Below are 55,166 nucleotides of genomic sequence, written 5' to 3'. Positions count from 1 at the left end.
CGCTGACGGTCGCTGTCTCGTGTGCGCAGAACTGCGCGCAAGAGATACTCCCCCTTCGTAAAAATCGAAGCAAAGAAAGCGATCAGAATCCTGAACTGAAGTCGTAAAAATTCGTAGTCGCCGGTAGAACTATATTCCCCGCGACGGGATGTACCATCACATGACACGGAGTGTAGACGCTCCTGATCGAGTTCTTCTCGGGCGATGAGACAGACGTTTCGGTCCAGAGAGACGGCGAATCGATAGTTCTGGCGGTCGACGGCCGCGACTACGAACTGAGCAGAGACGAGGCCACCGACCTGCAGGACGCGGTCGGCGACGCCCTGACACAGCGCCGGGAGTTCTTCCGGACCGCGGGCGTCCACCGCGAGGACGGCACCTATGAGGTCTCGCGCCGAGGAGCGGACTCGGCGGGCAACTCGAAGGTGTTCGAGAGTTTCGAGGCCCTGCGCCGACTGTTCGACCGCCTACCCGCGGAGTTCTCCGCGGAGGACGTGAGTCGAACCGGCATCACCGGGTCGCGCCGTCACATGCTGGTCCGGCACTTCGCCGAGCATCCGGCCTTCGACTGCGACATCACGCGCCGGAACCCCCTGACCGCCGAGAAGACGACCGAGGAACAGAACCGCGAGCAAGTCGTCGGAAGCGAGGAGGGCGAGGTGATCAGCGCGGACTAGACGCGCTCGAACACGGCACTCGTTTCGTTCGGCAATAAAATAATTCGGTAAGCAATTGTAGATAGTGCTTACTCTCGGACGGCGGACTCCTCGCGTTCCGCGATTGCCGCGTCGAGCGACTGCTGTTCCGCGCCAGTTCCGACTGGGAACTCAGGTGTCGGGCCGCATGTCGAAGCCCTCGACTTCCTTCACGTCGGTGGACCCGCAGTTCGGGCAACTGTCGAGCGGTTCGTCGAACTCCTCCCCGCAGTCGGTACACTTCAGCGCGACTCCCGGTTCGTTGTCTGGCACGAGCATCCCCTTGAGCGTGTCAACGATGCCCATGCGCCTACTATCGTCTCTCGACTCAAGTCGGTTGTGACGGCGTAGCAAACTTCAGAGTTTCAATTCGTGACACGACCGCGGCAAGAGAGGAGTTGGTGGCAGTCGCACAGTCGAACGTCGTCACGCGGCCGAGCGTCGCCGCGCGGCGACGCTCGGCCGCGCCGTCGCTCAGTTGACGGCCTAGCGCTCAGTTGATGGTCGTGTGTTCGCTCTCCTCGTTCAGCGCGAGGTTGGCCGCGATTTCGGCGTTCCGCATGGCGTACTGGGCGGTCTGCTGGAGGCTGACCAGCACTTCGCGGACCGCCAACAGCGAGTCGTTGTCCATCTCGGGCAGGTCCGAGAGGATTTCGCTCTCCCGGTCGCCGATCTCCTGAAACAGCGCCCGGACCTCCAGGGTCTTGTCGTAGTCGCGCTCGACGGCGGCTTGGACCGCCTTCGCGGTGATTTCGTCCACTTGGTCGGTGAACTCCCGGATGCGGCGCATCGTCTGGCCGTCCACGTCGAGGCTGTGGCCCTCGGCGTCGAGGACGATTTCGGCGATGTCCTCGGCGTTGTCCGCGGTGAGTTCGAGGTTCTTGGCGATGGAGCGGTAGCCGATGAGGGGGAATCCGCTATCCAAATCGACCGCTCGCGCCAGCGTCGGGTTCTGGTAGGCCGTGAAGATGAGTCTGAGCAGGAGGACGAAAATCTTGTTCGCCTGTCGCTCCCGGTTGAGAGCGCGCTGGGCGAGGTCCGGGTTGCCGTGGGCCAGCGCCTTGACCGCCTCGCCGCGCATGGTCGAACCGGTGTTTTCGAGGCGCTCGAGGAGGTTGTCGAGGCTGAAGTCCTCGGGGTCGACCGAACACCGGATGGCGATGCTGTTGGGCGTCTCCTCGACCACGCCGAGGCCCATGAGTTGCGTCTCGGCCTTGTAGACCGCGTTGATGTGTTCGCTGTCGAGGGTCTCCTCGCTCTCGACGTGGATGACCCGTCGCCCGAGGACGTACTGGGCGACGATGGCCCGCTCGACCGCGTCGGCGTCCAGATTCTCGGCGTGGATGGCCGCCTCGGACTCCTCGGTGTGGGCCGACTCGGGAAGGACCGTCAGAGTGCCCTTGCCGCCCATCCGGAGCGAGACCTCGTCGCCTTTCTCGACGTTGTTCTCTTGGGCCCACTCCGCCGGGAGGGTCATCGCCAGCGTCGAGGGACCTAATCGCTGAACCTTACGCGTTTCCATACGTAGACATCCGTCCCAACGACCTTAAATCTCACTAGGAGACAGGCGAACTCCTTAAACGACCTTCATCATGCGTCGCTCGAACCGGCCGACCCGAACCTTTCGCCACCCTCGCAGGTCCTCGTCCACCTCGTCGTCGCCGGTATCGACACGGAGAACGCCGATACCGTCGAGTTTCGGCTTCGACGCGACTACTTCGACTTCCGACTGGCGAATCACCGCGGGCGAAATCTGGTCGTTGCCCCGGCCGAAGACGAACCCCTGTCCCCCGATTGGCGAGACCACGACCACGTTGCGCTCGCCGAGGAGGTCCACAATCTCGTCTTCGCTGGCGTCGGTCGCCAACACTTCGCCGTCTCGCCACACGTCCACGCCGAGGGGCGACCCCTCGAAGCCGAGTTCCGCTTTGACCGCGCCGACGGTGCTTCCGGGACCGAGGACGTACGTCGCGCCCGAGTCGTTTCGGGCGTCCTCGGCGACCCCCGCGGCCAGACTCTCGACCGTGCCGCCGCCGACTTGCTTGCTCGACTGCAAGTCCTCGGCGACCGGCACCGCGGCGACTCCCTTGAGTTCGGCCCGGACCTCGCCCTCGCGGTAGGCCTCCTCGTCGATGTCGTTGACCTCCCTGCGCTCGGTCCGCTCGAAGTCGGCCGCGACTCGGCCCGCCGCCTCGGGCGTGACCGCGAACACCGCCGAGTAGACTTTCACGCCCGCCGGGACGCCCAGAATCGGTATCTCGACGTCGCCCCCGTCAGTCGCTTCAGCCTCGGCCAGCGCCTCGGTCACGTCCACCGCGGTCCCGTCGCCGCCGACGAACAGAATCAGCTCGACGCCCGACTCGGCGAACTGCCGGACCGCTTCGCGGGTGTCCTCGGCGGTCGTGGACGACCCCGCAGGGTCGCCGACGACCTCGGGGTCGAACCCGGCCTCTCGGGCGTAGTCCTCGCCCATCCGGCCGCCGTAGGTCACGATTTCGGCGTCGGGGGCGCGCTCGGCCAGCGCCGTCAGGGCCGCGGTCGCTCGGTCCGGCGCTCGCGGCTCTGCGCCGCGCTCGCGGGCCTCCTCGACTTTCCCGTCGGTGCCTTTCAGCCCGACTCGACCGCCCATTCCGGCGATTGGGTTGACGACGACGCCGATGGTTCGCATACCCGTCGCTATGCGAGTCGAGTCCAAAAGCGGTCCGGTCCCCGAAAAATAGGTGTGCCAACCGGCGGCGCGATTCAGACGGCTTCAATCGCCGAAACAAGCCGATTCAGTACTGCTGGCCGCCCTGACCGCCGAAGGACTGACCTTGCGGCTGGAACGACTGACCCTGTGGCTGCTGGCCCATCTGTCCTTGTGGCTGCTGGCCCATCTGTCCTTGCGGCTGCTGGCTCATCTGGCCCTGCGGCTGCTGTGTCTGCTGACCCTGCTGTGGGACCTGCTGGCGGATACCGGTCCGGGTCTGCTGGACGCCGCCGATGGAGGTCAGCAACTTGCTGGTGGCGTCCATCGCCTGCTGGACCGCCTGATAGGTCTCCTGGACGTGGGGCGTCTGCTGGTGCTGCTCCAGAATCGGCATGCCCTGCTGGGAGACCTTGAGGAAGGCCTCGGCGACCTCCGGGCCGTTAATCGAGTCGCGCGCGATGAGCTTCTCGTTCAGCGACGCGAGGTCCGAGAGGTCTTCACAGAGCCGGGCGCACTCGGCCATCTGAGGTCCGCTCTCGATACACTTGTCGGCGCACCACTCCGAGATTTCGACCACGCGGTCGAAGGCTTCGAGCGCCTCGTTGAGTTCGTTGGTCATCTCCGACTCGAACTGCCGACCGACTTTCTCGTGGGTGGTGCGGTGTGCGCTCCCGGACTGCTGTCCGACCTGTGTTCCCATTCGCCCTTGCATCGGTTGCTGGCTCATCTGCGACTGGCCGCCATACGTTTGCTCGCCGGTACGTCCCATGGACTGCTGGTATTCCTGTGACATGATTTACTCCTCCGCGTAGGCGGCTCTTAACGCCGCACCGCCTCTCGCGGGCAAACCGACCTTCGCCGGATTCGTAGATAAACGGGAGCGACCGTTAGCGACAGTTCAACCGAACAACGGTCTACTTACGGGCTTCCCGGGTCGAATAAACGGTTTTCGACGCTGAATCGAACGACGGATTACGGATAGGTTTCCGAACGGGTCGGAGAGTCAACGGGCGATTTCGGCCGACAGAGTCGAGAAGGGGCAGACGGCGTTGGCAAGGATTAAGGGTACACGACGGGAACTCCCGGTCATGTTCGTACTCGCAGAATCGGCGACGATTCCGGCCAACGCCGCAGGTATCGTCACCACCGTGCTCGGACTCGCAATCACGGCCGCGTGGCTGGCGTACTTCTACCGCTAGACGCCGTCAGCTTCGTCGGCCCCTTCGACACCATCGACCTCGTCAACCTCGTCGAGGCCATCGACGCGCTCGCGGAGCCAGTCGGCCGCGCGGTCGAGTTCCTCCTCGTCGGTACTCTGTAGCTTGACGCGGACGTGGTCGCCGGGATAGCTCCCGACGGTCACGTCGAACCGGTCGCGTAGCTCCGCGAATCGCTCGACCAGCGCGCTCTCGGGTTCGTCGGCTTCCACGACGCGGACGTGGCGGTAGTCGCCGGAGAACTCCTCGGCAATCGCGTCGAACATCGCCTTCATCTCGTCGGGCACGCCCGGCAGAACGTAGACGCTCTCGATGACGCACCCCGGCGCGACCCCCTTCTCGTTGGGGAGCATCCGGCACCCCTTCGGGAGGTGGGTCGTCCCCTCCACGAGGTCGGCGTGTTCGTAGTCGGTGTGTTCGGTTATCCACGCCACGGCCTCCTCGTTCTCCTCGACCGGGACGCCGACGGCGGCCGCGACGGCCTCCATCGTCAGGTCGTCGTGGGTCGGCCCGAGGCCGCCCGTGGTGACGACGGCGTCGTACTCGGCGCGCAACTCGTTGACCTCCTGAGCGATGTCGGCCACGCGGTCGGGGACCACCACCACGCGCTCGACGGTCGCTCCTCGGTCGGCGAGGCGCTCGCCGAGCCACGCGGCGTTGGTGTTCACGGTGTCACCCGCCAGCAGTTCGTCGCCGACGGTGACGATGGCTACTTGCATGGAGTTGGATAGTAGTCGCGCGACTAAAAAGCGGACGCTCCGGAAAGAAACAGAACGAACGAAAACTGCCTACCCCATCCCCGGCGGCGGCCCTTGGTCGAACTCGTCGCCGTCGGTATCGACGTTCAGGCCCATCTCCTCGCGCTTCTGCTCCAGTTGGCGAATCTGGAGGCGGAAGTAGCCCAGTCCCAGCAGGGCGACGAGGAGGCCCGCGCCGATGACGCCCGCGAAGATTTTGAGGTCGCGGGCGAGGTAGTACCGGACCACGACGCTGTCGGCGGTCACGTCGGCCCACTTGAGGTGGACCCGACCGTCGATTTGGGTCTTGTCGTCGGCGTTCGGTCGAACCTGACTCAGGACGGGGTTACCGACGCGCATCCCGGCCGGGAGGACGACTTCGTACGACCCCTCGACGTAGGTGGGCGTGCTGAACGACTTGCCGCGGTGGGGCGCAGTGTAGGCGAGTTTGCCGTTCTCGGCGGGGAGCGTGAAGACGGTCCGCGAGTCCTTCTTCTGGACCGCGTCCTGGCCGAGCGTGACGACCGTGCCGTTGGGGTACCTGAACCTGACCGTACTGACCCCGACGGGAGTCTTCTCGCCGAGCGACTCGCGCTCGAAGACTTTGAGCTGCGTGCGGTTGTCGAAGCTGTAGATGGCCTGATACTGGCCGCTCGTGACGTTGATACGCACGTCGGAGGAGGTGTTCCACTCGTAGCTGGCCGTGTCGTCGCCTTCGAGTCGCTTCTCGCTGAACTGGTCGCCGCCGAAGACACCCGAGCATCCGGCGGTCATCGCCAGCAAGGCGACCGCGCCGAACGCGAGGAGCAGTCGTCGATTCATGACTCAGGGAATGACGCAGCGAATCTCCGCCGGGAGGTAGTCGCCGATGGCCGCGAGCAGGCCCGGCGGGTCGGTCTCGTCCTTGCAGACGATACTCTGTTCCAGCAGGCCCAGTCGCTCGACCGTCACGATGTCGCGGGCGTGACCGGCGCGGTTGACCGTCGCTCGGACCTCGCCGCGGGTCGCGCTGTTGACGTTGACCCGGCCCGCGCCGCGAGTCCAGTCGTAGAGGCGGTCGCGCTCGGCGTCGGCGAGGCGAGTCGAGCGTTCCTCGCCGGTCTCGGGGTCCTCCCCTCCGTAGACAAATTCGAGGGGCATGTGCTGGACTAACCCGAAGCGCTCGACGATTTGGACCGGGGTCCCCTGCCCGAGTCCGAGTTCGCTGGCGGGGACGCGAATCTCCTCGCCAGCGTCGAGGAGGAAGCCCTCGTCGTCCCACCCTTCGAGGGTGCCGACGTAGGTCTCGCCCGCCTCGAAGTCGGGGGTAATCTCGCCGAACTCCTCGCGGAGGAGGTTGCGCGCGATCACCTCGTCTTCGCCCTCGATGGTGACGACCGCGAAGTCGTCGTGGCGCACGCCCACGGTGTACTCCACGTCTAAGTCCTCGATTTCGTTGCCGACGAGCGACCGGAGCGCGTCGAGCGAGCGCTCGCGGGCCTCGCCCTGGACGTACACCTTGGTGGCGAGTACGACCATCTATACCTCGGCCTCTTCGAGTTTCTCGACGTTGAGTTCCTCGCGGAGGTCTTCGAGTCGTCGCTCCATCGAGTCGATGAGTCGGCTGTTCTCCATGGATTCGAGCGGCGAGCCGCACTCGGGGCACTCGAAGCCGAAGTCCATCGCCTCGCCGAACTCGAAGCGAATCGAACAGACCTCACACAGGTAGAACTCGTGTTGGTGTTCGTACTCCTTGCGCTGTTCGAGCGCGTCGAGCAGGCGGTGCATCTCCTCTTCGAGATTGTCCGGGATGTTGTCGTACTGGAAGGTCCAGAGGTACGTCAGCCACCCCGAATCCTCGTCACGCAGGCGGCGGTACGTGGCGAGGTCGTTCTCGTAGAGGATGAACAGCGCGCGCCGAACGTCGTTGAGTTCCAAATCCAACTCCTCGGCTAACTCCTCGTCGGTGACCTCGCCGTCCGGCGGGGCCGCGGCGACGGGCATTCCCTTCGGACCGACCAACTCGTGAAGATATTTCTGAATTACTGGGTCCTCCAGCAAGTCCTCAAAAGCCATTGTGATGTACTGGGGCGTTCGACCGTTTAAAACCATCGGAGAGGTCGTTTTGGGAACTCGTTTCGCGGTGACAGTAGTCTCGGTTCGCCATCCCCGAAAGTTCGATTGTTTCCAGCGTTCGGCGCGCGCTGGCGGGATTGTCGTGAACGGAGTGAACGACTGCTCGGCAGACGCGGTTTGGCTGCCGGTGGACGCGGCCGCCTTTCGCGGCCGCGAGGTTGGGGAGGTGTGAGGTCCGCGGTCGCTGTCGCGGTTGCGGTGCGGGAACGCCTCGGAGTCGGCACTAGCTAGCTTTTCGCAACTTCGACTCGACGCAGTTCGTCAGTTACCCTGTCCATGCGCTGTCCCTCTAAAGAAATAAAAACATATTCTAAACAATCAGAAATACATTTCAAACCCGTCGATAGATGTCTCGAACTTTGACGAGGAGATTCAGTCGTCCGAGACGGCGGGCGACCGGCCCGACCGCGGTGAGGGTCGAACGTCCGACTCGCTGACCTCGTCGTCGCTCCGAAGCGGATTCGGCGACCGGAGGGAGGCGATGAGACTCCACATCAGACCGGTTAGCACCGCCCTCACTGCCGAGAGCGTCATCCCGAGCGTGGCGAACGCCGTCCCGTAGACCACGCCGATGAGCGCCGAGGGGAGCGCGGTCCCCAGCGGCACGTTCGCCATCTCGTCCCGGAGCGTCGGCACGAGGACCACCAGCGAGAACACGTTGCCGAGGAGGAACACCACGTCCTGCCACATCAGTGCGTCACCTCCGTCCGGAGCGCGTCGAGACGAGCGGGGTCGTGGACACGCCCGATAGCGGAAACGAATTTTCGCGGATATGAGAGCATATCTCAAGGCGACCGCGGGCGACATCTGGAGACCGTCCCGCCGGAGATTCCTACTCCTCGTCGGCCGGGACGACGGTCTTGCCGGTCTCCTCGGGGACGACGATTTGGTCGGCGTCGGTCCACTCGCGGTCCAACTCCCGGCCCTCGAACAGGCGGTCGAGGAACACCGCGAGTCCGGCCACCTCCGAGTGGGGTTGGTTGGTCACGCCGACGTTCCAGTCTGCGGCCTCGTACACGTCGAAGGAAACCTTCTGCGAGCCGACCACGACGAGGATGGGGTCGCCGTTTTCGCGGTCGCCGTCTGCGCCGCGGTGGGCGTCTCGAATCTCGCCCTCTACGTCTTGGACGCGCTCGCCGTACATCGTGAGGTGGACGACTTTTCCGTCCCAGTTCCGGAGGACCGCCTTCGGGCTGTCGGTCAACTCGACGCTGAAGGGGCCGCCGAAGCGGTCGGTGATGTCCTCGACGGTGCCCTGAGACTTGCTCGCGTCGCCAGCCAGAATCGCGCGGTCGGCTCCCAGCGCCCGCGCTGTCAGGCCGACGTGGGTCGTCATGCGCTCGTCGCGGCCCGGCCGGTGGCCGAGTCTGAGGACCGCGACCTCGGGTTCGCCTTCCATGCCCGTGGATGGGTGGTCGGCGGGTTAGGGGGTTTCGGAATGGGGGCGACTCGGGGAGTCTCCGAAAAGCAGACGGCCTACACCGAGAAGTCGGCCCGCGCCTCGGCGTCGTCGCCGGAAGTGTTCAGCGTGGCGACGACGGTGTAATCGCCGGGTTCGGGATTCTCCCACGCGCCGGGGAAGGTCTCGCTGTCGCCCGCGTCGAGGCTCTCGGTCTGTATCATCTGGGCGAACATCTGGCCGTCGCTGGCCCGCCAGACTTCGTCGTCGCCCTCCAAGACCGCGAAGTCGGCCTTCAGGGCGCTTCGGAAGGTCAGCTCCTCGGGGTCGTCGCCGACGTTCTCGACGGTGTACTCGAACTCGACGCGGTCGGACTGGACCGACGCGGTGACTGAACTCTGGAGTGTCATAGTTTTTCCTCCGGCACGAGGGGTTGAAAACTTTTCCCGGCCTCAGTCGTCGCTCGAATCCAGCCCCATCGCGGCAGCGGCGTCGACCAGACCGGCACCCGACTCGTTGTCGCTGAGGCCGATGTTCTCGGCGGTGTTCTTCATCCGGGAGCGCGCGCCGGAGTTGGTGTAGCCCTCGCCCATCAGCAGCGCGGCGACGCCCGAGGCGTGTGCGGTCGCCATCGAGGTGCCCGAGATGGTGATGCAACTCCCGTCGGGGTCGACCGTGGTGATGTCGGAACCGGGCGCGGCGATTTCGATTTCCGGGCCGGTCGAGGAGTAACTCGACAGTTCGTCGTTGGAGTTGGTCGAGGAGACGGCCACGACCTCCGAGTAGGCCGCGGGGTAGCCCACGCAGTCGGTGCAGGGGCCGCTTCCGCCCGCCGCGCCGACCAGCAGGACGCCGTTGTTCTGGGCGTAGGTGCAGGCGTCCTTCAGCGTCTGGGACCCGGAGCTGCCGCCGAGGCTGATGTTGGCCACATCCCAGCCTTGGTCGGCGGTGTACTCGATGCCAGCGGCCACATCGGAGTACGACCCCGAGCCGTAGTCGTCCAGCACCTTCACGGCGTGGAGGGTCGCGTCGGGCGCGATGCCGGTGGTGCAGTCACAGCTTTCGCTGGCACCGATGGCGGCCGCGACGTTCGTGCCGTGGCCGTTGTCGTCGTCCCACGAGGCGCAGCAACCGCTGGAACAGGAGACGAACGCTTTGCCGGTGCCCACGTTGGGCAGACAGGAGTTGTTACACGGGAGGCCGGTGTCGATAATCGCCACGTCGGCACCGTCTCCGGTGTAGCCGTTGATGTTCGTCACGTCGGCGTCGATGCGGTCGTAGGCCCACGTCGTCGAGAGCGCTCGGGCGGTCCCGTCGCGCTCGACGTAGCGCACGCCGGGTCGGTCCGCGAGCGCCGAGACGGCCCTTTTGGGTGCGCGAACCGTCATCGCGTCGAAGGCGAACTCGCGGACGACGTCGTCGGCCGCGTCGAGGGCCGCGGTTCGGCCCGCCTCCGATTCGAAGCCGACGTTCGCGCGTACCACGTCGTCGGGGTCGGCCGAGGCGAACCCGCCCGCGCCGACCGCGAGGAGCGAACCGCCGGTCGTCTTCAGCACGCTTCGTCGTGTGATGGTTTCGTCGGGGAACATCAGTTTCTAGAGGTCGCTCCGGCAATAAAATAATTTCGTAGCTAGTAAAATTGAAATAAATGTTCCGGGAGACGCTCCGCTACTCGCGCGAGACGCGATAAAAAGGGTGTCGAGGCGAGTCGATGCTGGGTGACGACCCGGAATCGGGACCGTCGATTACGTGTCGTCGCTGGAGTCGAGACCGACCGCGGCCGCGACGTCGAGGAGGCCCGAACCGGACTCGTTGTCGCCGAGACCGATGTACTCGGCGGTGTTCTTCAGACGGGCGCGGGCGTCGCCGTGGGCGTAGCCCTGAGCGCGGAGGATGCCCGCGGCACCCGAGACGTGCGGACAGGCCATCGACGTGCCCGAGAGCGTGTCGTACGTCTCGTCGGGGTACGTCGAGTAGATGTCGGTACCGGGCGCGGCGATTTCGACTTCCGGACCAGTCGAGGAGAAGTCCGAGAGGTTGTCGTACTCGTCAGTCGAGGAGACGGCCATGACCTCGCTGTAGGCGGCGGGGTAGCCGACACAGTCCGTACAGGGACCGGAGTTGCCCGCGGCGGCGACCAGCGTGACGCCGCTATCGTACGCGTACTGGATGGCGTCGTAGAGCGTCGAGGAACCGGAGCTACCGCCGAGACTCATCGAACCGACGTCGTAGCCCTGGTTGGCGACCCACTCGACACCCGCGGCGATGTCGGAGTAGGAACCGCTACCGTTGTAGTCGAGGACCTTGACGGCGTGGAGGGTCAGGTCGGGACCGACGCCGACGACGCCCTGACTGTTGTTGTTGGCGGCCGCAATCCCGGCACAGTGGGTACCGTGGCCGTTGTCGTCGTCCCAGTCGTAGTAACACTCGCCGTACCAGGAGTTACAGCTGACTTCGGCGTGGCCAGCGCCGAGGTAGTCCTGCAGGTCGGGGTGGTCGGAGTCGATACCCGTGTCGATGATGGCCACGTCGCCGCCGTAGCCGGTTTCGCCGTTGGCGGTGGCGACGTCGGCGTCCACGCGGTCGACGCCCCACGGGAGGGTCTCGGCGAGGGCGTGCATCTGGCCGTTCTCCTCGACGTAGCGGATGTTCGGGTTGTTGTCGAGACCCGAGACGGCCTTCTTGGGGGCCTGAATGGTGACGACGTCGATGGAGTCGAACTCTCGGACCACGTCGCTCGCGGCGTCGAGAGCCTTCTGGCGGCCCTTGTCGGACTTGAAGCCGACGTTGACCTCGACGGTGTCGTCGGGCTTGGCCGCAGCGAGACCGGTGACGCTCATCGCGGCGAGCGAACCACCAGCAGTTCGGAGGACGTTACGTCGGGATACGCCGCTGCTTTCTTCGAGCATTGCATGTAATTAATATAACCAGACGGCAATAAAGTTTTATTCTAGGTTATGATATTAGAAATATTATATTTAGAACGGGGGTGCTGGCGGGTTCTTTGGCAGTAGAGGGCCTAGCACTCTTGTTTGGGGTTCGGCGCGGATGGCGCGTCGGTCCGCGGTCGCGGGCCGACGCTCCTCTGAAGTTAGAAAACCAACAATAACGCGCCGCGTACTCTCGTTTTCGCGTATCGAGTGGCTACAAAATTATTAAACGTGTCTATATATAATAGAGAAACATAGAAACAATGTTTTAAGATTGCTGTAGGTGTCTTGGCTCGATAGCGGCCGAATAGGGTCCGTATTTGATGACGAGTGACGAGGAGCGGGAGTGATGACGAGGAGTGGGTCCGGCGTGCGCGGTCGCGCGACAGCCACCGCCGTGGGCGGGTCGGGGCGGTCCGTCGGGGCCGACAGCTATCGACGGAAAACGAGCGCGACGAGCGTCTCACCGCGCGACCGCGAAAGAAAAGAGCCGTTCGGAGTGTCGGCGATTTACGTGTCGTCGGAGGAGTCGTAGCCGAGCGCCGCGGCGGCGTCGAGCAGACCCGAGCCGGACTCGTTGCTGCCGAGGCCGATGCTCTCGGCCGTGTCCTTCAGCTGCGTGCGGATGCTGCTGCCGGTCGTACCGTTCGAGGCGAGCTGACCCGCGACGCCAGCCACGTGGGGCGTCGCCATCGAGGTGCCCGAGTAGGTGTCGTAGCCGCCGTTGGCGACCGACGAGTAGATGTCGGTACCGGGCGCGGCGATTTCGACTTCCGGACCGGTGCTGGAGAAGTCCGAGAGGGTGTCGTCGCTCGCGGTCGAGGAGACGGCCATGACCTCGCTGTAGGCGGCGGGGTAGCCGACACAGTCCGTACAGGGACCGTCGTTCCCGGCTGCGGCGACGAGGAAGACGCCCTTGTCGCTAGCGTACTGAACTGCGTCCTTGAGGGCCGAGGAGCCCGAGCTACCACCGAGGGACATCGACGCGACGTCCCAGCCCTGGTCTGCGGTGTACTCGATACCGGCCGCAATGTCGGAGAACGAACCGCTGCCACAGCCGTCGAGAACCTTGACGGCGTGGAGAGTCACGTCGGGCGCGGCACCGATGACGCCCTGACTGTTGTCGTCGCCAGCCGCGATACCGGCGCAGTGGGTACCGTGGTTGTTGTCGTCGTCCCACGACTCGTAACACGTGTTGTCGGCCTTCTGCGCGCCGAAGCGACAGCCGCCCTTGGTGTCACAGGTGGTGAAGGCCTTGCCCTTGCCGAGCTTGTCGGTCAGGTCGGGGTGGTCGGAGTCGATGCCCGTGTCGAGGATGGCGACGTCGGCACCCGCGCCGAGTTCGCCGTTGGCGTGGAGCACGTCCGAATCGACGCGGTTCTGCCCCCACGGAAGGGTCTCGGCGAGCGCGTGCATCTCGCCGTTCTGTTCGACGTAGCGCACGTTCGGGTTGTTTTCGAGCGCCGTGGCCGCCTGCTTGGGCATCTGGGCGGTCACGATGTCCAGCGAGTCGAACTCGCGGACGACGTCCGAAGCCTTCGAGACGGCGGCCTTGCGACCGCGCTCGGAGGAGAACCCGACGTTGACTTCGACCACGTCACCGGACTTGGCTGCCGCGAGACCGCTCGCGGAGGCCGTCGCAATCGATGCGCCAGCCGCCTTCAATACGTTACGCCTCGACATCCCATTGTCATTACCTAACATCGCGCTTGTCACTCTAACCCACGTCTATAAAATACTTTCTCTTCTCTAATTAAAATAGTACATAGCTCACAGTTTATACCCCTATTAAGATAAAGAAACTAACTTGTAGGGGGCGTTAGTTTATTGGTTCGAAACGGCTGTGTCGGCCGAGGAGAGACCGACGCTCGACGCGAGACCGGCGCTCCCGTCGGTAGTCGTCGCTAATCGGGGTACTCGCCAGTACTCTCGATAGAACGCGAAGCGAAAAGTCCCGACTCAGTTATCGGCACCGCCAAAAGATGTCGTCAGGTAATGACGCTGAGGCGGGGATGGTCGGGAGAGACAGCTTACGTGTCGTCGCTGGAGTCGTAGCCGAGCGCCGCGGCGGCGTCGAGCAGACCCGAGCCGGACTCGTTGCTGCCGAGGCCGATGCTCTCGGCGGAGTTCTTCAGCGTCGAGCGGATGCTGCTGCCGGTCGTGCCGTTGGAAGCGAGCTGGCCCGCGACACCCGCGACGTGCGGGGTCGCCATCGAAGTACCCGAGTAGGTGTCGTAGCCGCCGTTGGCGACCGACGAGTAGATGTCGGTACCGGGCGCGGCGATTTCGACTTCCGGACCGGTGCTGGAGAAGTCCGAGAGGGTGTCGTCGCTCGCGGTCGAGGAGACGGCCATGACCTCGCTGTAGGCGGCGGGGTAGCCGACACAGTCCGTACAGGGACCGTCGTTCCCGGCTGCGGCGACGAGGAAGACGCCCTTGTCGCTGGCGTACTGAACCGCGTCCTTCATCGCCGAGGAGCCCGAGTCGCCACCGAGCGACATCGAAGCGACGTCCCAGCCTTGGTCGGCGGTGTACTCGATACCGGCCGCGATGTCCGAGAACGAACCGCTGCCACAGCCGTCGAGAACCTTGACGGCGTGGAGGGTCACGTCAGGCGCGGCACCGATGACACCCTGACTGTTGTCGTCGCCAGCCGCGATACCGGCACAGTGGGTGCCGTGGTTGTTGTCGTCGTCCCACGACTCGTAACACGTGTTGTCGGCCTTCTGCGCGCCGAAGCGACAACCACCGGACGTGTCACAGGTGGTGAAGGCCTTGCCCTTGCCGAGCTTGTCGGTCAGGTCGGGGTGGTCGGAGTCGATACCGGTGTCGAGGATGGCGACGTCGGCACCCGCGCCGAGTTCGCCGTTGGCGTGGAGCACGTCCGAATCGACGCGGTCCTGACCCCACGGGAGGGTCTCGGCGAGCGCTTCCATCGTGCCGTTCTCCTCGACGTAGCGCACGTTCGGGTTGTTGTCCAGCGCGGTGACGGCCTTCTTGGCCGCGCGGATGGTCACGATGTCGAGCGAGTTGAAGTCGCGGACGACCTCGTCGGCCGCGCTGAGGGCCTTCTGACGGCCGCTCTCGGACTTGAAGCCGACGTTGACTTCGACCGTGTCGCCGGACTTGGCTGCTGCGAGACCGCTTGCGGAAGCCGTTGCGACCGATGCACCGGCCATCTTGAGAACGTTACGACGCGAAACACCATTGTCGTTACCTAACATGGCATGTGAAACAAAGACAAGTGTTGTTAATAAGTTTTTCTATTCAAGTCTCGAAATTAAGTGTTGAACGCGCATTCACCCTCATAGAATTTATCGTTTTCCGAGAAAGACTTTATTTTTTCAACTAAAGTACTTCTTAACTTACCTCGGAAGTCAGAGGATAACCCTCATATCGTCCGCGAACTCGAGTGGCAACGTATCAGAAAAGAAGGCGTTCGAAGACCGCCAGCGACGAAATTACGCTCGGTGGGCGTTAGGTGTCGTCGCTGGAGTCGAGACCGTAGGCCGCGGCCACGTCCAGCAGGCCCGACCCCGATTCGTTCTCCGAGAGGCCGATGTCCTCGGCGGTCTGCTTCAACTGCTGGCGGGCCTCGTCGTTGGTGTAGCCGTTCGACATCAGGCCGACGCCAGCGCCCGAGACGTGCGGGCACGCCATCGAGGTGCCCGAGAAGGTGTCGTAGCCGCCGGGGACCGTCGAGTAGATGTCCGAGCCGGGCGCGGCAATCTCGATTTCCGGACCCTGCGAGGAGAAGTCCGAGAGGTTGTCGTCCTGGTTGGTCGAACTGACCGCCATGACCTCGGGGTACTTCGCGGGGTACTTGACACAGTCGGTGCAGGGACCGGCGTTCCCGGCCGCGCCGACCAGCAGGACGCCGTTGTTCTGGGCGTACTGAACTGCGTCCTTGAGCGCCGACGACCCGGAGTCGCCGCCGAGGCTCATCGAACCGACGTCCCAGCCCTGATTGGCGACGTACTCGATGCCCGCCGCGATGTCGGAGTACGAGCCACTCCCCGAGCAGTCCAGCACCTTCACGGCGTGGAGGGTCGCTTTCGTCGAGACGCCCACGACGCCTTTGTTGTTGTCAGTCGCGTCCGCGATGCCCGCGCAGTGGGTGCCGTGGTCGTTGTCGTCGTCCCACGACTTGCGACACTTGTTGCCGTTGCCGTAGAACGTGCAACTGCCGGTGAGGCCGCCGGTCCCGCACTCCACGAAGGCCTTGCCCTTGCCGACCTTCTTCAGGTCAGGATGGTCGGAGTCGATACCCGTGTCGATGATGGCGACGTCGGCACCCTTCCCCGTCTCGCCGTTGGCGTGGGCGACCTCCGCGTCCACGCGGTCGATACCCCACGGGAGTGTCTGAGCGAGCGCTTCCATCGTCCCGTTCTCCTCGACGTAGCGAACGTTGGGATTCTGTTCGAGGGCGGTCGCGGCCCGCTTGGGCATCTTGGCGGTCACGATGTCCAGCGAGTCGAACTCGCGGACCACCTCGGTCGCCTTCTCGAGGGCGGCCTGACGACCTCTCTCCGAAGCGAACCCGACGTTGACCTCGACCGTGTCGTCGGGTTTGGCCGCCGCCAGACCGCTTCCCGCTGCGGTTGCGACGGACGCACCGGCCATCTTGAGAACTTTCCTCCGCGGCACACCGTTGTCATTATCGAACATGACATAGCAATAAATGCGGTTATAAATTAATAAATTTCCTACTAGTTATTTAAATTGCGTAGCGGAGATGAAATACATCTGAAGTCCGGTGTATCGCCGAGAAGACGCGACCGCGGAAAATCGACTGGGGCGAAAATCAATCAGCGCGAAAAATCGACCGGTAGGAAAACCGACCGGCGCGAAAAAGATGGTCCGGAGCCAGCGAACCGGGGTTTACGTGCTGTCGCTGGAGTCGAGGCCGAGCGCCGCGGCGGCGTCGAGCAGACCCGAACCGGACTCGTTGCTTCCCAGACCGATGTCCTCGGCCGTGGACTTGAGCTGACTGCGAGTCTCGCTGGCCGTGTTGCCGTTGGCCATCAGCTGACCGGCGGCACCCGCGACGTGCGGGCACGCCATCGAGGTACCCGAGAAGGTGTCGTAGCCGCTCGGGACCGTCGAGTAGATGTCGGTACCGGGCGCGGCGATTTCGACCTCGGGACCCTGCGAGGAGAAGTCCGAGAGGTTGTCACTGGAGTCGGTCGAGGAGACCGCCATGACCTCCGAGTAGGCGGCGGGGTAGCCGACACAGTCCGTACAGGAACCGTCGTTCCCGGCCGCGGCGACGAGGAAGACGCCCTTGTCGCTAGCGTACTGAACTGCGTCCTTGAGCGCCGAGGAACTGGAACCACCGAGGCTCATCGAGGCGACGTCCCAGCCCTGATTGGCGACGTACTCGATGCCTGCCGCGATGTCGGACATCGAACCGCTACCGGCACAGTCCAACACCTTGACGGCGTGGAGCGTGGCTTCCGTGGAGACGCCCACGACGCCCTCGCTGTTGTTCACTCCGTCGGCGATACCCGCACAGTGAGTACCGTGGTCGTTGTCGTCGGACCACGAGACGTTACAGGAGTTGCTGTTACCGGAGAACGAACAGCCGCCGAAGTAGCCACCGTTGCCACAGGAGACGAAGGCCTTGCCCTCGCCGAGGTTGGCCTGCAGGTCCGGGTGGTCGTCGTCGATACCCGTGTCGATGATGGCGATGTCCGCGCCAGCGCCCGTCTCGCCGTTGGCGTGGGCGACCTCCGCGTCCACGCGGTCGACGCCCCACGGGAGCGTCTGAGCGAGCGCGTGCATCTCGCCGTTCTCCTCGACGTAGCGCACGTTCGGGTTGTTCTCCAGTCCTTTAGCCGCCTTCGCGGGCATCTTCGCGGTCACGATGTCGAGCGAGTTGAACTCGCGGACGACCTCGCTCGCCTTGTCCACCGCCGCGTTCCGGCCGCGCGTCGAGGAGAACCCGACGTTGACCTCTACCTCGTCGCCGGGCTCTGCTGCCGCGAGTCCGCTTCCTGCCGCGGTTGCGACCGATGCACCGACGCCTTTCAGAACGTTACGCCTCGAAACATCCTTGTTGTTACGTGGCATACAACATGCAAATAATCGCCACACACAATAAATTTTTTTCTTAGGTTCTTTAGTATTCAATTTCGATTTCCAAATCTAAATTTTAGATTAAAAACTCTCGTTTAGTTCCCCGGGGTTTGTGAGTTCCCCGGATTGCGATTTCCGTCGTCCCGACGCGCCGAACGGCACGCCTTTAGGAACCCGACCCGTAGCCGACGGCGTGCAAATCGTCGGGTACGCGACGGAAGGCGACGACCGGCGACCCGCGCTGTTCGTCGCCGACGAGGAGGTGCGCCGCGAGCCGCTGGAACCGGGCGGGAGCCTCGGCTACTCGCTCGGCGAGCGGCGGTGCGCGGGAGTCCTCGACGGCACGACCCACTACGACTGCGAGCGCGAGGCCGCGCCCTACTGCGACCAGCACACCAGCACGTGGGTCTGCGCCCGGTGTACCGGCACCTGCCTCAAGGACGAGATGGACTGCCACGACGACCACGCCATCTATCTGGCGGCGTTCGCGCCCGCGACGTTCAAAGTCGGCGTGACCCGCGAGTGGCGACTCCGGACCCGCCTGCGCGAGCAGGGCGCGGACCGCGCGGCCCACCTCCGAACCGTCGAGAACGGCCGCGTTGCCCGCGAAATCGAATCCCAACTGGCCGAGGAGTTTGTCGACCGCGTGCGCGTGCCTGCGAAGATTTCGGGCCTCCACCGAGACGTGGACTCCTCGGCGTGGGAATCGACGCTGGCGGAGTTCGACCCAATCGAGACGTTCGACTTCGACTACGACCTCGACTTGGACGCCGCGCCGGTTCCGGAGACGCTGGCCTCCGGCGAGGTTCGGGGCGTGCAGGGCCGCGTGCTGGTGGTCGAGCGCGGCGGGACGACTTACGCCGTGGACCTGCGAGACTTGGTTGGCTACGAGATTCACGAGGAGGAGTCCGAGCGCGAGTTGCAGTCGAGTCTCGCGGCGTTCTAGGTTTGGGTCGAGTGGAGGCGAGACGAGAGACTCTGACAACTCGACCGACGAAGGCGAGCAATAGAGATTCAGGCGTGAACAGCGGCGTCTCCGCCCGCTCCGCCCGCTCCGCCCGCTCCGCCCGCTCCGCCTGCTCCGCCCGCTCCGCCCGCTCCGCCCGCTCCGCCCGCTCCGCCCGCTCCGCCTGCTCCGCCCGCTCCGCCCGCCCCGCGACCGCGCCTCGTCCTCCCCAACCTCGTCGGCCGCCGGGGCGGCCGACTCCCTCGCGCGCGAGGCGCGGCGCGAGAGCGCCGCGCCCGCACGCGCCGGATACGTGAAAGACATAAATATACGTCTTAGAGCAATATTATACTATATTTAGAAAATAAAGATGCGTCTGAGAGGTCGTAAAACACCCTCGAGAACAGAGCGACGACTCGCCCGAGAGTTTATATCCGAGGACGGGACGAACCGATGGCGTGCCGACCGAATCCCGAAAATCGACTTCGACTCCGCGAAACCTGACCACGACCGCTCGAAAACCGACCGCGACTCAGTCGAGTTCCAGTCCGCGAATCGCCACCGAATCGCCCTCCGTGACCTCGCCGATGACGCGCCCGTCGGTCTCGTCGGCGAGCGACTCGGCGTCGTCCTCTGGGAGCGCCACCACGAACCCGGTGCCCATGTTGAACGTCCGGTGCATCTCCTCGTCGCTCACGTTGCCCTCCGACTGGACGAACTCGAAGACCGGTTGGGCGTCGAAGGGGTCGGAAATCTCGTACCGATGGTCGCCCATCCGCGAGAGGTTGGTCCATCCGCCGCCCGTGACGTGGGCCGCGGCGTGGACCTCGCGCTCGCGGAGGTCCTCCAGCAGGTAGGTGTAGATGCGCGTCGGTTCCAGCAGGACCTCGCCGACAGAGGGATTTCCGTCGTCCGCGAGGGTCTCGGCCTCCGCGTCGAGCGGGAAGGGGTCCGAGTAGTCGTGGTTGCGGGTCGCGGCCTCCCGCGCGAGGGTGAGGCCGTTGGAGTGAATCCCGCTGGAGGGGAACCCGACCAGCGCGTCGCCGACCTCTGCCTCGCCGGGGAAGACGGCGTCCTTCGGCGCGAGGCCGACGCAGGCCCCCGCGAGGTCCAAGCCCTTGATGACCTCGGGCATGACTGCCGTCTCGCCGCCGACGAGCGCGATGTTGGCCTCGTCTGCGCCCGCGGCGAGTCCGTCGCCGACCTGCTCGGAGAACTCCTCGCTGGGTTCGTCTACCGCGAGGTAGTCCACGAACGCGACCGGCTCGACGCCCGACGCCACGAGGTCGTTGGCGTTCATGGCGATGCAGTCGATGCCCACGGTGGAGTAGTCGCCGAGCGCCTCGGCCACGAGCAGTTTCGTGCCTACCCCGTCGGTCGCCAGCGCGAGGTAGCGGTCGCCGATGTCGAGCAGGCCCGCGTACTCGCTCTCGTCGATGTCGCCGACCGCGCCGACCAGCGCGGCGGTCGCGGCCTCGCTGGCCTCGATGTCCACCCCTGCGTCCGCGTAGGTGAGTTCCTCTTTGTCGGTCATATCGGAGTGGGGGTTCGCTGTGAGTAAAGTTCCACCGTTTGCGTTCGGGAAGACGGGTGGTTCGGCTTGGGAAGTGTTCGGAGAAGACGACCGGTAAGGAGAATACCGGAGTGATGTTGTCTTCTTGAAGCCCTCGCCCGGTCGCGGGCCTGCAGCCCGCGACCGGGCGGCCCCTTCATCCCACCCCTCAGTTGATTGGCCGGGCTTCTGCTGGTGGTCTGGTCAGTCGCGCGTCCTCTCACTTCGCGCCCACAGCCTTCTTGTCCCGGCAGGTTGCGAACAGATTCGTGACCGACCCACTCACCGAGTCCGACGAGGGAAAGCGCGTCGTCTCGGCCGACGGGGAACTCCTCGGCGAGGTTGCGAAGGTAGACCAGGGCGTCGCCCACCTCGAACCCGAGGAGGACTACGATGCAATCAAGTCCTACCTCGACTGGGAGAGCGACGAGGACGAGGGCTACACGTTTCAGGAGACCGCGGTCGAGGAGGTCACCGACGAGAAAGTCGTCCTGAAAGCGGGCGGCGAGGCGTAGGGAGTTACAGCGAGAAGCCGAACAGCGCCCACGCCGCCAGCCCGAAGCATGGGAGGCCGAAGGCGAGGAACGCCGGAATCGACCACTTTTTGACGGTGTTGCCGTCGAGCGGGCCGAACGGAATCATGTTGAACCCCGCCAGCAGGAAGTTGATGTAGAGGCCGAAGTTGGCGATGGTCCCGACGAGACCCGGAATGTCGAGGAAGGCCACCGGGAGGAAGATGACCCCGAGCGCGACGTTGGTCAGCGGTCCGGCCAGCGCGATGAGACCGTTCTCGCGGGGCGTGGCGTGCCCGCGGTGGTAGACCGCGCCCGGTGCCGCGAACAGGAAGCCCGCCAGCGCGCCCATCACCGCGAGGAACAGCATGTTGTAGTCCGCGCGGAACTCCGCGACTTGCCCGAACTTGATGGCCGTCACCTTGTGGGCGAGTTCGTGGAGCAGGAAGCCGAGTCCGGCCGTCACCATCGTCATCGGCAGAATCGTCACGAGGAACTCGGGCCGCGAGATGATTCGCTGGCCGCCGCCGAGCAGGATGGCGAACGCGACGCCGAGGGCAATCCACGCGACCGCCAAGTCCCGCAGTTCGCGCCCGCTAAATCTGATATTCGCGCTCATAGCAGGATTTGGTCGGTCATGTTAGCGTCTGTACGATGAGGTCTGCGCTGTTCTGCGCGCCCTGTATCATCAGGTTCGTAATCTGGTCCACGCCGCCGATTTGGGACCCCAGTAGGGGCAAGACGACGAACGGGAAGGCCAGACTCGCTATCATGCTCCCGACGTTGGTCATCGCCACGATGGCGATGAGTCGGAACAGCGGCACGTCGAGCATCCGGCCCAAGATGTCCTTGAGCGGACTCTCGTCGTCGGAGAGAATCTCGTTGAGTGTGGCGATGTCGCCGACGTTGACCGAGGTGTATTTCAGTTCGACGTAGCCCGCGAACCACCCCGGCGCGAGGAGAGGGTTGACGCTCGTCAGCCACGCGACTGCGCCGCCGACGCCCGCCGAGGTCCAGCGCGCGCCAGCCAGCTTCGCCAGTCCGAACGCGAAGACGCCGTTGAACAGGAACCACGCCGCGAACACCTTCAGCAGGAGGGTGTTCCGGACCCCAGCCATGAACAGCAGGAAGAAGAACGAGAGGAAGCCCAGCGCCATCACGTAGCCGAAGAGTTTGAACAGGGAGAATCGACCTCCCGACTCCGTTCCGGTGAGACTCTCCATCGGCGGGAGGGTCTCGGGTCGTTCGAGGTACTCCTCGATGCCCGCGCGGTGGCCCGCGCCGACGATTGCGACGACGTCGTGGCCCGCGTCCCGGAGTTGGACGAGGTTGTGGGCGATGAAGGCGTCGCGCTCGTCGATGAGGGCTTCGGCTCCGCCGGGCGAGAACTGGCGGAACTCTTCCATCATCGCCGAGACCACGTCGCCGTCGGTCAGTTCCTCGATGTCGAACTCCTCGTCCTCTCCGGGGTCGCCGATGCCGACCATCGCCAGACAGAGTTCCCAGACCATCCGCAACTTCTCGAAGATGGACATCCGGGCCCAGAAGCGCTGAATCGTCGTCTGGATGTCTCGGTCCACCAGCGCGACTTCGCTCCCGACGGTCTCGGCGGCGTCGATGGCCGCCTCCATGTCCGCGCCGGGTTCGATGTCGAATCGGTCGCCCATCCGGGCCTGAACGTACGACAGCATCCAGTAGGCGATGAACTGGAAGACGGTGTTGCCCTGCAAGAGGTCGGATGGTTCGAGGTCTTGGGCCACCTCGCCCTGCATCTGACGATACCGGCCCTCGTCGAGTTCGACCGCGACCACGTCGGGGCGCTCGGCGTCGATGGTCTCGCGGACCTCCTCGACGCTGTCGGCGGAGACGTGGGCCGTCCCGACGACCCGGACGCTCCCGTCGCCGTCTCCGGCGTCCAACTCGGCTGAATCGCTCATCGTTCGCCTTACACGCCGTCCCTTTTTACCGTTGTCGGTGCCAGGATATTTACCATCGGTCTGAGAGGTCCGGAAGAAGAGGCTCCTCCGGAAGGCGAAAGGTGGGAGACGCCACTCCCCGGAAGGCGAAACTACCAAATCCTCGCGCGCGAGACACAAAATAATGTCCGACAGCGCGACGCTGATGGATTCGTACACCGAGATGACCGAGTTGCTCCTCCCGAACGACACCAACAACCTCGGCCGGGCGCTCGGGGGCGCGGTCCTCCACTGGATGGACATCTGCGGGGCCATCGCCGCGATGCGGTTCTCCAACCACCAGTGCGTCACGGCCTCGATGGACCACGTGGATTTCATCTCGCCGATCGACCGCGGCGAGGTCGCCATCGTGGAGGCGTTCGTCTTCGACACGGGCGAGACCAGCATCGACGTGAAGGTGGACGTTCGCGCCGAAGACCCCCGCGAGGGCGAGGAGCGCGAGACCACCACCTCCTTCTTCACCTTCGTCGCACTGGACGAGGACGGCACGCCGACGCCCGTGCCGGACCTCGACTGCCCGACCGAGAACCAGCAGGCGCTCAGAGACGCCGCCCGGGAACAGCGCCGCGAGCAGTTGGCCGCGGTCGCCGAGAAAATCGAGAAAAACGGCGGGTAGGTCGGCAGCCTACGCCTCGGTCGTCGTCTCGTTGGCCGCAGTCGTCTCGTTAGCGACGGTCACACCGGGTATCTCGGGGTTTTCGGTCCGGTCGATGGCGACGAACAGACTGAGCGACTCGTTGGCCGGTGCCTCGTCGGGGTCGGCGTATCCGGCCGCGAAGGTCGAGTAGGCGGTGCCGCCCATCAGACTCTCGTTGAAGGTCGCAATCACGGTGCCGTCGTTGTCGGCGGTCGCGGGACGGACCTCGAAGGTGTAGACGCCCTCCGGGAGGGTCACGTAGTCGGTGGCGTTACCGAACGAGACGTTGTCGGCGACCACGTCGCCCGACTGGCGGAGGGTCACGTCCACCGCGGGCGCGTCAGGCGAGGCGTGGATGAGCCGGACCGCCGACTCGTTCTCGCTCGGAACCGCCGGGTCGGTCCGGTAGGCCTGCACGCCGAAGCTCCGGGTCGCGTTCTCCGAGACCTCGCCGGAGGCCATCAGGGTGTAGCTCTCGTTGGCTCGGACCGAGATTTGGGCGCTGTAGACCTCGGTCTCGTTGTCGGCGGTGACGATACTGACCTGATGGTCGCCCGATTCGAGTTCCACGAACTCGGTCACGTCGCTGAACCCGACGGCTTGGTACACCGTCTCGTTGTCCACCAACACGTCTACCTCGGGGGCGTCGGGCGACATGTGCGCGACGCGAACTTCGGCGGGTTCGCCCTCTGCGTCCTGCGTGGTCGAGGCCACCGAGCCGACGCCGAGACTGGCGACGAGGAGGAGCGCGAGACCGACTGCGACTGTTCGTTTCAGCGTCGAAGTGGTTGCTGTCATACTCCACAACCGTTTGCGCCTCGATTCGTCATAAACAGACGCGACTGTCCAAGCGCGTAATCGGGAATGGAGCGGGTCAACCCCGCGATTATCCGGTTAGGCCGACTCGGATTCCCGCGAAATCTGGCTTACGCTGGAAAAGTTGACGGGAGACTGCGCGTCCCCGTCTCCGTCCGTTCGGTTCGCTTTCGGTGGTTCGGTCGCTTTCAGTGGTCCGATTCCGTGGTGGTCTCGTTGGCCGTCTCCGTGGCCGTCATCATCTCCTCGCCGGAGTCGGTGGCGAGGATGACCTCGAAGGGCGTGTCGGCGGGTGCCTCGTCGGGCGAGAGGTACCCGGCCGCGATGGCGGAGTAGACCGTGCCGCCCTCCAGCGAGACGTCGACCGTGGTCACGACCTCACCGTCGTTGTCTTCGGTCGCGGGCCGGATTTCGAGCGTGTAGTCGCCCGCCGGGACCGAGGCGTAGTCGGTCGCGTTCGGGAACGAGACGTTGTCGTACAGCACTGCACCCGAGGACTCGACGGTCACGTCCACCGCGGGCGCGTCGGGCGAGGCGTGAATCAGCCGGACCGAGGCGTTCTCGTCTCCGGGCGTCTCGAAGTCGTCCACGTAGATTTCGGGCGCGAAGGTGTCCTCGGTGACCTCGCCGACGGCCGCGACGGTGTACATCGTGTCGGCCTCGACCGTGACGTTACCCTCGAAGACGACCGTCTCGTTCTCGGAGGTCTGAATCGTCACCGTGTGTTCGCCCGCCGAGAGGTCGAGATAGTCGCTGACGGTTCCGAACTCGACGCCTTCGAGCGCCGCGCTCCCGTCTACCAGCACGTCCACCGCGGGCGCGTCCGGCGAGAGGTGGGCCACGCGGACCTGCGCCGTCCCGTCGTCCTGCCCAGACGTTGCTCCTACTGTTGCGATTCCTGCCCCGACGAAACTCAGCATCACCAGCACGGCGACACCGAGCGCCGCCGTCCGTCCCATCCTGTTTGTGAGTTGTTCTCTCATACTGCGGGCGGCTCTGAGGACGAAGCGTACATAAATCGACACGACCGTCCACGGCGTAACGCCCCGTAGAGACGCCTACAATCCGGATTACGGCCGATGAGATGCCGAGTGTCGGATTCGGTCGGCGTCTCGCGGAAATGCCTTGCTAATCGGTCCCGTTTAGCAGTACCCCGCCAGCTCCTCGTAGGCCTCTCGTGCGACGCGGTCGGGTTCGTCGGGGTAGGTGTAGAGTTCGAGCGTGGCGAACCCGTCGTAGCCGACGTCGTCCAGCGCGTCGAAGACGGCCGCGAAGTCGATGTCGCCCTCGCCGGGCACGCGGTGGTAGTGCTTGCCTCTGCGCCCGCCGACGATGTCTTCGAGGTGGACGCCCGTGATGTGGCCCGCGCTCCGGTGGATGGTGTCGGTCAGGTCCTCGCCGTAGACCGCGGCGTGGCCCACGTCAAGGTTGATGCCAAGCGAGTCCCTGCCCACGTCCTCGATGAGATCGAGCACTTCGTCGGTACACTCCACGAGCAGTTCGGGTTCGAACTCGATGCCGACCTCGACGCCCCGCTCTTCGGCGTAGTCCAGAATCTCGGCGAGCGACTCCCGGAGGTACTCGCGGGCCTCCTCGGGCGGGTTGCCGGGAAGCGGTCGCCCGGTGGCGAGGCAGACCGCGGGCGACCCGACGGCCTCGGCGAGGTCGATCGCGCGCTCGGTGTACTCGACGCGCCACGCCCGGTCCTCGTCGTCGTCGGTGATGATACTGGGGTCGAAGAAGGCGGAGGGCGGCGCGTCGTCGTAGTAGCCCATCGCGGTGTTGGCGTTGACGTTCGAGACTTCGAGGCCGGTCTCGTCGAGAGCTTGCTCGACGGCTTGCCGGTCCTGGTCGCCGAACTCGGGGAAGTAGGCGTGCGGTTCGTCGCCGAGGAGTTCCACCCCGGCGTAGCCGTGGTCGGCGACGCGCCGGATTGCTTCCGGGAGTTCGTACTCGGTGTAGGCGTTGGTCGAGAAAGCCAGTTCGGTCATAGAGCGTGGACGACGGGCGGGTAGTTACGTGTTGTCCCTACTGGGTAGAGTCTCGAAGGTCATTACGGAAGTGCAAGGAGAAAGCCCGGTCGTTCAGGACGGGGATGAAGCCGACAAGTCATCCACAAACCACACTCGACGTGCCGAACGGATGTTTTAAGTAATCAGTCACCATAATACTATTCAACCGAGGCGGCCTGCCCGCCTCTCCTAATCGGACAATATCGGGAATTCCCCGATTCCACGCAGAAGACACCCTCTTCTGTCTCAGGAATCAGGGTGTGGTAAGCGAAAGTATCTCTGAATCCCATGCCGGGATAGGAGTAACGGCTGATTGGCACAGCCAGTAGCTGTCCAACGTGGCGGCTACAAACCGTAACCATCCCAATCCAGCGGTGCGGTGCCGTGGGAATCCTCGCCCTTCAGGGCGGGGAGGATGTCAATAGTGGAGTCGGCAACCAGACGATTGGGACAACGACAACCCCGGAAAGACTACGAAGACGGTTTCTTGAAGCCCCCGCCAGCGGGCGGCCACTTCATCCACCCTACTGTGGTCGCTCAGCCGAGCGTTCGCTGGCGGTTGGTCGACCTGTCGGCGCACGCGGAAAGTCAGGCACTTCCCTCGATAGAGAAATATTCTATTGTCTTTAAGAAATAACTATGATTTCTAAAGAATTAAAAATACGGCTTTCGCTCCGTCACGACGAACGCTGCGGCCGGGCGGCGACGCGCCGCCGCCCGGCCGCTTCCTCCGCCGTCGGTCGGTGGGCGGTCAGTCGTCCATCGTCGCTCAGTTGCCCGTCGTCGTCGTCTCGCCACCGCCTTCGGTCGTGGCCTCACCTTCTGCCATCGTGGTGGTTTCACCGTCGGCCATCGTCGTGGTCGTCTCCATCTGAGGCGTGGTCACTTCCTCGCCCTCGCCTGCCGGGACGATTCGGAAGACCTCGCCGGTCTCGCCGGTGATGACACCCGTGTCGTTGGCGAGGACGTAGAGTTGACCCTCGTTATCCCGGCCGAACGAGAGGATGAACTTGTTGAGCTTGCCGTTCGGGGCTCCGGCTACCTGGAGTTCTTCGAGGTCCCAGAGCTGGTCGTCGCCGCCCTGCGCGGTGGTCGTCTGGCCGCCGTCGGCCGTCGTGGTCTGGCCGCCCTCAGTCGTCGTCTGGCCGGTCTCGGTCCCCATTCCCTCGCCCTCCGGAGGCGTCGCGGCGAAGATGCGACCCGCCGGGTCGGCACCCGTCCGACTGTAGTCGCCGAAGACGTACTTGCCCTGAATTCCGGAGATAGCGTCGTTGTTGTACACGTACCCGCCGATGATCGAGACGCCGACGCCCCGGCCTTCGTAGGTGTGGGGGTACTCGATGATGGGGTCGATGAACTCCTCGCCGCCCCGCACGTTGTCAGGTGTTCCGGTCGGGCACTCCTCTGGCGGGTCGTTGGGGTTCTCGGTGCTGAAGCAGCGGGTCCCCTCCTGGAGGTTCCAGCCGTAGTTGCCGCCGCTCTGGATGATGTCCACCTGCTCGAACAGGTTCTGTCCGTTCGAGGCGGAGAACAGTTCGCCGTCGTTGAACGAGGCCCGCCACGGGTTGCGGAGGCCCCACGCGAAGTGTTCCGGTAGTCCGTCGTACTCCGCGAACTCGCCACCTTCCGCGAACGGGTTGTCGTCCGGGATGGCGTAGGGCAGGTCGTCGCCCTCGTTGTCCACGTCGATGCGGAGGACGCCGCCCATCAGATTCTGCGTCACGTCCTGTCCGTTACCGCCCTCGTTCCCGTCGTACCAGTCCTCGACGTGGCCGAGTCCGGTGTCGTCGGCGTCCCCGCCGTCGCCGGTCGGGATGTAGAGGTACCCGTCCGGTCCGAACTCGACGGCACCCGCGTTGTGGTTGAACTGGGGCGAGGGCATCTCCAGCAGTCGCGTCTCGGATTCGGGGTCGGCGCTGCTCAGGTCGTCGCTGGCCTGGAACTCCGACAGCACCTCCATGTGGTCGTACTCTTGGAGGTCCTCCACGTTGCTCCAGTCGGCGCTACTCACGAACGGCGGTTCCGTGAGCGGCGCGCTGTACCGAACGAAGAACCGACCGTTCTCTTGGAAGTTCGGATGGAAGGCCACTCCGAGGAGTCCGCGCTCGTCGAAGTCGCTTCCCTCACGACCGCCCACGTCCACGGTCTTATCGCCGAGGTCGAGGAACGGTTCGTCTTGCAGGCCGTCGGGGCCGTGGACGTACAGTTGGCCAACTTGGTCGAGGATGAACCTGCGGTCGCTCTCTCCCGGTGCGGTTTCGAGACCGACCGGCGAAACGAACCCGTCGGCTATCCGCTCGACGCCGATGCCCGCGCCGCGGGGCATGAACCGCTCGACTTCCTCCTCGCCCGCCGTGGTCGTCTGTCCCTCGAACTGGATGTTCCCGCGCATCGACGCCGGGTGGACCTCGCAGACGTACTCGGCCATGTTCGTGCTGGCCGTGAACTGGAGCGTCTGTGTCGCGCCCTGCTCGGAGATGATTTCGGTGCGCTCGATGACCTCGCCCTCGCGGTTGAGGAGGGCGACGTTGTGCGGAAGCCCGTCGATATTCTCCCACGTAAACGCGTACTCCTGTCCGTCCTTGAGTTGGAGGGTCGGGTTGGTCTGACCCTCGACTTGGGACGGCGCTCTGCCCTGCCATCCGGCGACTTCGCCGCCGAATCGGTACTCCTGTCTCTCCTGTCCTGTTACGCCGCTGACGGCGACGCCGCCGACGGCGACCACCGTGCCGGTCGCCGCGGTTGCTTTCAGAAACGTTCGTCGTGACGATTTGTCTTCGGTATCTCTCGACATTCGGGACTTCCGACAATCCTTCTCTATATAGTCTGGTAACACCGTTTGCACTACCTAACCGACAGTTTCAGTCCTCGACCGGCGATTAGCCTCGGTCTATCCGCAGGAAATAGTCGGTTTCCTAACTGAATTTGCGATTCGCCGAGTAAAGCCGGATATTCCTATTGAAGTTATAGCTCCGACCGAACTCACGATTTCCTAACGCCCTCACGACACGTCGAACGCCCGTGACAGACCGATTGCTGGCAGGAGGAACGCCACCGCGGCGAACGCCCATCTGAGGCCCGCGACCGAGGCGAACGCCGCGTCGAGGACCACCAGCGCGAGGACGCAGGTGCCCACCGCGGGTCCGACGACCTCGGGCGCGGGGTTCCGATACGCCCCAGCGAGCACCCGGCCCGTCCACGCCAAAAAGCCGCCAGCCAGCGCCGTCCCGACCAGCGGCGAGGCCGATGCAGTCGTCCAGAGGAGGACCAGTACTGCCGCGAAAGCCACGCCGACCCCCACCCCGGCGACCGCAATCGCCCGGCGTTCCGCGCCGGAGGCCTCCTCGGCGGCCATGTACGTCACGGCGGCGACGTAGCCCGCAATCACGACCGGAACTGCGAGCGCCCACGCCGGAAGGCCGACCGGCGAGATTTCGACCGCCGCAGTCGTCCCGAGGAGGACGTTGAGGCCCCGGGCGGACCCCATCGCCAGAAATCCGGCGGACCCGCCCTTCAGCACCCCGTCGTAGAGCAGGATGGTCCCTGCGAGCGACCCCGCGACGAGCGCACCCCAGAGACCTGCCGCCGCGCCCGAGACAACTACCCCGACCCCGAGCAAACCGAGGCCGAACCGGAGCGCCGACGAGCGCGAAACACGCCCCGAGGGAATCGGGCGCTCGGGGCGCTCCTCGGCGTCTTTCGGCGCGTCGAAGTAGTCGTTGAGCGTCGTACCCCCGGCGTAGAGCAACATCGACCCGACAGCGAGTCCGGCGGTCGCTCGGAGCGAAACCGGGGCGTCGGCCCCGACTCCGACCTCGGCGGCGCTTGCGAGCGCCGCGCCCAGAATCACGTCCGGCGGCGCGGTGAACAGGTTCGCCAGTCGGACGAGTTCGGCGTAGGCCGACGCGGTGGTTCTGACGCTTCGAGAGTCGGAGCGAAGGGCCGACACGACACCCACTCACACCCACCCGTGGTCTTCGAGGTAGGCGTAGGACTCGCGGGCGGTCTCCTCGGCGGTCTCCTGATACGGGTAGAGTTCGACCGTGACGAACCCCTCGTAGCCCGAGTCGTCCACCGCTTCGAGGAAGCCGTCGATGTCCATCGCGCCATCCCCGAGTTGGGTGTGTTCGTGCGACCGGTCCTCGGGGATGTCCTCGACGTGGTAGTGAGGGGTATAGGGTCCGAGGGTTTCGACCGCTGTTGCGGGGTCCTCGCCGACGCAGAACAGGTGTCCGGCGTCGAAATTACAGCCGACAGCTTCCGAATCGACCATCTCCACAAAGTCGAGGAACTGGTCGGTCGTCTCGACGAGCAGGTCGGGTTCCGGCTCGACCAAAACGTCCACTCCCAATCGCTCGGCGGTCGGAATCACCTCGTTCAGGCTCTGTGCGAACGTTTCCATTCCCCACTCGCGGGACTGCCCCTCGGGAATCGGCCCGCCGGGTTGGATGGAGACGTGGTCCGCGTCGAAGTCGTCGGCCAGTTCGAGCGCCTTCCGGGTGTAATCGACGCGTTGTTGACGGTACTCGGCGTTCTCCTCGATGTAGGACGGGTGCTGGAAATCCTCGGCCGTCACCATGAACGCGTTGCAGTTGCTGACTTCGAGGCCGGTGTCGTCCAGCGCGTCTCGGACCGCGGCGACGTCGGCCTCGTCGGTGTCGTCTGGGTGGAGGTGGGACCCGCCGAACAGCAGTTCCACGCCGTCGTATCCGATGTCGGCCAGCACTTCGACCGTCTCTACCGGTCCGTACTCCTGAAACGCGTTCGCGGAGAATCCGAAATCCATCGGTCTCAGGGCTCGTAGTCGAAGTTCGGCGACTGGTCGAAAAACTCGTAGGGGTTCTCGAAGACGACCTTCCGGACCTCCTCGCGGTCCCATCCCCTGTCGAGCATCTTGTCGCGGGCCTTGGGCACCGCGAGCGGGTCCGAGGGGTCCCAGTCGGCCGCGCTGTTTAGAATCATCTTGTCGGTGCCGTGTTCCTCCAGCAGGTCGATGGCCTTCTCGTCCTCGATTTTGCCGGGGTAGAGCGTGAACCCGACCCAGCAGTCGGTCTGCAAGGAGGTCTCGACCGTGTTCTCGGTGTTGTGGTCGATGACGATTCGCTCCTCGGTCACGTCCTCGTCCTGAATCATCTCGACCAGTCGCTCGGTGCCCTCTGGCTTGTTCTCGTGGGGGGTGTGGACGATGACGGGGAGTTCGCGCTCCTCGGCCATCCGGAGTTGCCTGCGGAAGGCGTACTCTTCCTCCTCCGTCCCTTGGTCGAGGCCGATTTCGCCGACCCCGACCACGTTCTCGCGGTCCAGATACTCCGGAATCTCGTCCATCACGCGCTCGGCCATCTCGGGATAGTTGGCCTCCTTGGGTTCCAGCGCGATGGTCACGTAGTGGTCCATCCCGGCGGCGCGCTCGGCGCGCTCCGTCTCGAAGTCGATAATCTGCTCGAAGTAGTCGAAAAAGGACTCGGCGTGTTGCTTGTCCGTCCCGCTCCAGAACGCCGGTTCGATACAGCACTCGATTCCGGCCCGCCGAGCGCGCTCGTAGTCGTCGCTCGACCGGGACACCATGTGCATGTGCGGATCGATGATGCGCATCGTTCGCATAAGACACGCGTCGGACTTTGTTATGAAGGCGTTACGTCCACTTATCCCACATATACCGACGACCGCCTCGCTTGCGCCCTCTCCGGCGCGTATTTTCGGTCGGCGAAAATATTTCAGTTATCTCATAACACAGAAGGGTCTCCCCGCCCTCTACGTACGGGATGACCGAGACAGGTGTGTGGCTAATCGGAGCGCGGGGAAACGTGGCGACGACCGCGATGGCGGGGGCGAGAGCGGTCGCTCGCGGTGAAACGGACCAGACGGGGATGGTGACGGGGAGGAGACCCTACTCGGAGTTGGACCTCCCGGCGGTCGAGGAGTTACGCTTCGGCGGGCACGACATCCGAGAGACGAGCGTGGTCGAGACCGCAAGAGACCTCTCCGAGAGCGGGGTGCCGGACTCGGAGACGGTCGAGGCGGTCGCGGACGACCTCCGGGAAATCGACGGCCGAATCCGGGCCGGGACCGCGGTCAACTGCGGCAACGCGGTCGCCGACCTGAGCGACCGCGACCGACTGGAAGAGCGTTTTAGCGTGGGCGAGGTCGTCGCCCAGATTCGGGACGACTACGAGACCTTCCGGAGCGACCACGGTCTCGACAGAATCGTCGTGGTCAACGTGGCCTCGACCGAACCGGAACTGGCCGAGGCGGAGCGATACGCCACCCGCGAGGAGTTCGAGCGAGCCGTCGCCGAGGACGATTCCGACCTCCCGGCGAGTTCGCTCTACGCCTACGCCGCGCTGGTCGAGGGCCACCCCTACGTCAACTTCACGCCGAGTACGGGGTCGGCGCTCGGCGGACTGCGAGAGGTGGCCCGCGACGAGGGCGTGGCCCACATGGGTCGGGACGCCAAGACCGGCGAGACGCTGGTCAAGTCGGCGCTCGCGCCGATGTTCGCCGGGCGGAACCTCCGAGTCATGTCGTGGGAGGGACACAATATCCTCGGGAATACCGATGGAAAGGTACTGGAAGACGAGGAAAACGAGGCCGGAAAGCTGGCGAGCAAAGGGGGCGTCCTCGACTCGATTCTGCCCGACATCGGGCACAACCGGGTCCGAATCGACTACACGCCCTCGCTCTCCGACTGGAAGACCGCGTGGGACTACATCCACTTCGAGGGCTTTCTCGACACCGAGATGACGATGCAGTTCACGTGGGAGGGGTCGGACTCGGCGCTGGCCGCGCCGCTCGTCCTCGATTTGGTGCGACTCGTCGCCCACGCCGACGAACACGGCGAGTCCGGGCTTCAGCCCCAACTGGCCTCGTTCTTCAAGGCCCCGATGGGCGTCGAGGAACACGACCTCTCGCGGCAGTTCGACCTGCTGGACGAGTACGCCGAGCGGTATCTGGAGGATACAGCATGACCGCCGAGCGCGTCGTCGTCCTCGACGTGGTCGGGTTCCGCCCGGCGTATCTGGGAAGCGGGCGCGCGCCGAACCTGACCGACCTCCTCGGCGACTCGGCCGCCGACCTGCGACCGCCCTTCCCCGCGGTGACGATTCCGGTCCAGACCACGCTGGCGACCGGCCAGTCCCCGGCGGCCCACGGGGACGTGGCGAACGGCGAGTACGATAGGGAGTCGGATTCGGTCGCCTTCTGGGAGCGCGACCGAGGAGACCGCGAGCGCATCTGGGAGGCCGCCAGCGATGCCGGGCTCACGACGGGCGTCCTCTTCTTCCAGCACCTCATCGGGACGAACGCCGACGTGGCGGTGACCCCCTCGCCCATCGAGGACGAGAACAACGACCTCATCGAGATGAACTGCTGGACGAACCCCGACGACTTCTACGACGCGCTGGAGGCCGAACACGGTCACTTCCCGCTCCACCACTACTGGGGTCCGGGCGCGAACGAGCAGTCCAGCGAGTGGATTCTGACCGCGGCCCGCGAGTCGGTCGAGCGCTACGACCCCGACCTGCTGTGGGTCTACGTCCCGCATCTGGACTACGACGCTCAGCGCCACGGTCCGGACTCGGAGGAAGTTCTGGAGGCGGTCGAAACCGTGGACGCGATGGTCGGGGAGTTTCTGGACCACCTCCGGGGCGACGACCGCTGGAGCGAGACGGCGGTGAGCGTCGTCAGCGAGTACGGGTTCCACGGCGTCGAGACCTCGGTCTTCCCGAATCGCGCGCTCCGCGAGGCCGGACTGCTTCAGACTCGTTCCGAGGGTAGCGAGGAGGGCGAGCGCGGCGAGGAAAGCGGGGCCGGAACCGACGTGGACATCCCGGCCTCCGAGGCCTTCGCCGTGGTGGACCATCAGGCCGCGCACGTCTACGTCGATTCCGGAGCCGTCTCGGAGGCCCGCGAAGTCTTGGGCGAGTTGGAAGGCGTCGCCGAGGTGCTGGGCGAGCAGGGCAAGGCCGAGTACGGCATCGACCACGAGAACTCCGGTGAGCTGGTCCTCGTGGCCGAACCCAGCGCGTGGTTCCAGTACTACTGGTGGGCCGAGGACGAGGAGCCGCCCGCCTACGCGACTGACATGGACATCCACGCCAAGCCGGGATTCGACCCCTGCGAACTCTTCTTCGGGGAGAACGCTCCCGTCTCGCTCTCGCCGTCGAGAATCAGCGGGTCGCACGGCCGGATTGACGACGACATGGGTGGTATCTGTGCCTTCGGCGGCCCGGCCGCACCGGATTCGGCGGTGCCGAGCGAAGTAGACGCCCGGCAGGTCGCGCCGACGCTCGCGGCTCTCCTCGGGGTCGAGGACGACCTCGGGATGGACTTCGAGAAGCCGTCGCTGGTCGAGTAGCTACAGGAAGTTCTCGGGCGTGCGCTCGAACTCGGACTTGTGTTCGTCCGAGCAGAACCGGTAGCGGTCTCCTCGATGGGTCGTCTCGATCCGCTCGTACTCGTGGACTCGGCCGCCGCAGACTGGGCACTCCGTCGGTGCCATCCCGAGCAACGTCTACCGAGAGCCTCAAAAGCGCTATGGCGGATTCTGACTATTCAGGGCGGGCGCTCGGTGGACCATTCCACCGGCAAACGCTCGGTGCCACAAACCACGAGAACGCGCTCGGTGCTACGGACCACCGGGATGCGCTCGGTCCTCCAGACCACCGTCTGGGTGGATGAAAGGGGCCGGTCGCTCGCGTTCACTTCAGTCGCTCCGTGGGCCACTATTTCCGCGCGGGCGGTGCTGAGAGCGCGGAAATATCCCGCGGAGCGACCGCGAGCGACCGGGGGCTTTCTACAACACGTCGTCCCCGGTTTCCCCCGCCACTTCTGAAATCGCCAGACGACCGAGATACCTGTTTTTCCACGATTCCCGTCCCCGACGACTACCTTTTTCCCGAGCGAAAGCGTACCTCGGCGCATGTCACTCGACGTTGACGCGCCGTCGCCGCCGTCGCTCTCCACGAAAGTAGACGCCTCCCAGTACGAGGACGCCGACGTGCAGGGCGACGACTACCGGCGCGACGAACTCGAAGAATACCTCGAAGACGGCGCATGGGCCGACGCCTTCGACGAGTGGGCCGCCCACACCGACCTCGGCGAAGACGAGTTCGCCATCACGCGGGACCTCGACATGTTCGAGGAGTACGACTTCTTCTGGGACTCGTTCGCCGACCGAGTTGGCTACCACGCGCCGGGCATCCCCGAGGACTGGAAGGCCAGCGAGTACCACCCCGATATCGACTCGTGGAACACGGTCTCGGGCATCAACGCCGCGATGACCGAGTTCGGCCAAATCGTCTGCGACGTGCTGGAAGACAACTACATCGACTGGGAAGGCGAGTACGAGGCTCCCGACGACTTGCCAGATTTCGAGACGTGAACCGGCGTCTTCCTGATTCAGATTTCCCTCGTTCTGGAACTGTGACCGCGACTCCTGTAATCGACGTACCGTCGTTTTAGAAAGCCCCCGGTCGCTGGCGGTCGCTCAGACGGATATTTCGCGGGCGCAGTTCTGCGCCCACGAAATAGGGCCGACTGAGACGACCACGCGATGCGCCAACGACCGGCCCCTTTCAGTCCACCCAGACACAGTAGATGAGTCTGCCGAGCGCGGTGAGCCTACTCTGATACGTCGATTTGGCGGGGATACGAGTCCGGAATCCCGAATCCCCTCGTCTCCAGTGTCTCGATTGCGCCGGTCAGTTTCTCGACCCACTCCTCGCCCCGAGGAGTCCGGGCGTTCGCGGCGTAGCGAATCGGCGCTCCCGTGACGGTCCGGTCGTTCAGTTCCACGCTGGCTCGGGCGTAGTCGTCGGCGAACTCGGGGTTCGAGAAGTCGATGCGGTCGGGGAGCGCGAGGGAGGGCAAGTCGTGTTCGACCGCCATGTTCCGGTAGGCGAAGGCGGCGTCGATGCCGCCCGCCTCCAGCGTCCGGAGGAGGCCCGTCTCGGGGAAGACGTTGGTCCGGTCGAGGACCGCCTCGGCGTCGATTCCGCCGCCGTTCCGGTCGGCGAGTCTGAGCGCCATCACGGTCCGGTAGCCCAGCGGGTCGCGCTCGGGGTCGGTCCGACCGAGCGTGCGGTCCGAGTCCGAGACGAGCGCGCGCCAGTCGTCGTACTCGTCGGCGAGGTCCTCGCGGAGGGCCACGACCAGCGCGTTCGTTGCGAAGCAGGTCACGCGGTCGGTCAGTCCGGAGAACAGTCGGGGGTCGGCCAGCGCCACCGCGTCCGGGTCGCGCAGGCCGTCTTCGAGGAGTCGGCGGCAGGCCACGCTGCCGTGGGCCTCGACGCTGGCCGCGCCGACCTTCGTGGCGATTTGCTGGAGGCTCCCGGCCACGAGGACGGTGGCCCGTCCTCGCTCGCGGTCGGTGGGTCCGTCGGCATCCGCGGCGGAGCCGTCGGAAGCCGTCTGTCCGTCGGCGTTCGTGTCGTCGGCGTTCGACCGGACCGCTAGCGCCCCGACGCCCGCGGCGCTCCCGGCCACGAACAGGCCCGCACCGCGACGGAGGACTCCTCGACGACTCGGCATGTTCGTAACTGCAATCCGATACGGAAAAAGGATTTCGTAACCAGTAGTGGTTACGTACGGGCCGCTCGAACGAGCGGGCGAGTGTCCTCGTCGAGCGTCGCGGGAATCAGACCCAATCGCACGGAGTGCCTATCGGTCGGTATCCGCCATTAACTACTCTAATCATTGCTTAAGAAAATAATTTGTTGTCTTTAAGAATTAATTATTTGTCCTACCTCCTGAACTTCGCGTTACTCGCCGATCCGCGTTTCACTCGCTGTTACCCGGAAAACCACACGCCTCGCGGCGTTGAACGCTCCACCGGATTCAAGAGGACTAGCGTCGAGAGATATGCTATGGCCTCTCAGGGGGAAGTTGCGGTCGTGCATTTCACGGGGCGAATCGCGGAGGGCGAGGACGAGGGCGAGGTCTTCGACACGACGGACGTGGACGTGGCGATGTCCGAGGACGTCTATCACGGACACCGGGACTACAAACCGCTGGAGTTCCGCGTCGGCGAGCAGAAGGTCGTACCGGGCTTAGACGACGCGGTCCGAGAGATGGAGGTCGGCGAGGAGCGAACCGTCCGGGTCGAACCCGAGCGAGCGTTCGGCGAGCGCGACGAGTCGAAGGTGGTCGAGTACCCGCGCGAGGACCTCGAAGCCAGAAGCGACGTGACCGCCGAACCCGGCGAACTCGTCCGCTCGGAGACCGGCGAGACGGGGTGGATTACCGAGGTGAACGACGAAACGGTCACGGTGGACTTCAACCACGAACTCGCGGGGCTTGCCGTGGAGTTCGACGTGAAACTGCTGAATCGCCACGACGACGGGTAAGGATTTTTCGGGTGGGCGTTTGTGTGGTCACGTTCGGGAAGACACGTGTTACTTCGAGTTCAAGTCGAGAGAATCGTAGAAATGTAGTTTCGAAAGCCCTCGCGGCCCTCGCGGTCACGTGAGCGAAGCGAACGTGATCTCGGAAGACGCGGTTTGTCTTCCGGCGGTCGCTCAGCGGGATATTTCGCCCGCGCAGAACTGCGCGGGCGAAATAGGGCCGCGCTGAGACGACTAAATGAACGCGAGGCCCGCTCGCCCTTTCAGTCCACCGTCGGAGACAAGCTCCGACGAGTCTGCGCTCACTCCGCTCGCGCAGACGCCAGGATGGCGGTTGATTCGCCGAGTGAAGCGTGTGGTTGTTGGTGCTTCGCTAATCGAAGTCGAGAGGAGAGAGAGTTACGACGAGGTCGTCGTTTCCATCCCTTCGGTGGTCGTCTCGCCACCGCCCTCCGTGGTCGTCTGGCCGCCGCCGTCACCGCCATCGGCTTGGACCGTCACGCTCACGCCGTGGGGTACGTAGGCGGTGTTGCAGTAGCCGCCCGTGTTCCACGGGAACTTGTCGTCCTGAATCCCGCGCAGGCCCTCGTCGGGATTCGAGACGGTCGCTGGCTGCGTCCGGCCCTTACCGTCGGTCGCCCGCGAGTGGAGTGTGTGGTCGCCCTCGCTGGCGTCCCACATGTACCGGAACTGCCGCCACGCGTACGGTCCTTGCCGCGGGCCGAAGAACTCGGCGTCGTTCCACGTCTCGCCGCCGTCTGTCGAGACCTCGACCTGCGTCACCCGGTCGTCGCCCGCCCACGCCACGCCGATGACCTCGATTTGTCCGTCCGGTCCGGGCGAGACGGTCGCGCCCTCGCCGGGGTAACCGATGAGCGACTTGACGATCTGGTCGTAGATGAACGCTTGCTCGATGCCCTGGGCGTCCATCTGGCGCTGGGTGTCGAACACGCCGATTCGCGGTCGAGTGTTGGCGTCCTCACCCGCCGGGATGATGCGGTAGGAGTACTGCTGCCAGTGGGTGTAGAGCTGTTGGTCGCCCTCCTCCCACTCCTCGCCGTAGACCATCCGGTCCATCACGTGCATCCTATCGACCCACTTGACGTTGTTGTTGCCGTACCAGCCGGGCACGAGGAGTCGGACCGGGAAGCCGTGGTCGTCGTTCATCGGCGCGCCGTTCATCTCGTAGGCCAGCAGGCAGTCGCTCATCACCTTCCGCATCGGAATCGACCGCGTGAAGATGTCCTCGCCTTCCGGGGCCTCGCCGCCCATCACGGAGAGCCACATGTTCCGGTCGGTGTTCGCGCCGTACTCCTCCAGAATCTCGCTGATGGGCGTGCCGGTCCAGACCGTGTTCCCGACCGCGCCGAACGTCCACGGGTTCCCGCCGACCTGCGGTTCGAAGTAGGCTCGGCCGTTGCCCGAACACTGCATCGTGTGGGTGACGGTCTCGGTCGAGTACTCGCGCTTGATTTCCTCCATCGAAAGTTCGACCTCCTCGTCCACCATCCCGGTCAGCGAGACTGTCCACTCGTCCTCGTTGATGTCCGGCGTCGGGTAGTGGTTCCGGATGTAGTGCTCCTCGCGCGGCGTGATGAAACTCTCGTAGGTGTTGTGCGACTCGGCCTCGGCGTTCTCCGGTTCCGCCGAGATGATTCGCAGGCCGGGATACTGTTCGGCCAGCGGCGGTTCCTGTCCGCCTCCCTGACCGCCGCCTTGCTCCCCATCCTCCGTCGTGGTCTGCTGGCCGCCGACGTTCCCCGAGAGGACGCCGACGCCTGCCAGCGCCCCGGACGCCATCAGGAATCGCCGCCGGTTCAGATACCGGTCGCGCGAGGAGTGTCTGTGTTCGGTCTCGTTTCGCTCGTTCCCCGTCTCGGTTCCCCTGTCTCCCCCTGACATACGAACAACCGGTTCGGCCCACCGCGGCTTAACGTTCCGTCTGAGCTAACAGGTCGGACCTGATAAATCGAATTTGTGTTCGGCGGGAACTATTCCGTTACGACGACTGTACCTATCATTCCCTCGCCGACGTGCGGCACGCAGACGTAGGTGTACTCGCCGGGCGTCTCGAAGGTGTGTTCGTAGGACTCACCCTCGGCCACGACGCGGAAGGACTCGCCCTCGGGGTACGACGAGAACGGCTCGGCCCCCTCCGGAAGGCTGACCTGTCGGGCGGCCTCCGGCCGACACGAGACGTTATGGCCGGCGCTCTGGAACTCCCACCGGACCGTCCCGCCGACCGGGATTTCGGCTCGCTCTGGCACGAACCGGAAGTACTGGCCCGAGGGGCCGACATCGACGACGGCCACGTCGCCCGACCCCCCGCCCGTCTCCGTCGTCGTCTCGCCTGCCCCCGTCGTCGTCTCGTCAGTCGCAGTCGTCTCCTCGGTCGTGGTTTCTTCGGTCGTCTGAGCCGCGGTGGTCGGGAACCCCTCGCCGAGTTCGACCGCGCCGCGCATCTCCTCGGGATGGAACTGGCAGTCGTACCCGGCCAGCGCCCGCCCCGCCCTGAATCGCGTCGCTCGGGTCGCACCCTGCCGGTCGGCGGCCCGGGTCTGGCTCACGGCGTTTCCGTCCGCGTCGAGGAGCCTGAACCGGTGTCGCTCGCCGTCGAGGTTCACCCAGACGATTCGGTAGCGGTCGCCCTGCCGCAACTGGAGCGCGGGATTGCGCTGGCCCTCGATTGCCCGCGGCTGGAGTCCGAGCCAGTAGTCCCGCCGCGCGCCGAGGACGATGGTCGTCCTGTCGGCCTGCGCCGCGTCGCTGCCTGCTCCTGCTCTGGCGAGCGTTGGCGTGGCCGCCAGCGCCGACGCTCCGCCGAGAGCGCGCAAGACTCCTCGCCGCGAAGTTGCTCGCGTCTGTTCGTTTTCGCTGTCGATGAGAACCTCCTCGGCCGAGGCCGAGTCGCTGTCTCCCCCCATAACCGACAGTACCGTCGGCAGTAACCCCCAAATACGTTCGGGTGGTCAGCGCCGAAGGTGGGAGGGCCTCGCGTTGGTTTCTGTCGCTGCTGTCGTTGGGCGAACGGCTTTGTGTAGATTTGCCGTGCCACTAATGTTCACACAAAGACGAAGTAGGTGGGAATTTCTTCTGAACGTGAAAGCGGCTTACCTGTCCGTCGTTCGAGACGGGGAGTCTCATCATGACACACAACAACTCTACGCAGCCTTCCGCGTCGCGTCGCGCCTTCCTCGGCACCGCCGGGAGCGTCGCAGTCGGCGTCGGCCTCGCGGGCTGTTCCGGAAGCGCACCGACGGCAGACGACTCGGGCCGCGAGCGAACCTATCGGATGGTCGGCGGGGCCATCCGGACGCTCGACCCCGCGGCCGCCACCGACTCGGAGTCCACGACCGTCATCTCGCAGCTGTTCGACGGACTGGTCCACTACCCGAAGGGGAACATCGACCCCGAACTGCTGTTGGCCGACGACCACCGGGTTTCGGAGGGCGGGCGAGTCCACACCTTCGACCTCGACCCCGAGGCGACGTTCTCCGACGGGCGCGAGGTCACGGCCGACGACGTGGTCTACTCCTTCGAGCGAATCGCGGCCTCCGACCACTCCACGTCGGCCAGCGACTTGCTGGACGTTCTCGGCGTCGAACACGAGACCGAAACCGTCGAAACCGACGACGGGACCGAAGAGCAATACAAGCCCGGCACGCTCGGCGTCGAGGCGAAGGACGACCGAACCGTCGAGATTCGCTTGTCTGAACCTTTCCACGCCGCGCTCGGCGTGCTGGCCTACCCGTCGTTCGCAATCGTCCCGGAAGGGTTGCTGGGCGACGTCGAGGGCTACGACGGCGAGATGAGCCACGAGGAGTTCGCCACCGAGAACCCAATCGGCGCGGGACCGTTCACCCTCGACACGTGGGAGAAGGACGTGGAGTACTCGGTCTCGGCGCGCGACGACTACCGGGGCGAGGGTCCCTTCGTCGAGGGGATTCGCTGGGAGGTCACGAGCAACGCCTCGGCGGCCTACACCTACGCCATCAACCGGAACGCCGACGCCTTCTGGATTCCGAGCGGGAAGTTCGACCCGAGTCTCGTCACCATCGAGGAGACCGACCGGAAGGGCCGGAAAGTCGGCACCTACGGCCCCCTTCCGGAGAACGGCGAGACGGTCCAGTACCGCCAGATTCCGCTGACGTGGACCTACTACCTCGGGTTCAACGCCGAGAACGTCGAGAAGCCGGTCCGCCAAGCAGTCGCCCACGTCCTGAACCAGCAGACCCACGTGCAGGACATTCACGAGGGGCGAGGCAAGCCCGCCACGCACCTCACGCCGCCGAACCTCTACCCCGGCGGGAACCCGGCGTATCAGGACCACGCCGAGCAGTACCCCTACGGTCTCACCGAGTCGCGCTTCGAGGAGGCCCGAGAGGTACTCTCGAAGGCGGGCTACGGCCCCGACAACCCCGCGGAGATGACGCTCTCGGTCTACGACGCGACGGCGTGGTTCGAGACCGGAAAGCTCCTGCGCGACAAACTGGCTCGCGTGGGAGTGGACGTGTCCGTCGAGCGCGTCCCGTTCTCGACTATCGGCGAGCGCGGCCGAAACGGCGATTTGGACGCCTTTACCTACGGGTGGGTGATGGACTACCCGTCGCCGGACAGCTTCCTCAAAATCCTCAATCCGCCGTCGTCGGACGACTACTTCTTCTTCTGGGGCGGCACGTCGGCGGCCGACCGCGCCGAGAGCGCGTGGCAGACGGTGCGTAATCACCCCTCGGGAAGCGACGCCGACCGGAAGGCGCGGGCAGAAGCCTACCAGCAGATGGAGGCCGCGAACTGGGAGGACGTCGTCGCGCTCCCGGTGTACCACCCCGTCGGCGAGGGGTTCTACTACGACTGGGTGGACGTGCCAAAGACCGGGGCCGCCGGATTCTCCAAGCACAAGTACAACCACGTCCGCGTCGGCAAGCGCGAGTAGTCGGGCGAAACTGACTCCTCGTTCTTCCGGCAAACCCTGATGCAGGAGACTGGTTTAAGTACCCGTGCGTCCTCCTACCACCCGATGACGAGACTCGACCCGCCGACGGAGCGCGAATGCACGGAGTGCGGGCGGCGGGACGTGTGGGACCCCGACCGCCAGAGCTGGCGAATCCGCGACGACGCGAGCGCCGGTAGCCCCAACTGCATCCACGACTGGGACATCAACGGAACGTACCTGCCGATTCGGGAGTAAACCGGTCCGTCGAGCGCGAATCGAACCCGTTCGAGAGCGAGCGGACAGGCCGGGCGTCAGGGTTGGAAATGAAGAGATTTCTTCAGGAATTAAAAACCATTTCTAAATATTGGTTTTTCATTGCTTAGAGATTTGTTTTGTGGGTCTGAGGTGCGCTCGGCGGACTAATCGCCAGCGAACGCTCAACTGAGTAACCAGTAGGGTGGGATGAAGGGGCCGCCCGGTCGCGTTTACCTTGGTCGCTCCGTGACCCCTATCCGAGGTCGGGCGGTGTCTCACCGAACGGAGTGAGGTGATGGCTCGGAAGACGCGGTTCGTCTTCCGGTGCGGAGAGACCGAGGATATGTCACGGAGTCGTTCGAAAATCGGAGATTTTCGTGATCACGAGAGCTTCGCTCTCGGACGACGACCGCGAGCGGGCGGGGGCTTCAAGAAGACAACACCACACTGGTTCTACAGCTCATGCTCACGGTTACGTCGAGACGTCATACCATTTTGGTTCCGGAATCTCAAGTCCAGAAACAAACAAAACGATTGCAGACTCGTAGCGTCCGAACGTTCAAGTCCGATGGCGGAACAACCCCGCGCCATGCTCGCAGTCGCCGGAGGCAAGGGCGGTGCCGGGAAGACGACCACGACGCTCGGACTGGCGGGTGCGCTCGCTCGCCAGCGCAGAACCGTCCTCGCGGCCGACGCCGACCGAGAGATGCCAGACCTGCACGCGATGGCCGGAGTCGCGCGCAGTCCCGGCCTCGACGCTGTGGCCGCGGGGTGGCCCGCGCGCTTCGTCGCCGAACGAGGTGGTACCTCCTCCGGAGAAGTCAGTATCCTCCCCGCCGCGAGCGGTCCGGCGAACGCCGACAGGCGACAGAAATTGACCACCCCCGAGATAGCCAGCCTCAATCCCGCCGAGGAGTGGGCCGACGCGGTCCTGCTGGACTGCCCCGCCGGAGCGGGACCGGACGCGGTCGCGCCGCTCCGCGCGGCCGACGCCGTCGTGGTGGTGACGACCGCCGAACCCGCCTGTCTGCGGGACTCCTCGAAGACCGCCGCGATGGCCCGCGAACTCGGCACGCCGGTCGCTGGCGCGGTAGTCTCCCGCGCCGAGGACCCGCCGGAGGGCGTCTCTCGGCTTCTGGAGTGTCCGCTCCTCGGGACCGTTCCCGACGCCGGAGTCGAGTCGCCGACGTCCGCCGCGCCCTCGGGCGACGAACCGCTGGCCGACGAACGGGTCCGGGCCGCCCACGACCGACTCGTGTCAGCGCTTCAGCCCAAATACTTATGAAACAACGTCGCCAAAGCGTGCAAATACGTGGCACGGCGTCTCTCGACCGGCATCGACGTGTTAGACAGGAAACTCGACGGGGGACTACCGAAGGGGAGCATCGTCTCGCTGTCGGCACCTCCGGCGAGTCAGGCGGAGCTACTGCTGTACGAGTTCACGTCTGCGCGCCGGACGCTCTACCTCTCGACCGACCGCGACGAGGCCGCCGTGACCAAAGCCTTGGAGCGCGCGCCGGGCAACACCGGGTCGCCCGACGTGCGCCGAGTGCCGGGCGACGCCCCGCTGGACCACTCCCAGCGCCTGTTTCGGCGACTCCCCGAGGACTCGAATCTCGTCATCGACCCCATCGACCTGCTGGAGAAGCAAGACGAGGGTCGGTACCGCAACTTCCTCAACGACCTCCAGAACCACCTCCAGAACACCGAGGGCGTGGCGGTCCTCCACGGTCTCGACGGCCGGTCGGTGCCCGACTCGCGCGACGTGACCGAACACATCGCCGACGTGGTGTTCCAGTTGCACACCGAGTACTCCGGCGACACCATCGAGACCCGCCTCGCGGTGCCGAAGTTCCGCGGCGGTCGGGCGCTCTCGGAGACCATCAAACTCGAACTCGCCGAGTCGGTCCGCATCGACACGAGTCGAGACATCGCCTGAGAGGCCGGAATATCGCCTGAGAGGCCGGAGCATCACCTGACGAATCGGAGATTCAACTACTGAGCGTTGTCGACCGCGAAAGAAGCAGGAACGGGTCGGCTTACTCTTCGTCGGCTTCGGCGTCTTCGAGTTCCTCGACGATTTCGTCCTCGTCGACGTCGGCGTCTTCGAGGGCTTCTTCGAGGTCAGCGCCGCCCATGCCGCCGCCCATCATGCCGCCCATCGGGCCCATGCCGCCGCCCTCGATGGTCTCCTGGATGATGACGCGGTCCAGACCGAGCTGGTCCATGACGTTCTGGGCGATCTGCTGCTTCTGGAACATCCACTGCTGGTTCATCGCCAGCTGGGGCGTACTCTCGATGTAGAGGGTCTCCTTCTCGACCGTCTCGGTTTCGGTCTCGGGTTCCCCTTCTTCGTCCTCGTCGGGTTCGACGATGGTCTCCTCTTCGACCTCGTCGGTCTCGATCCACATGTCGAGGTCGGCGTCGATGTACATCGAGACGAGGCCCTGAGCCTGCTCGACGCGGTCGGTGACCTCGCCGACGATTTCGTAGTCGTACTCGATGTCCTCGCCAGCGAGCGGGTGGTTGAAGTCGACGCGAGCGCGGCCGCCGATGATGGTCTCGACGTGGCCGTGGTCGCCGTCGACGTTGACGTGCGCACCGGGGTAGCGCTCGTCTTCCGGAATCTTGTCGGCGCTGACGGTCTTGACCTCTTCGGGGTCGTACTCGCCGAAGGCCTCCTCGGCGGGGATGGTCGTGTTACCCGAGTGACCGACCTCCTTGCCGACGAGGTCCTCTTCGACGCTCTCGAAGATGTGACCCTCGCCGAGGACGATGGTGCGCGGCTCGAACTCGCGCTCCTCCTCGTCGAGACCCTCCTCTTCGGCCACTTCGGGGTCGGTCGTGTCCACGATGTCGCCGTCCTCTACGGTGCGCGCGGTGTAGTCCAGACGGACGAAGTCGCCGTTCTGGAACCCGTCATTGGCCTCCTCTTCTGCTTCCGTTGTCTCTTCGTCGGCCGCTTCGGCCTCTTGTTCTTCACTCATACCCGAAACGTCGCTCGTTCGCCCCTTAAGAATCACGTTTCGTGTTTTTCGATTCGCCCGCGGGCCGAACGGGCGGCAACCAGCCAGAGGCCGAGTAGAACGGTCGAATCCGGAAATCTCGGCGAGCGCGGGAGCGTCGCTGGGGCCAGCACTCGGCGGTCTCGCCGCCAGCGACACCGGACCCTATCGAAACGATTTAAAGTCGCGCCCGGGTAGGAGTGGGTATGAGTCAGTCGAAACAGAAGCAGGCGCGACGATGCGTCTCCTGCGGGATCAACATCTCGGGGACGAACGCCGCGTCGTTCAAGTGCCCCGACTGCGGGCAACAGATTTACCGCTGTGCCAAGTGTCGCAAGCAGAGCAACCTCTACGAGTGCCCCGACTGCGGGTTTATGGGTCCGTAACCATGGGAAAGGTAGCCGCCAAAATCAAGGTCATGCCGCAGAGCCCGGAAATCGACCTCGACGACCTTCAGGAGTGCCTCGAAGACTCGCTCCCCGAGGGCGCGAAAATCAACGGCTTCGAGCGCGACGAGGTCGCGTTCGGCCTCGTCGCCCTCCTGCCGACGGTCATCGTCCCCGACGACACGGGCGGGACGGAAGCCGTCGAAGAGGGCTTCTCGAACGTCGACGGCGTCGAGAGCGTCGAAGTCCAGAACGTCGGTCGGATTTAACTCGGTTTTCGCAGTTTCGCGGTTTGCGGTTTTTTGGTTGGTGGTGAGTTGTGGGTGTCGTAGCTCGTCGTGAGGCTAGTGGTTAGGGTACTGATTTTGTGTCTTATAGAATTGGTTAGTTTTCCCTGACCCATTTTTATATGATTTTATGCTAGCTACTCCCGAAGCCGAGGAGTCACCGCACAGCACCCCCGAACCGCTACCGCGGACCACGCCCTCCCTAACCGACTGCGTTGCTCGTCGCTACGCTCCTGCGCTACTCGTCCCTCGCGCGGAAGGGTGCGCTCACGAGAGAGCGCACCAGCGCACGCCGGGATTTTGTCTGACTTGCCGAAACTTACGGCGTCCCGGCCCCAGTCGGCGCGTCCGGCAAGTCGAACTTCTCGACGTCGAGGTCCAACTCCTCCAGCGCGGCCTCGATGTGGCGCTCCTCGGCGAAGTCAGCGCCGTCCTCCTCGCGGATGCGCTGGGCGGTGGCCAGAACCTCCCCCCGCCGGTCGTCGGGAATCGCCCACTTGTCGGTCGCCAGTTCGATGGTCAGACCGTTGTGGTCGCTGGTGTACAGCGAGTGGAAGATGCCCCGGTCGAACTCGTTGTAGCCTCGTCCGGCGTCTTCGAGGGCCTCGCGGACCTCCACGAACCGCTCGGGGTCGATGGAGAACGAGAGGTGGTGGACCGCGCCGACGCCAGGGCGCTGGGGCCGCGGGTTCGACGGCCGGTCGTCGTCCACGAAGAACGTGAGGATGCGCCCGTCGCCCGTGTCGAAAAAGAGGTGCGTCGAGTCGGGGTCGTCGAGGTTGGGTTGTCGCAGGACCAGCGGCATCCCGAGGAGGTCCCGATAGAACGCGATGGTCTCCTCGGCGTTGCTCCCGACGAGCGTGACGTGGTCGGTTCCGGTGGTGTGCATCGGACTGTCCGGGAGGTCGGCGGTGACCTCGAACTCCTCGGCCGGTCGGCGTTCGTTGGACATAGCTTTGGGTAGTCGGTCGGCGAGTATAGTTCTCAGGTAACACTCGCGTCACCTCAAAAGTGGCTTCGAGAGGAGGGTTACCACGTCGCACGTCGGCCGAGGACGAAGACTAACAGCGCCATCAGGAGCGCGCCGAGGAAGGACTCGACCGTGGCGACGTACTTGGCCCACCCGACCGGCTGTAAGTCTCCGTAGCCGAGGGTCGTGAACGTGACCGTGCTAAAATAGACGCTGTCCAAAAGGAGCGTCGCCGTCTCGGACACCGAATTCGGAAATGTGTTCAGTATGTGCGGATAGCTACGGGGAGAAGTACCATCCGGACCGAACCCACCGAACGGATACAGCACCGCACACGCGAGGATGACGAAAAACGAGACGCCGACCACGCGCCACGGACTCTCCCCGTGTCTCGTCAGGTTTCGATTGACGGAGTAGACGAGTGCTCGAGGGAGGTTCCACTTCCGGAGGTGAGACGGTCGCACCCCGTCTATCTCTCCCCAGTTGTTCCAATTCTTCCAGCGCTGTTTCCGGTGGGCTTCCTCTTTGCAGATGTGGTACTTTCGGGCCTTCTCCACCATCGCGTGTTCCTCGTGTAGCGATTCCAGACGGCGGTAGGTCCACGCCGAGGCCTTGAGGTTGTCCACGTCGCCGAAAATATCGGCCTCGGGTTCGGTTTCGTACCGGCAGTTTTCTCCGAACTCCGTTTGGTAGTTGATTCGAACGTCAGCGAGGTGGACTTGGTAGAGTTTGGCCCGGAAGAAGGTCGCTTGTCGGAGGTCCGCTCGTCTCAGGGAAGCGTTCTCCAAATTGGCTCCCCTGAAGTCGGCCCCCCGGAGGTTGGCGTCTCTCAGAAAGGCGCTCTCTAAATCCGCCCCGGTACAGGTAGCCTCTCGCAAATCGGCGTTCGTGAGGTTTGCGTTCGGAAGGTCGGCGTCGGTGAAGTCCACCCCTTCGAGGGTCGCATCCGCCAAGTCAGCGTCGGTGAGGTCTGCTTCGGCGAAGTCGGTTTCGGCGAGCGCGACGCCCGTGAGGTCCACTCCGCGGAGCGTCGCTTCGGCCAGCGTGGCGTCGCCGAACCTCGCATCGCCCACATTCGCCTCCCGAACGTCTGTGTTCGTGAGGTCGGCGTCGGTGAGATCCGTGTTCGTGAGGTCCACTCCCCGGAGGTCGGCGTCCGAGAGTGTCGCTCCGGAAACGATGGCATCGGTAAGGTCCGCCCCTCGGAGGTCGGCACCGACGAGACTCGCACCGGAAAGGTTAGCCCCGCGGAGATTCGCGTTTGTGAGGTCCGACCCGTCGAGGACCGCTTCTCGGAGGTCGGCGTCCGAGAGGTCCGCATCGGAAACATCTGCGTTCTCACACTCGGACTTCGAGAGGTCGGCCTCCCGAAAGTCCGCGTTAACGAAATTACACCCTCTGAGATTAGTTCCCGAGATATCGACGCCGTAGAGTTCGGCCTCCTCGAAGTCGGCCTCCGCGAAACTCGCCTCGGAGAGGTCCGCCTCACGAAGCGATGCCCCGGTAAAATCGGCCTCGGCGGACGACGCTCGTTTGAGATCGGCCTCGTCGAGTACGGCGTTTCGAAGGCTCGCCAGACGGAGGTCAACTCTGAGGAGCGTGGCACCGCGAAGGTCTGCCCCTGACAGATTGGCGTTCTTGAGACCAGCACGGCCGAGGTTCGCGTCATCGAGCGATGCACCGCCAAGGTTCGCTTGCCGAAGTGTCGCATTTCCGAAGTCTATTTCCGAAAGCTCCGCCCGGCGAAGGTTTGCCGACGAGAGGTCCGCATTGTGTAGGACTGCCCCGTCGAGGCGAGCGAAACCAAAATCCGATTCGGGAAGGTCCGCTGCAGTCAGCCTCGCCCCCGTGAAGCTACTCCCGCGGAAGCTACCCTTCGTGAGGTCTGCCTCACGGAGGTTCGCCCCGTCGAACGTTGCCGACGCGAACTCGGCACGTTCGAGACTTGCTTCGGAGAGCTTCGCCGATTCGAGGTCCACCGCCTTGCCAGTCGTTCGACAGAGGTTCGCCCGTCGGAGGTTCGCGCTTTCGAGGACGGCCGACGAGATGTCGGCTTCAGTTAAGTCCGCGAAAGATAGATTCGCATCGGTGAAGATGGCGTTTTGGAGGGTTGCCCGACGCAGGGTCGCGTCTTTGAAATCGGCCCCGCTGAAGTCAGCGTCTTCGAGGAGTGCGGACGAAAGGTTCGCCCCGAAGAAGATGCTGTCGCGCAAGGTAGTCCGACGCAGGTCGGCGCTTTCGAGTGCGCAGTCGGCGAACGAAATCCGCGTCTGGAAGGCACAGGCTCGGAGGACGGTCCCGTTTAGAACCTCCCCGTCGTTCGCTCGGTCATCGTGAATTCGAGTCGTCGGTTTCTGCGCTCGGTCGGCGTGCCAGAGGCATCGGTCGCTGTCTTCGCACGGTTCTCGACAGCAACAACTGGAAACCTCCGCGGATTCAGTGATGTAGCCACATCGCTGGTCTGGCACGTCCATGCGAGACACGACATAGTAAAATAACTTAAAATTAATTCAGAGTGGAAATTTCCGGTCGACAGAGCGAGCGACCGAGACTTCGTCCCGGATGTCTCACTCCAGCGACTTCTCGAACGCCTGCTGAAGGTCCGCCTTCAGGTCCTCGACGTTCTCGATGCCGATGCTCGCCCGAATCAGGCCGTCACGAAGCCCCGCCGCTTCGCGCTCTTCGGCCGGAATCGCGGCGTGGGTCATGGTCGCGGGCTGTTCGATGAGACTTTCCACCCCGCCGAGACTCTCCGCGAGCGTGAAGACCTCGGTCTCGCTCACCACGTCGGCGGTCTCTTCGAGGCTCGCGTCCATCTCGAAGCTGACCATCCCGCCGAAGTCGTCCATCTGCGAGGAGGCGAGGTCGTGGTCGGGGTGCGATTCGAGGCCGGGGTAGTAGACCCGGTCCACGTCCTCGTGGCCCTCCAGCCACTCGGCCAACTCGCTGGCGTTCTCGCAGTGGCGGTCCATCCGGACCGGGAGCGTCTTGGTGCCCCGGAGGACGAGGAAGCACTCGTGGGGACCGGGGGTCGCGCCGACGCTGTTCTGGTAGAAGCCGAACTGCTCGTCTAGCTCCTCGTCGTCGGTGACCAAGGCCCCGCCGACGACGTCGGAGTGGCCGCCCATGTACTTCGTCAGCGAGTGGGCCACGAGGTCAGCGCCGAGTTCGAGCGGGCGCTGGAGGTACGGCGTGGCGAAGGTGTTGTCCACGGCGCAGAGGGCGTCGTGGTCGTGGGCGATGTCGGCGGTGCCCTCGATGTCCACGACGTTGAGCAGGGGATTCGTGGGGGTCTCGACCCACACGAGTTCGGTCTCCTCGCGCATCGCAGACTCGGTCTCGTCGAGGTCGGTCATGTCCACGAAGTCGAATTCGAGGTCGTACTGCTCGTAGACCTGCGTGAAGATGCGGTGGGTGCCGCCGTAGACGTCCTCGCTGGCGACGACGTGGTCGCCCGCTTCGAGGAGGTTCAGCACGGTGTTGATCGCGCCCATCCCGCTGGAGAAGGCCCGGCCGTACTCGCCGCCTTCGAGGCTGGCGACGTTGGCCTCCAAGTCGGTGCGCGTGGGATTGCCGGTCCGGGAGTACTCGTAGCCCCGGTGTTCGCCCGGCGCGTCCTGCTCGTAGGTCGAGTTGGCGTGAATCGGGGTCATGAGCGCCCCGGTCTCCTCGTCCGGTTCCTGTCCGGCGTGAATCGAGCGCGTCTCGAATCTGAACTCGTCGTCGGTCATGGGCGAACCGACGAACGGATAGCAGGTTACTCTTGTCCTTTGGGCACGTCGCGCCGAAAGCGCTGCTCGACGGGGTGAGTCGAGGCGAATTTTCGCCCTCGACCGACCGAATCTCCTCGTGTCCGAGAAGCACGGAACGTGCCATTTATAATGGAGACAGAACAAGAGGGTGGTACGACTATGCCGAGTTCGAACGGACCCTACCACAGCACTCGCAACAAGCTCTCGAACGACCCCCGCGAGAGCGGTACGTCTCCGCCTCAGCGGGCCGTCCAGCAGTACGAGGAGGGCCAGAAGGTCCACCTCAAAATCGACCCGAGCGTCGAGAAGGGCCGCTTCCACCCGCGCTTCGGCGGCCAGACCGGCGAAATCGTCGGCGAGCAGGGCGAAGCCTACAAGGTCGCCATCAGCGACCGCGGCAAGGACAAGACCCTCATCGTCACCCCCGCGCACCTGAAAGCGCAGGAATAGCATGACCATCTTCAAGGAAAAGGTCGAGGAGGAGTTCCTGACCACGGCGGAAGCCAAAGAACTGCTCTCGGACGTCGAGCAAGAGCGCGCGCTGGACGAGGACCGAGAGATGCGCTACGAGTTGGCCCGCGCCATCGAACACGTCAACCGGTTCGCCACGCTCGACGCCGAGGAGTCCCGCGAACTCGTGGAGGACCTCCTCGAACTCGAGAAGGTGGACGAGCAGACGGCGCACAAGATTGCCGACATCCTGCCGAAGGACCGCGACGAACTCCGCGCTGTGTACGCCCAAGAGCGCTACACCCTCTCGGGTGACGAACTCGACGACATCCTGAACGTCGTCGCCAAGTACGACTGACGACCGATTGCCACCAACTCTTTAAGTATCTCGTCGGCGTATTCCATGACAATGAGCGAACAGAACGACGACGAAGCGCAGGTTCCCGCGGTCGTGCTGGACTACCTCCCGCACGGCCGCGCCGACGACGACCGGCCCCAGTACCAGAAGCCAGCCCTCGCCTACGCCCTCGGCGTCGAGGAGTTCCGACTGTTCGAGGTCACGCTCGAAGAGGACGTGAGTCTCACCATCACCGACCGGTTCGACGCCGACCCGTCGGACGACCTCGTGGCGAACGTCCGCGAAATCGAGTTCGAGGACCTCTCCGGGGCGGCCCAGTCGGAACTCGAACACGCCATCCGAGACGTGGTGGAGTCGAACGAACGGCGGTTCGTGGACTTCTACAACGACGCCCAGCCGATTACCCTCCGGCTCCACCAGCTCAACCTCCTGCCCGGCATCGGCAAGAAACTGCGCAACAACATCCTCGAACAGCGAAAGCGCAAGCCCTTCGAGAGCTTCGAGGACTTGGAGGACCGAGTGTCGGGCCTCCACGACCCCGAGGAGGTGCTGGTCGAGCGCATTCTGGAGGAACTGCGAGAGGACGACCTGAAGTACCGAACCTTCGTGCGCGTCGAGGAGCAACAGGGATAGCGGTCGCGGGCGGTAGTTTTCGTCTTCTCCTCTCGGCTTTCTTTCGTGAATCGCAATTGTAGAGTGGTGTTAAGAAAATATATTCTTATTATAAGGAAATAAATATGCCCCTCAAACCGTGGCGGCAGGACAGTCGCCAAGTTCTCGACGGCGACCGTGAACACTTCTGAAGTCCCCGGTCGCTCGCAGTCGCTCAGCGACGTATCGGCGCTCTCCGCACAACCCGCGCCGATAGGGGTCGCTGAGACGACCACGGGCCTCCGGCCTGCGAGCGACCGGCCCCTTTATCCCACCCTGCCGTCTGATTTGCGGAGCGTTCGCTGTCGGCTGGTCGGCCAAGTGTTCGCTCTCGGTTGGGTCACCGAGCGCCTGCTGTCGGCTGGTCGGCCGAGTGTTCGCCGCCGGCTGGTACGTCGAGTGTTCGCCAGTTGTCTGTGCCACCGAGCGCCGAATCGGGTGATTCGGCGCTCGGCGTGCCTCTTTCGCTCAGAGTGGATCTTTCGCTCGGGGTGCATCTTTATTGGTATCAGCGACGATAGTTCTCGGGAGTACTATGACCGGAATAACCTACGAGGACTTCCTCGACCTCGACTACGACCCGTCCGATACCGACCTCGTCTGCGAGTTCTACGTCGAACCGGCCAGCGACATGGACGTGGAGGCCGCCGCCAGCAGGGTCGCCTCCGAGAGTTCAAACGGCACGTGGGCCGAGTTGCAGGTCGAAGGCTCCGTGCGGGACCTGAGCGCCACCGCCTGCGGAATCGACGGGAACTCGGTGACGGTCGCGTACCCCGACGCCCTCTTCGAGGCGGGCAACATGCCCCAAGTCCTCTCGTGCATCGCGGGCAACATCCTCGGGATGAAAGCGGTCGAACGCATCCGACTGCGGGACTGCGACTGGCCCGAGAAACTGACCTCCTCCTTCCCCGGTCCCCAGTTCGGAACGAGCGTCCGCGACGAAATCTTCGACGCCGGAGACCGGCCCATCACCGCGACGGTGCCCAAGCCGAAGGTCGGCCTCACGACCGACCAGCACGTCCAAGTCGGCTACGAGGCGTGGACCGGCGGCATCGACCTGCTGAAGGACGACGAGAACCTGACCGACCAGGAGTTCAATCCCTTCGAGGAGCGCCTCAAGCGAAGCCTCGAAAAGCGCGACCAGGCCGAGGACGAGACCGGCGAGACCAAGAGCTATCTGGTCAACGTCACCGCCGACGGCGGCGAGATGTTAGACCGCGTGGACATGGCGGCCGAGCAGGGCTGTGAGTACGTCATGGTGGACGTGATTACGGCCGGATGGGCCGCGGTCCAGCAGGTCCGCGAGCGGTGTGAGAGACACGGGCTGGCCATCCACGCCCACCGAGCGATGCACGCCGCCTTCGACCGCATCGAAACCCACGGCGTCTCGATGCGCGTCGTCGCGCAGGTCGCTCGCCTCTGCGGCGTGGACCACATCCACACCGGCACCGCCGACCTCGGCAAACTCGAAAACGAGGACACGGTCGGCATCAACGAGTGGCTCTACTCGGACCTCTACGGCCTGAACGACGTGCTGCCGATGGCCTCCGGCGGCCTCCACCCCGGTCTCGTGCCGGAACTCGTGGACCGCGCCGGAACCAACATCGGGATTCAGGCCGGTGGCGGCATCCACGGCCACCCCGACGGCACCCACGCCGGAGCGAAGGCCCTCCGGCAGGCCATCGACGCGACGATGGAGGGTGTCCCGCTCGAAGACTACGCCGAGGAGCATCCGGAACTCGCGGCCGCGCTCGACCAGTGGGGAACCGAGACGCCGCGGTAGTCAGCCTACGGATTTCGGCAGAATAGCAGGTAGAAGCGCCGAAGAGCCAGCAGACGAAATTTTGCCCCCGGACAATATTATAAATAATAATACATCGGAACAAATCAATAACCCAAGGTACTAAATCGTCTTGACGTATATGGCAAGACGAATGTCGGAGAACCAGCAGAAACGTCGGTCGCAGGGCGCGGCGGGACCGCGGGACCGACCCCGACGGCGGCGACTCATCGACGAGGCCGAAACCGCGAGCGAGGCAGTCGTAGCGGCGGTTGCGACCGCGACGGACGCCGAGAAGGACGCGCTCCCCCCGCTCGGCGACCATCTAGACACCGACGCCCTCGACCGACTGGTCGAGGCCGAAACCCAGTCGCCCGCGGCGGGACTGGTTTTCACCCGGACGGAAGACATCCCGACCGACGTGGAGGTCTCCTTCGAGTATGCAGACTACGACGTAACGGTCTCCGACAACTACGTTCTCCTCGAATAGCGCCGGTACGACGCGAAGTTCGGAGTCGCCCCCAGACGCGCCGAGGTATGTAAAATCGCGGTTTGAGCTTACGGTCGTGTTTAGTTAAGAGTGAAGGATGAGGCGGGAGTGATTTTGTGCTGATTCATGGCCAAAATCACCCGCCTCAGCGGTTGTAGTGACTGGATTGACTTGGAGTTTGTGGAGCGTGAACGGACAC

At 64.5% G+C, this 55,166-nt stretch carries 54 protein-coding genes and 1 pseudogene; 20 read left to right on the top strand and 35 right to left on the bottom strand.

Translation table 11 applies throughout. The annotated features are described in order from the left end of the window. Positions 1–275 precede the first annotated feature (275 nt). Entirely contained in the window at positions 276–677 is a 402-nt protein-coding gene (locus EPL01_RS22665; RefSeq protein ID WP_135827055.1) for a DUF7528 family protein, read from the top strand. 150 nt (positions 678–827) lie between these two features. On the opposite strand, the gene EPL01_RS20020 is transcribed toward EPL01_RS22665, so the two are convergent. The 17 genes from EPL01_RS20020 to EPL01_RS19940 form a co-directional block, all read right to left on the bottom strand. Then, positions 828–1,001, bottom strand: a complete 174-nt coding sequence (locus tag EPL01_RS20020) for a hydrogenase maturation nickel metallochaperone HypA (RefSeq protein WP_135827054.1) — start codon at positions 999–1,001, stop codon at positions 828–830. 187 nt (positions 1,002–1,188) lie between these two features. Beyond that, the gene (locus EPL01_RS20015; RefSeq protein ID WP_135827053.1) at positions 1,189–2,217 is read right to left on the bottom strand and encodes a phosphate uptake regulator PhoU; all 1,029 of its coding nucleotides are present in this window, start codon (positions 2,215–2,217) and stop codon (positions 1,189–1,191) included. A gap of 54 nt (positions 2,218–2,271) precedes the next feature. Next, entirely contained in the window at positions 2,272–3,363 is a 1,092-nt protein-coding gene (locus EPL01_RS20010) for an ATP-NAD kinase family protein (protein WP_135827052.1), read from the bottom strand. A 106-nt stretch (positions 3,364–3,469) separates the two neighbouring features. Then, complete coding sequence (locus EPL01_RS20005; protein WP_135827051.1) at positions 3,470–4,177, bottom strand: four-helix bundle copper-binding protein; 708 nt, start codon at positions 4,175–4,177, stop codon at positions 3,470–3,472. A 402-nt stretch (positions 4,178–4,579) separates the two neighbouring features. Continuing rightward, on the bottom strand, positions 4,580–5,320 hold the full coding sequence (locus tag EPL01_RS20000; RefSeq protein ID WP_135827050.1) for a competence/damage-inducible protein A: 741 nt from the start codon (positions 5,318–5,320) through the stop codon (positions 4,580–4,582). Between the two features lie 69 nt (positions 5,321–5,389). Continuing rightward, positions 5,390–6,160 (bottom strand): DUF5803 family protein, encoded by a 771-nt coding sequence (locus EPL01_RS19995; RefSeq protein WP_135827049.1) that lies wholly within the window; start codon positions 6,158–6,160, stop codon positions 5,390–5,392. Between the two features lie 3 nt (positions 6,161–6,163). Further along, positions 6,164–6,856 (bottom strand): DUF2110 family protein, encoded by a 693-nt coding sequence (locus EPL01_RS19990; RefSeq protein ID WP_135827048.1) that lies wholly within the window; start codon positions 6,854–6,856, stop codon positions 6,164–6,166. Beyond that, positions 6,857–7,393 (bottom strand): transcription factor, encoded by a 537-nt coding sequence (locus EPL01_RS19985; RefSeq protein ID WP_135827047.1) that lies wholly within the window; start codon positions 7,391–7,393, stop codon positions 6,857–6,859. It abuts the gene before it with no gap. A gap of 432 nt (positions 7,394–7,825) precedes the next feature. Continuing rightward, entirely contained in the window at positions 7,826–8,143 is a 318-nt protein-coding gene (locus tag EPL01_RS19980; protein WP_135827046.1) for a hypothetical protein, read from the bottom strand. 142 nt (positions 8,144–8,285) lie between these two features. Further along, the gene (locus EPL01_RS19975) at positions 8,286–8,852 is read right to left on the bottom strand and encodes a tRNA (cytidine(56)-2'-O)-methyltransferase (RefSeq protein ID WP_135827045.1); all 567 of its coding nucleotides are present in this window, start codon (positions 8,850–8,852) and stop codon (positions 8,286–8,288) included. A gap of 77 nt (positions 8,853–8,929) precedes the next feature. Further along, positions 8,930–9,262 carry a BsuPI-related putative proteinase inhibitor gene (locus EPL01_RS19970; RefSeq protein ID WP_135827044.1) on the bottom strand — a complete coding sequence of 111 codons (333 nt, stop codon included), beginning with the start codon at positions 9,260–9,262 and terminating at the stop codon, positions 8,930–8,932. Between the two features lie 42 nt (positions 9,263–9,304). After that, complete coding sequence (locus EPL01_RS19965; protein ID WP_135827043.1) at positions 9,305–10,441, bottom strand: S8 family peptidase; 1,137 nt, start codon at positions 10,439–10,441, stop codon at positions 9,305–9,307. A 156-nt stretch (positions 10,442–10,597) separates the two neighbouring features. Further along, complete coding sequence (locus tag EPL01_RS19960; RefSeq protein ID WP_135827042.1) at positions 10,598–11,761, bottom strand: S8 family peptidase; 1,164 nt, start codon at positions 11,759–11,761, stop codon at positions 10,598–10,600. A gap of 531 nt (positions 11,762–12,292) precedes the next feature. Continuing rightward, complete coding sequence (locus tag EPL01_RS19955) at positions 12,293–13,486, bottom strand: S8 family peptidase (protein WP_135827041.1); 1,194 nt, start codon at positions 13,484–13,486, stop codon at positions 12,293–12,295. 326 nt (positions 13,487–13,812) lie between these two features. Continuing rightward, positions 13,813–14,961: a S8 family peptidase gene (locus EPL01_RS19950; protein ID WP_246045788.1), complete on the bottom strand. Its 1,149-nt coding sequence runs from the start codon at positions 14,959–14,961 to the stop codon at positions 13,813–13,815. A gap of 298 nt (positions 14,962–15,259) precedes the next feature. Continuing rightward, complete coding sequence (locus tag EPL01_RS19945) at positions 15,260–16,405, bottom strand: S8 family peptidase (RefSeq protein ID WP_246045779.1); 1,146 nt, start codon at positions 16,403–16,405, stop codon at positions 15,260–15,262. Between the two features lie 258 nt (positions 16,406–16,663). Then, positions 16,664–17,854 (bottom strand): S8 family peptidase, encoded by a 1,191-nt coding sequence (locus EPL01_RS19940; protein ID WP_135827038.1) that lies wholly within the window; start codon positions 17,852–17,854, stop codon positions 16,664–16,666. A 199-nt stretch (positions 17,855–18,053) separates the two neighbouring features. Between EPL01_RS19940 and EPL01_RS19935 the strand changes: the two genes are divergently transcribed. Beyond that, complete coding sequence (locus EPL01_RS19935) at positions 18,054–18,806, top strand: DUF2797 domain-containing protein (protein ID WP_135827037.1); 753 nt, start codon at positions 18,054–18,056, stop codon at positions 18,804–18,806. 532 nt (positions 18,807–19,338) lie between these two features. Here EPL01_RS19935 and purM read toward each other — a convergent pair. Further along, entirely contained in the window at positions 19,339–20,340 is a 1,002-nt protein-coding gene (purM, locus tag EPL01_RS19930; protein ID WP_135827036.1) for a phosphoribosylformylglycinamidine cyclo-ligase, read from the bottom strand. A gap of 287 nt (positions 20,341–20,627) precedes the next feature. On the opposite strand from purM, the gene EPL01_RS19925 reads away from it, so the two are divergent. Next, the gene (locus EPL01_RS19925; RefSeq protein WP_135827035.1) at positions 20,628–20,873 is read left to right on the top strand and encodes a PRC-barrel domain containing protein; all 246 of its coding nucleotides are present in this window, start codon (positions 20,628–20,630) and stop codon (positions 20,871–20,873) included. 4 nt (positions 20,874–20,877) lie between these two features. On the opposite strand, the gene EPL01_RS19920 is transcribed toward EPL01_RS19925, so the two are convergent. Both EPL01_RS19920 and EPL01_RS19915 read right to left on the bottom strand, forming a co-directional pair. Next, positions 20,878–21,489: a zinc metalloprotease gene (locus EPL01_RS19920; protein ID WP_135827034.1), complete on the bottom strand. Its 612-nt coding sequence runs from the start codon at positions 21,487–21,489 to the stop codon at positions 20,878–20,880. Positions 21,490–21,505: 16 nt separating this feature from the next. Next, positions 21,506–22,807: a TraB/GumN family protein gene (locus EPL01_RS19915; RefSeq protein ID WP_135827033.1), complete on the bottom strand. Its 1,302-nt coding sequence runs from the start codon at positions 22,805–22,807 to the stop codon at positions 21,506–21,508. 163 nt (positions 22,808–22,970) lie between these two features. On the opposite strand from EPL01_RS19915, the gene EPL01_RS19910 reads away from it, so the two are divergent. Next, positions 22,971–23,462, top strand: coding sequence for an acyl-CoA thioesterase (locus EPL01_RS19910; protein ID WP_135827032.1), 492 nt, complete (start codon positions 22,971–22,973; stop codon positions 23,460–23,462). A 9-nt stretch (positions 23,463–23,471) separates the two neighbouring features. Here EPL01_RS19910 and EPL01_RS19905 read toward each other — a convergent pair whose 3' ends face one another. From EPL01_RS19905 to EPL01_RS19875, 7 genes are all read right to left on the bottom strand, one after another. Continuing rightward, positions 23,472–24,281, bottom strand: a complete 810-nt coding sequence (locus tag EPL01_RS19905) for a DUF4397 domain-containing protein (RefSeq protein ID WP_135827031.1) — start codon at positions 24,279–24,281, stop codon at positions 23,472–23,474. 206 nt (positions 24,282–24,487) lie between these two features. Further along, positions 24,488–25,282, bottom strand: coding sequence for a DUF4397 domain-containing protein (locus tag EPL01_RS19900; RefSeq protein WP_135827030.1), 795 nt, complete (start codon positions 25,280–25,282; stop codon positions 24,488–24,490). Positions 25,283–25,441: 159 nt separating this feature from the next. Then, entirely contained in the window at positions 25,442–26,290 is an 849-nt protein-coding gene (locus EPL01_RS19895) for a sugar phosphate isomerase/epimerase family protein (RefSeq protein ID WP_135827029.1), read from the bottom strand. A gap of 790 nt (positions 26,291–27,080) precedes the next feature. Beyond that, positions 27,081–29,105, bottom strand: coding sequence for a PQQ-dependent sugar dehydrogenase (locus tag EPL01_RS19890; RefSeq protein ID WP_135827073.1), 2,025 nt, complete (start codon positions 29,103–29,105; stop codon positions 27,081–27,083). 207 nt (positions 29,106–29,312) lie between these two features. Beyond that, complete coding sequence (locus EPL01_RS19885; protein WP_210424203.1) at positions 29,313–30,260, bottom strand: UbiA family prenyltransferase; 948 nt, start codon at positions 30,258–30,260, stop codon at positions 29,313–29,315. A 9-nt stretch (positions 30,261–30,269) separates the two neighbouring features. Further along, positions 30,270–31,097: a sugar phosphate isomerase/epimerase family protein gene (locus EPL01_RS19880; RefSeq protein WP_135827027.1), complete on the bottom strand. Its 828-nt coding sequence runs from the start codon at positions 31,095–31,097 to the stop codon at positions 30,270–30,272. A gap of 5 nt (positions 31,098–31,102) precedes the next feature. Further along, positions 31,103–31,903, bottom strand: coding sequence for a TatD family hydrolase (locus EPL01_RS19875; protein WP_135827026.1), 801 nt, complete (start codon positions 31,901–31,903; stop codon positions 31,103–31,105). Positions 31,904–32,073: 170 nt separating this feature from the next. Here EPL01_RS19875 and EPL01_RS19870 point away from each other — a divergent pair, with 170 nt between their 5' ends. Both EPL01_RS19870 and EPL01_RS19865 read left to right on the top strand, forming a co-directional pair. Next, positions 32,074–33,276, top strand: a complete 1,203-nt coding sequence (locus EPL01_RS19870; RefSeq protein WP_135827025.1) for an inositol-3-phosphate synthase — start codon at positions 32,074–32,076, stop codon at positions 33,274–33,276. After that, the gene (locus EPL01_RS19865; RefSeq protein WP_135827024.1) at positions 33,273–34,664 is read left to right on the top strand and encodes an alkaline phosphatase family protein; all 1,392 of its coding nucleotides are present in this window, start codon (positions 33,273–33,275) and stop codon (positions 34,662–34,664) included. The genes EPL01_RS19870 and EPL01_RS19865 overlap by 4 nt, the downstream gene beginning before the upstream one ends. On the opposite strand, the gene EPL01_RS19860 is transcribed toward EPL01_RS19865, so the two are convergent. Continuing rightward, a complete protein-coding gene (locus EPL01_RS19860) occupies positions 34,665–34,808 on the bottom strand; it encodes a YHS domain-containing protein (protein ID WP_135827023.1) in 144 nt (47 codons plus the stop codon). Positions 34,809–35,228: 420 nt separating this feature from the next. Here EPL01_RS19860 and EPL01_RS19855 point away from each other — a divergent pair, with 420 nt between their 5' ends. Continuing rightward, positions 35,229–35,690: a DUF7992 family protein gene (locus EPL01_RS19855; RefSeq protein WP_135827022.1), complete on the top strand. Its 462-nt coding sequence runs from the start codon at positions 35,229–35,231 to the stop codon at positions 35,688–35,690. Between the two features lie 239 nt (positions 35,691–35,929). Here the strand turns inward: EPL01_RS19855 and EPL01_RS19850 are convergent, their stop codons facing one another. Continuing rightward, positions 35,930–36,838, bottom strand: coding sequence for a substrate-binding domain-containing protein (locus EPL01_RS19850; RefSeq protein ID WP_135827021.1), 909 nt, complete (start codon positions 36,836–36,838; stop codon positions 35,930–35,932). Between the two features lie 335 nt (positions 36,839–37,173). Between EPL01_RS19850 and EPL01_RS19845 the strand changes: the two genes are divergently transcribed. Beyond that, positions 37,174–37,653, top strand: coding sequence for an FKBP-type peptidyl-prolyl cis-trans isomerase (locus EPL01_RS19845; protein ID WP_135827020.1), 480 nt, complete (start codon positions 37,174–37,176; stop codon positions 37,651–37,653). 396 nt (positions 37,654–38,049) lie between these two features. On the opposite strand, the gene EPL01_RS19840 is transcribed toward EPL01_RS19845, so the two are convergent. Together EPL01_RS19840 and EPL01_RS22265 are read right to left on the bottom strand one after the other, a co-directional pair. Further along, positions 38,050–39,552, bottom strand: a complete 1,503-nt coding sequence (locus tag EPL01_RS19840; RefSeq protein WP_135827019.1) for a sulfite oxidase — start codon at positions 39,550–39,552, stop codon at positions 38,050–38,052. Positions 39,553–39,641: 89 nt separating this feature from the next. Then, on the bottom strand, positions 39,642–40,574 hold the full coding sequence (locus tag EPL01_RS22265; protein WP_246045776.1) for a plastocyanin/azurin family copper-binding protein: 933 nt from the start codon (positions 40,572–40,574) through the stop codon (positions 39,642–39,644). A gap of 221 nt (positions 40,575–40,795) precedes the next feature. On the opposite strand from EPL01_RS22265, the gene EPL01_RS19830 reads away from it, so the two are divergent. The 4 genes from EPL01_RS19830 (at position 40,796) to EPL01_RS19820 (ending at position 44,777) form a co-directional block, all read left to right on the top strand. Next, positions 40,796–42,583 carry an ABC transporter substrate-binding protein gene (locus EPL01_RS19830; RefSeq protein WP_135827018.1) on the top strand — a complete coding sequence of 596 codons (1,788 nt, stop codon included), beginning with the start codon at positions 40,796–40,798 and terminating at the stop codon, positions 42,581–42,583. An 84-nt stretch (positions 42,584–42,667) separates the two neighbouring features. Beyond that, entirely contained in the window at positions 42,668–42,838 is a 171-nt protein-coding gene (locus EPL01_RS21885) for an HEWD family protein (protein WP_168215965.1), read from the top strand. A gap of 589 nt (positions 42,839–43,427) precedes the next feature. Next, on the top strand, positions 43,428–44,123 hold the full coding sequence (locus EPL01_RS19825; protein WP_135827071.1) for a MinD/ParA family ATP-binding protein: 696 nt from the start codon (positions 43,428–43,430) through the stop codon (positions 44,121–44,123). A 27-nt stretch (positions 44,124–44,150) separates the two neighbouring features. Beyond that, entirely contained in the window at positions 44,151–44,777 is a 627-nt protein-coding gene (locus EPL01_RS19820; RefSeq protein WP_135827017.1) for an RAD55 family ATPase, read from the top strand. 100 nt (positions 44,778–44,877) lie between these two features. On the opposite strand, the gene EPL01_RS19815 is transcribed toward EPL01_RS19820, so the two are convergent. Beyond that, positions 44,878–45,825, bottom strand: coding sequence for an FKBP-type peptidyl-prolyl cis-trans isomerase (locus EPL01_RS19815; protein WP_135827016.1), 948 nt, complete (start codon positions 45,823–45,825; stop codon positions 44,878–44,880). A 224-nt stretch (positions 45,826–46,049) separates the two neighbouring features. Between EPL01_RS19815 and EPL01_RS19810 the strand changes: the two genes are divergently transcribed. Continuing rightward, positions 46,050–46,229: an HVO_2753 family zinc finger protein gene (locus EPL01_RS19810; protein ID WP_128478397.1), complete on the top strand. Its 180-nt coding sequence runs from the start codon at positions 46,050–46,052 to the stop codon at positions 46,227–46,229. Between the two features lie 2 nt (positions 46,230–46,231). Continuing rightward, entirely contained in the window at positions 46,232–46,498 is a 267-nt protein-coding gene (locus EPL01_RS19805; protein ID WP_135827015.1) for an elongation factor 1-beta, read from the top strand. A 337-nt stretch (positions 46,499–46,835) separates the two neighbouring features. Here the strand turns inward: EPL01_RS19805 and EPL01_RS19800 are convergent, their stop codons facing one another. From EPL01_RS19800 to EPL01_RS19790, 3 genes are all read right to left on the bottom strand, one after another. Next, positions 46,836–47,468, bottom strand: coding sequence for a VOC family protein (locus tag EPL01_RS19800; protein ID WP_135827014.1), 633 nt, complete (start codon positions 47,466–47,468; stop codon positions 46,836–46,838). A 77-nt stretch (positions 47,469–47,545) separates the two neighbouring features. Continuing rightward, a complete protein-coding gene (locus EPL01_RS19795) occupies positions 47,546–49,960 on the bottom strand; it encodes a pentapeptide repeat-containing protein (protein WP_135827013.1) in 2,415 nt (804 codons plus the stop codon). A 93-nt stretch (positions 49,961–50,053) separates the two neighbouring features. Further along, positions 50,054–51,217: a cystathionine gamma-synthase gene (locus EPL01_RS19790; protein ID WP_135827012.1), complete on the bottom strand. Its 1,164-nt coding sequence runs from the start codon at positions 51,215–51,217 to the stop codon at positions 50,054–50,056. Between the two features lie 180 nt (positions 51,218–51,397). On the opposite strand from EPL01_RS19790, the gene EPL01_RS19785 reads away from it, so the two are divergent. From EPL01_RS19785 to EPL01_RS19760, 6 genes and pseudogenes are all read left to right on the top strand, one after another. Next, complete coding sequence (locus EPL01_RS19785; RefSeq protein WP_135827011.1) at positions 51,398–51,688, top strand: 50S ribosomal protein L21e; 291 nt, start codon at positions 51,398–51,400, stop codon at positions 51,686–51,688. Position 51,689: 1 nt separating this feature from the next. Then, on the top strand, positions 51,690–52,046 hold the full coding sequence (locus tag EPL01_RS19780; RefSeq protein WP_135827010.1) for an RNA polymerase Rpb4 family protein: 357 nt from the start codon (positions 51,690–51,692) through the stop codon (positions 52,044–52,046). Between the two features lie 51 nt (positions 52,047–52,097). Continuing rightward, positions 52,098–52,679, top strand: coding sequence for a DUF655 domain-containing protein (locus EPL01_RS19775; RefSeq protein WP_135827009.1), 582 nt, complete (start codon positions 52,098–52,100; stop codon positions 52,677–52,679). 553 nt (positions 52,680–53,232) lie between these two features. Then, positions 53,233–54,480 (top strand): type III ribulose-bisphosphate carboxylase, encoded by a 1,248-nt coding sequence (rbcL, locus tag EPL01_RS19770; protein WP_135827008.1) that lies wholly within the window; start codon positions 53,233–53,235, stop codon positions 54,478–54,480. Between the two features lie 139 nt (positions 54,481–54,619). After that, on the top strand, positions 54,620–54,967 hold the full coding sequence (locus EPL01_RS19765) for a HalOD1 output domain-containing protein (RefSeq protein ID WP_210424201.1): 348 nt from the start codon (positions 54,620–54,622) through the stop codon (positions 54,965–54,967). 126 nt (positions 54,968–55,093) lie between these two features. Then, positions 55,094–55,166: pseudogene (locus EPL01_RS19760) on the top strand (IS6 family transposase); the annotation flags it as partial.

Origin of the sequence: Halorussus ruber (genome assembly GCF_004765785.1) — an archaeon.
GTDB lineage: Archaea > Halobacteriota > Halobacteria > Halobacteriales > Haladaptataceae > Halorussus > Halorussus ruber.
This window is presented reverse-complemented; position numbering and strand designations above follow the sequence as displayed.

Bases quoted from the DNA above. Each gene is read 5' to 3' on its own strand.
- EPL01_RS20020 (WP_135827054.1), bottom strand. From the start codon at position 1,001: ATGGGCATCGTTGACACGCTCAAGGGGATGCTCGTGCCAGACAACGAA.
- EPL01_RS20015 (WP_135827053.1), bottom strand. From the start codon at position 2,217: ATGGAAACGCGTAAGGTTCAGCGATTAGGTCCCTCGACGCTGGCGATG.
- EPL01_RS20010 (WP_135827052.1), bottom strand. From the start codon at position 3,363: ATGCGAACCATCGGCGTCGTCGTCAACCCAATCGCCGGAATGGGCGGT.
- EPL01_RS20005 (WP_135827051.1), bottom strand. From the start codon at position 4,177: ATGTCACAGGAATACCAGCAGTCCATGGGACGTACCGGCGAGCAAACG.
- EPL01_RS20000 (WP_135827050.1), bottom strand. From the start codon at position 5,320: ATGCAAGTAGCCATCGTCACCGTCGGCGACGAACTGCTGGCGGGTGAC.
- EPL01_RS19995 (WP_135827049.1), bottom strand. From the start codon at position 6,160: ATGAATCGACGACTGCTCCTCGCGTTCGGCGCGGTCGCCTTGCTGGCG.
- EPL01_RS19990 (WP_135827048.1), bottom strand. From the start codon at position 6,856: ATGGTCGTACTCGCCACCAAGGTGTACGTCCAGGGCGAGGCCCGCGAG.
- EPL01_RS19985 (WP_135827047.1), bottom strand. From the start codon at position 7,393: ATGGCTTTTGAGGACTTGCTGGAGGACCCAGTAATTCAGAAATATCTT.
- EPL01_RS19980 (WP_135827046.1), bottom strand. From the start codon at position 8,143: ATGTGGCAGGACGTGGTGTTCCTCCTCGGCAACGTGTTCTCGCTGGTG.
- EPL01_RS19975 (WP_135827045.1), bottom strand. From the start codon at position 8,852: ATGGAAGGCGAACCCGAGGTCGCGGTCCTCAGACTCGGCCACCGGCCG.
- EPL01_RS19970 (WP_135827044.1), bottom strand. From the start codon at position 9,262: ATGACACTCCAGAGTTCAGTCACCGCGTCGGTCCAGTCCGACCGCGTC.
- EPL01_RS19965 (WP_135827043.1), bottom strand. From the start codon at position 10,441: ATGTTCCCCGACGAAACCATCACACGACGAAGCGTGCTGAAGACGACC.
- EPL01_RS19960 (WP_135827042.1), bottom strand. From the start codon at position 11,761: ATGCTCGAAGAAAGCAGCGGCGTATCCCGACGTAACGTCCTCCGAACT.
- EPL01_RS19955 (WP_135827041.1), bottom strand. From the start codon at position 13,486: ATGTTAGGTAATGACAATGGGATGTCGAGGCGTAACGTATTGAAGGCG.
- EPL01_RS19950 (WP_246045788.1), bottom strand. From the start codon at position 14,961: ATGGCCGGTGCATCGGTCGCAACGGCTTCCGCAAGCGGTCTCGCAGCA.
- EPL01_RS19945 (WP_246045779.1), bottom strand. From the start codon at position 16,405: ATGGCCGGTGCGTCCGTCGCAACCGCAGCGGGAAGCGGTCTGGCGGCG.
- EPL01_RS19940 (WP_135827038.1), bottom strand. From the start codon at position 17,854: ATGCCACGTAACAACAAGGATGTTTCGAGGCGTAACGTTCTGAAAGGC.
- purM (WP_135827036.1), bottom strand. From the start codon at position 20,340: ATGACCGACAAAGAGGAACTCACCTACGCGGACGCAGGGGTGGACATC.
- EPL01_RS19920 (WP_135827034.1), bottom strand. From the start codon at position 21,489: ATGAGCGCGAATATCAGATTTAGCGGGCGCGAACTGCGGGACTTGGCG.
- EPL01_RS19915 (WP_135827033.1), bottom strand. From the start codon at position 22,807: ATGAGCGATTCAGCCGAGTTGGACGCCGGAGACGGCGACGGGAGCGTC.
- EPL01_RS19910 (WP_135827032.1), top strand. From the start codon at position 22,971: ATGTCCGACAGCGCGACGCTGATGGATTCGTACACCGAGATGACCGAG.
- EPL01_RS19905 (WP_135827031.1), bottom strand. From the start codon at position 24,281: ATGACAGCAACCACTTCGACGCTGAAACGAACAGTCGCAGTCGGTCTC.
- EPL01_RS19900 (WP_135827030.1), bottom strand. From the start codon at position 25,282: ATGAGAGAACAACTCACAAACAGGATGGGACGGACGGCGGCGCTCGGT.
- EPL01_RS19895 (WP_135827029.1), bottom strand. From the start codon at position 26,290: ATGACCGAACTGGCTTTCTCGACCAACGCCTACACCGAGTACGAACTC.
- EPL01_RS19890 (WP_135827073.1), bottom strand. From the start codon at position 29,105: ATGTCGAGAGATACCGAAGACAAATCGTCACGACGAACGTTTCTGAAA.
- EPL01_RS19880 (WP_135827027.1), bottom strand. From the start codon at position 31,097: ATGGATTTCGGATTCTCCGCGAACGCGTTTCAGGAGTACGGACCGGTA.
- EPL01_RS19875 (WP_135827026.1), bottom strand. From the start codon at position 31,903: ATGCGCATCATCGATCCGCACATGCACATGGTGTCCCGGTCGAGCGAC.
- EPL01_RS19870 (WP_135827025.1), top strand. From the start codon at position 32,074: ATGACCGAGACAGGTGTGTGGCTAATCGGAGCGCGGGGAAACGTGGCG.
- EPL01_RS19865 (WP_135827024.1), top strand. From the start codon at position 33,273: ATGACCGCCGAGCGCGTCGTCGTCCTCGACGTGGTCGGGTTCCGCCCG.
- EPL01_RS19860 (WP_135827023.1), bottom strand. From the start codon at position 34,808: ATGGCACCGACGGAGTGCCCAGTCTGCGGCGGCCGAGTCCACGAGTAC.
- EPL01_RS19855 (WP_135827022.1), top strand. From the start codon at position 35,229: ATGTCACTCGACGTTGACGCGCCGTCGCCGCCGTCGCTCTCCACGAAA.
- EPL01_RS19850 (WP_135827021.1), bottom strand. From the start codon at position 36,838: ATGCCGAGTCGTCGAGGAGTCCTCCGTCGCGGTGCGGGCCTGTTCGTG.
- EPL01_RS19845 (WP_135827020.1), top strand. From the start codon at position 37,174: ATGGCCTCTCAGGGGGAAGTTGCGGTCGTGCATTTCACGGGGCGAATC.
- EPL01_RS19840 (WP_135827019.1), bottom strand. From the start codon at position 39,552: ATGTCAGGGGGAGACAGGGGAACCGAGACGGGGAACGAGCGAAACGAG.
- EPL01_RS22265 (WP_246045776.1), bottom strand. From the start codon at position 40,574: ATGGGGGGAGACAGCGACTCGGCCTCGGCCGAGGAGGTTCTCATCGAC.
- EPL01_RS19830 (WP_135827018.1), top strand. From the start codon at position 40,796: ATGACACACAACAACTCTACGCAGCCTTCCGCGTCGCGTCGCGCCTTC.
- EPL01_RS21885 (WP_168215965.1), top strand. From the start codon at position 42,668: ATGACGAGACTCGACCCGCCGACGGAGCGCGAATGCACGGAGTGCGGG.
- EPL01_RS19825 (WP_135827071.1), top strand. From the start codon at position 43,428: ATGCTCGCAGTCGCCGGAGGCAAGGGCGGTGCCGGGAAGACGACCACG.
- EPL01_RS19815 (WP_135827016.1), bottom strand. From the start codon at position 45,825: ATGAGTGAAGAACAAGAGGCCGAAGCGGCCGACGAAGAGACAACGGAA.
- EPL01_RS19810 (WP_128478397.1), top strand. From the start codon at position 46,050: ATGAGTCAGTCGAAACAGAAGCAGGCGCGACGATGCGTCTCCTGCGGG.
- EPL01_RS19805 (WP_135827015.1), top strand. From the start codon at position 46,232: ATGGGAAAGGTAGCCGCCAAAATCAAGGTCATGCCGCAGAGCCCGGAA.
- EPL01_RS19800 (WP_135827014.1), bottom strand. From the start codon at position 47,468: ATGTCCAACGAACGCCGACCGGCCGAGGAGTTCGAGGTCACCGCCGAC.
- EPL01_RS19795 (WP_135827013.1), bottom strand. From the start codon at position 49,960: ATGGACGTGCCAGACCAGCGATGTGGCTACATCACTGAATCCGCGGAG.
- EPL01_RS19790 (WP_135827012.1), bottom strand. From the start codon at position 51,217: ATGACCGACGACGAGTTCAGATTCGAGACGCGCTCGATTCACGCCGGA.
- EPL01_RS19785 (WP_135827011.1), top strand. From the start codon at position 51,398: ATGCCGAGTTCGAACGGACCCTACCACAGCACTCGCAACAAGCTCTCG.
- EPL01_RS19780 (WP_135827010.1), top strand. From the start codon at position 51,690: ATGACCATCTTCAAGGAAAAGGTCGAGGAGGAGTTCCTGACCACGGCG.
- EPL01_RS19775 (WP_135827009.1), top strand. From the start codon at position 52,098: ATGAGCGAACAGAACGACGACGAAGCGCAGGTTCCCGCGGTCGTGCTG.
- rbcL (WP_135827008.1), top strand. From the start codon at position 53,233: ATGACCGGAATAACCTACGAGGACTTCCTCGACCTCGACTACGACCCG.
- EPL01_RS19765 (WP_210424201.1), top strand. From the start codon at position 54,620: ATGGCAAGACGAATGTCGGAGAACCAGCAGAAACGTCGGTCGCAGGGC.